Genomic DNA, 57671 nt, shown 5'->3' with positions numbered 1-57671 from the left:
GCAAGATCCTACGCCATCAGAAAAAGGCTCTTCCAAAGCGACAAGTTCGAAACCCACAAACCGGTGAAATGAAGTGGGCCGATCCCAAACCCGCTTCGACCACCGTGAAAGTTCGCGCTCTCAAGAAACTCAAAGACATGGTCTAGTACCACCTGTCGCATGAGGATCACTCCGCGATCCAAACCCTTAAAACGGTCGTGATGCTCCAGGCATTCCGGCCGTTTTGCTTTTCTAACCTCGATGCCCCCTCTTCTACATCGATATCTCTTCGATGCATCCACACGAAACACACCCTCCCCAGGTGTACTCTGCGATTTCCCGAATTTTCGGTAAAAGTTGATCTCCCCACACTCACCGCCCCTTCGCTCCACTTCTATAATGCAGCAGATAGGCAAGTTGAAGCATCCCTATGGCGTAAGGGACGCCAGTAATCGAAGGAATCGAGGCATGACACCGGAAGCGCACAACACACAATTCTCTCGCCAGATCTGGCAAACTGTTTCCGAACATGCGCACAGCTGCCTGCTTCGCCGTGATTTCTGCCCAGAACAGTCTCGCGTCGAAAATTTGCGATGCGTGGACTTCTCCGAGGAATCGGATCTCACCTACGGCAAACAAATCTGGTTCTTCGAAGCGATCGGGGTGGACCCTGTTGGCAGGCGCCATTTTCTGCACGGCGCTCTAGAGTTCTCTATCCAGTACGGGCTTCTCGAGGCCGCACAAGCGGTTCTGTTCGAAGAAGAAGATGCGCGAGATCAATTCCTCACCACCCATCCACGCGAACTGACTCGTCTGTTTCCTAATCACCTGAGCCATCGCTTCTGGGTAACTACAGTCTGCAGTTTGTTCGTCGTCTTGGCCGCAGTCTGGACCTTCGCGCTCCTGTGCATGCTCAATAGCTAGACAGTCGCTCACTTAAGGATGGGGGGATTCGGGTGTATGCGACGTCCCCGGATCGTTATCCTCTTCCCCAATCGATTTTTCAGGTAGTCTCAAACTGTTGCGAAGGTCGACGGCCGCTCGATACCGCGTCCCGACTCCAATCTGAGGAATCACACCGGCTCCCAAGATCAAGAGCGTCAAGAAAATCATCGCGATTCGCTCCTCGGGCAAGACCGAGAGGGAGACAGATGAAATATGCCGCGCACCGGTAAAGATACGAAAGTAAGAGCTCATGATCGCAATCCCTTGCAAGGCCATCGTGAGTACCACTCCCATCCCCAACACCGGAGTCGCATCCACCGCGCCTTCGATCAGCAATTCGGAAGCGATGAAGCCGATCGTGCAGGGAAATCCGACGCTCGCGAGGCCAGATAACAAATAAAACCATGCAAAGGTAGGCATGTGTTCATAAAGCCCGTAGTAGCGATCCAATCTCAATCGTCCGATGCGCGCCTCGACACACCGGAGTACGATTCCATACCCGGACATCGCAATCCCTGCTGACAACCACAAACTCAATGCACCCGTGAGTGCGATGGGAGTTGCCACATCGAGCCCTACCATCACAAGCGAAACATGGCTTAGCAGGAGATACCCGAAAAACGCTCTCGCATCGACTTGCACCAACGCCATCCCAGCCGCAAAGATCGCGGTTGCCATCGCCCACCACTCGATCAATGCAAAAATCCACTCCGGTGCAACGGGAAGCAATAACCGTGCGGCAGCGTAAGGCCCCAACATTGGTAATAGATAAAGCAGGGAGCTACCAAACGAGCACCTTTGCATAAGATCTCGAATCCAAACCGAAAATGGAAACAAACCGCAACGCAATCCAATCGAAACGGTCAAACACCCTAATCCGACAGCCATCCAAGTCGAGTTGTTTGACAACGTTAATAAACATCCCGCCAACGCACTGACTGCAAACAGCAAGTGATGGAGCGCGAATACTCGCGTCGTCTGCTTGCGGTTCGCAAGCTCCGAAAAAACAGGAAAACCTAGTACAACGAGGAGCACGACAACCCACACCGGATCCTTGGTCGATAGAACCGCTAGGCTAATGGCCTCGGAAAGAATCGCTCCCTGATACGAAAAGGTACTGACCTTATGCCCCACCGTGGCAGTCAACGTGAATAGAAAGATCAATGCGGTCAGTGGCAAAAGGGGAGCGCTAAACTCATCGACGATGAGAAGCTCTTTTCCAAGCAACCATCGAACGAAACTCCATTCATCATGTGCCTCAAACACATGGAGCGTGGCAAAGTCCCACCAAGTCGCGATTGCAAAGACAAGCGTGAGTCCCGCAATCCACAATGACTTTCTTCGAATCGACTCCCTCGGCTGCTTACCCAGCAGGAAAAGACATCCCACCAAGGGGACGAGCAACGTCGTTTCCAAAAAGGGGAAATGCAATCCATTCATGTTCGCTTACCAACTCTCCCGATCGTTGGATAGAAATTTCGCCCAACGCGTTTCCCATCGGTCCAATTGTCGAAAAAGAGCGAGAAAGGGATTCACAATCCATCGCCACAATAGTTGGTCGGTGTAACCACGCTCGAGCGCAAAGAGAAAAAAGATCTGCTGACAGCGAACGGGTAACCTTTGCAAGATCCCAAAGGAGCCGTGAGCCAACCGCCCGCCGATGGCGTTTTCCATCGACTTGTAGTCTCTCAAAAGATTCGGGGCTCGAAGAAGCTGCAGCGAACGGAGGAAGGCGTGCCCAATCATATGGGCTAACGCCAAATACCAAAGCCCCAGTCCAATCTCCACGACAATGATTCCTACCTGACACACCGAGGCATAAGCCAACGCCGACTTTACATCGCTTTGAACGCGTGAAACGAGAGCGGCGAGAAGTGCTGTCGCACCTCCCAGCACAATCACCATCGCTCGAAGCAGTGGAGAGTCGTCCAATATAGGCCCCATTCGTAGTAGCAGGAACGCTCCGAGATGAATCGACAATGCACCGTAAAAAACGGCACTCGAAGGAGTCGGCCCCTCCATCGCACGGGGTAGCCAACCTGAAAATGGCACCAACCCTGACTTGCCCGCCGCCGCGACCAACAGAAGACTCCCGACCAAAAGCGCGTCCCAACCATCCAATGCCGACGTTCCATCGGGCCAAGGCGCCGCACCCATCAGCCCCGCAAAGTCCCCCTCGCGAATCATGTGGTGCATGGCAACTGCCGCCATGAGAAACGCAGCATCTGCAAAACGATAAATCGTCCATACCCACAATCCATTGCGAACCGGTCCGACGCGGTCATGGAAGTACGCAATCAACAACGCCGACGAGAGCCCAACCAACTCCCAACCCAAAAACAATGTCTCGATGGTTCCGGCCAAAAAAGCCAACAACAGCCCAACGAGAAACATCGCAAAAACGACGAAAAACCTATGAAACCCCGCATCGTTGTGCAGATACTTCGATGCAAAGGCCCCGATCACACCGACCAGTACATACGACAGAATCACCATCGGTATGCTAAGACGGTCAAAGAGAAATTTGATGTGAAAATGAAAATGCTCTTCATCGAGTACGACAAAGTTTCCACAGTCGACGATGAGCTGCCTGTTCCCCGTGAACAACATGTACGCCAATATCGCCAACGATGCGATCAACCCCGTCACCAAATTCGCTTTCGTGAGAAGTGTAATATGACCTTCCGACATGGGTCGTTGAAACAACTCCGTGAACCCAACGAAGCCCAACGTCACCAATGGGCATAAAACAACCAGAACGCCAAATAGATCCAACCAAGTCATCATCCCATCGCCCCCGGTCCCAATGCGTTGCCGCCTCTCGGTTCCATCGCAATGGGATACTCGACGCGTGAAAAACCAAGATTGCCTCGCCAACCGTGGAACCAACTTCCCGAACTGCTCGCGGTAGGTAGTGGTCGCCCCGTAGGTCGATAAGGCTCAAATCGACCTTGTTGATAGAGCAGCAACTCAGAACTCGTCGGCGATAACAAGGCGACTTGTATCCAGTTGTTCGTAACCAGTCTCCCGATCGATTCATTTCGATGCATGACCGAGCGAAACGCCGCTTCCGTTGCCTCGATGACGAATACGATGCGCATCGGCTCATGGATTTCAACCATCTGTTGACTTAGACCGCAGCGCAAATCGCTAGCCGCCCCCTCCATGACTCCGATCAGTCCCGCAATATTGTGCGGAAGCTTAGAACCGCATCCGTAAACGGAGTTGTCGATCGTGGAGAAGAGATACTCCAAGCTAATTCCTGCGCACACGGGAATCACCGCGCTGAGCAGTCTATGTAGGACGTCGTGCTCGCTGTTGTCCAACGTTGGATCGTAAGACGTCAGGAAACTTCTTCGATCCATGAAGAGCCCTCGCGTGCGAGAACGTCTCCCCACGACACACGCGGCATTCGTTGCATGGTTGTACTCGGGGCGAGCTTGCGCCAAATCCTCCGATCGCTCTTCGACATAACGCAGCGCCTCGTGGGGGCTGATATCAGGCTTCACGTTGGTGAAACGCCGGCAACGTTCCCAAGCATTGCGTTCACAAGCTTGTCGGAGTTTCTCCTGTATCTCCCACAAAGGTCGCTGATGCGTCGGCGGGACACGATCTAGATCCGAAAACTCCACATGGTCATTGCAGGTGTTGTGATACCCTCCTACGAACCAAGTTTCTTCAGGAATCGAAACTCCCCTCCCTTGCAAGATACGGCGAACTCGCGGCTCGTTTGCCATCTGCGCCAAGGCTCGGGCATTCGGTCCGCCACGTCCTCCACCGCAGGCTCCGCAGTTGTAAGCCGACTCATGCGGATTGTTCAACGACGATGAACCGTGACCTAGTACAACCACCAACGGTGAGAACGTCTGGAGGCCTATATCTCCCAGTAGCCGTTCGACCACGTCAGCCATTTCGACGTCTGTAAATCCATGATGGACCGACGAAGATTCATCGCCCCCCCCTTCCGCCGGAATGCGCTCTAAGCAAAGGGTCGTCGCTTTCCTCCCTTTGACGACATCCCCCAGCAACTCCTTCGCTTTAGCCGTAAAGCGCGGCGCCAACACTCGGGCGACCATCGGAATACTGGCGATCGACCCTGCAAAGGAGGTTAACGTTCCAGCCAAAAGCGATCGGCTTCCCAGATGGATCTGATGCGAAGCTTTCCCAAGCACTCTCCTGGCCTCGGTTTGACGACGCTGCATCTCTTGGTAGGTGACATGCGCTACCTCATCGACGAAATGCTTCGGCTTGATCACGACCGGACAAAGAGGGATGTAGTGCGCATCCGAAACGGATCGAAAGTACATGGGAACCCCAAAGAAACCGGCCGCCCCAAAGGTTTCAATCCCCGCGTCGATCTCTTCCAAATGCCTGCGAAGCGATTCTTCGCGATCATCGATGCAAGTAATCACTTGAAAAGAAAATGGACTTCGCTGGCTCATCCCCACCGAGAGCTTAGTGATCTCCGAAACCGCATCGAGCAGTTCCTCTCGATAATGCCGCTCAAAAGCAGAATGATAGATCCGCCTCCTGTTCAACGAACCGAATTGCAGAACCTCTTTGACGATTTTCTTCCATTCTGCTCCGGATAACACCGCTAGTTCTAGTGCATTCCAACCCAGCCTCTGTGCAATTTGAAACAAAAGAAACGCCCGTTGTTGCTGCGTCGAGCTCGGCCGATCCTCTCGCTGATGCTTCGACGCCAAGACCTGAAGGGCGGGAAAGGAAACATCGGAACCGAGCGACTCAATCCATAATTTTGGCGCATCACGCCTGAGGGCATACGCAATCGAAGCGCGGTCTAACAACAAGCGGATGGCGAGCATCTCTTCCAACGATCCTTTCGGTAGCGGACGAGGGGTCCACTCCGCATTGGATTCCAACTGCCAAACCATGCTCGTCCAACCGGGCAAGGCTAAAAGTGTGCTCTCGATGTACGCATCTAAGGTTTCATCCTTAACTCCGAGTGCCCTCAAAGAAATTGCAATCGACTCGCGAGCGGTGCGCGCACGGTGCTCTTCGCGCCGCACGATGTCTCGAAGCGGCGCGAGCCGGTCCAAGACGAAATCGGAGGAGGAACCATATAGATCTAGAAACAGACCGAATAATCCAGGGCGCCCAAAATTCCCCTGCCACTGCGAGATCCCTTGATCCAGCGCGTTGGAAAGGAATCGGATCAGAAAGTCGTGTACGGGCTCATCGCAATCGACGTGAAGGATATCGAGTAGCAACTCGCGTTGGCGTATGGGAACCGCCCCATCCTCGTCATGACGGGACCACTGCGATGCCCCTTTGCGACACACGGAGTAAAGCAGGCGAAGAGTAAAATTCGTCCAGGTTTCGTCCGTCCAGGAAGCTCGACGATCGAACTCAAAGTCCTCCGAAAGATCCAGGAGAAGTAGCGCTAAACTCTCATTCGAAACATTCTCAGTGGACGTGTATTCTCGAAGCATCCAGTGCCGCACCTCGTGCACCATCTGATTCGCGGCCGCAACGCTAACGTCTGGTAAAAACTTGGCCATGGCATCCGTCTCCGCCAAGGACCACCGAATCTCTTCGTCGGGTCCCAAACGCAACCGTCTGGCCATCATGGCGAGCCGCAACTGGAGTCGAGTCGTTTCGGGGGCAACGGACTCGTGCGCTGCCTCTCCCAAATCGTGGAGCAACTCTTTCTCTAGATCCGATACCGAGATCCTGCCCCACTCTACTTTGTTCCGGTACCGGCTTTCGGGCCAGTACGGATGCGCCCCGTATTTCTTGACACCAGCCACCACCGCTTCGTCGAATGGTAAATGCTCGAACGCATGAAGCGTGTTGTGATGCACGAACACCGCGATCGGGCCCTGTGCAGGAAGCACATGAAGCCCATGCTCCACCGCCATCCCAATCCGCTCCCAATCGAAGTCATCCGCCAAAATAGAACCCACAAGAAAAAAGACGAACAAGCGATCCGTCTATTTTAGCTCTGTCGCACCGTTCTCGTGAGCGGTCCTACCTAAAGTCAACGATGATTTCTTTTGAAAACCATCGATCGGTTCAATGCAAACTAGATACCGCACTCACCCACAGGAGAGACAAGTTGCCAGCCGGTTTCCTGAATCGCAACAACACCGCACTTCGCTAAATCGCGCATGCTATCTCTTACATCGAAATCGATATCGACCCCCGTCAGCCGCATTAAAATCGCTTCTGCCTGCCGATCGATTTCCTCCAGCGTCATGGGCTGAGAGCTACGGAACAGAACGAAGCATCCCAGAATGGCCTCGCAAATCTCTTGCTGCTCGGCTTCCTCCTCAATTCGAAGCAAAGCCCCCAGATTGTTGTCCAAGTTTTGGTAATAAAGACTTCTGGTGATATTCAGCTGATACCGACGTTTGGTGGTCGTGTACGAAAAGATCGACTTGATGCCGTAGAACAAAGTCGCCACCAAGACGGCGACTACCAGAAAAAAGGAGGACAGCAGCTTGAGCGTGCTAAACAACGCCAGGATCCAAAGGCTCTTAGCGAGCTTGCTAGTCATCATTGCAATCCCCCACAAGGTTGGGATACCAATCTTGCCCGTGTCTAGCCAACTCAATCGAATCTGCGTTCCAGGAAGCATCATGTCGATATCCGCCTTGGGAACGTTTTTAAACATTCGAATGTGCACCCGATTGGGATCGAGCGGTTCTGGAAAGGTCTGCATCTCCCTTGGACGAAAGACGACAACCAATCGTTGATAAATGGGTACGTCTCGATCGACCAGTCGGAAGAAATGTCTCCAACTTCGAAACGATCTTCGCGTGACAATATCTCCCCGCCCGTACACCTCCAACTTGCGGAAGGAAGAGAATCGGATATGAAGCCGAACGCCCCAATGACTGGCTACCCCAATAGCATTCTGAATCTCACGCGGCGAAAGTCGTCGGTAATTGGCATGTCCCAGCGAAGCCGCTATTTCGGAAAACAACTCGCGCGAAGCCTCCCGGTCAGTCAGCCCTCCACAAGATCCCAATTTCCATTCGGTATCAGGAAATTCTCCCTCGACTCCTGTCCCCTCCCCTCGCAATACCCGGTCGGAGAAATCGCGATCCGGATCGTAGCGTTGATAGAGATCCGATAACACCTCGTGATGGGAGTGATACGCGAGGCTGATGTTTCTCTTGATCTGCTCGACCAATGAGCGAAATGGAGTCTGCTCAGGAGCGGAGAGCGGAAAGTCTCTCAAAAGGGAATCGACGAGCGCATTGGGTGTGAAAGGAAGATAATGCTCCCGCCCCCAATGCTCGGGTGGCATTTTGAATTTCACCGACCTCCAACTCTTGGGTATCCATACAGTTGGCAACCAAGTTCTCGGCATGGTTCGGCTTTCATCGAAGGACGGATGCTTTTAAGTCGTCTCGATGTGAAGCGCTCGCTTCCTTCGTTCCTTTCGACGTGCGTCGTCGATCAAGCCAGCGACCCGTCCCACTTCCTCGATTCCAATCATCCGCAACGAGGCGTGGGATAGGTCGGTGCTTAGAATCTTGATCGCCCCGACGTTTAGCATTCTCTCCACGATTCCTTGGCTATACGCGACGTCGTCGATGTCGATCAGTTCAATGCGATCGGTGGTTCGCACCAGCAAACCATGCTTGTGGATGAAACGCTGACTGGTCAATTCGTAGTGAACACTAAACCGCCTGTAAAGATAGGTGAGAGCTGCATAACCCCAAATCGCGACGATCCCCACCAACGCGATCCCCCAAATGACTCGTCGATCCACTTGCTCCATGACACTCGGCAAAAAGATGGCAGTCGCAATCAACAGTCCGGAAGCAACCAAACATCCAATCCACGCTCCAATCATCGCGCGCGGAGAGTACCCGCCCGACCATAGCTTTTCCTCAACGTCCTTGCTGGGGTCATAAGCCGGCGCTGCTTTCGCAAATCTCTGTGCAGGGGTGGTTTCTTCCGGAGAGCTCATTTCGGCATCCTATTCATGCAAGGCCAGTTTCATCCCATTCATGTCGCCAACGCGCAATTTTTCGCGTATTCGCACGGCTTTGCCTGTTCTTGGTCACCGATTCGAAAACAAACAGGATTCGAGCGGGCTTATTCCAGGTTGGCGCGCGGTCCAACCGCGGTCTGCGAAGTATAGCGGCTGCGGATGACGCCCTCAACGTTGCACTAGTCATTTCCAAACGCCGCGCCTAAGCTCTATCACTATGGCAAAGAAATCGCGGTCCTCGAATTCCTCTTCTCCATCCGTTTCCTCGTACGACGCCTCCGGGACGAGCATCCTTGAGGCAAGTAACCCCGCGACCATTGCGCTGCGAACGAGCATGGGCGGACCTGCCATCCACCTGCGAGGAGCGTGCCAACACAATCTGAAGTCGCTAAATATCGATTTCCCGCTCCGACAACTGACAGTGCTTTGCGGGGTGAGCGGGAGCGGCAAATCGAGCTTGGCGTTCGATACCCTCTACGCGGAAGGCCAACGCCGCTACATCGAGAGTTTCTCTGCCTACACTCGGCAGTTTCTACAACGACTGGACAAACCTAGCTTCGACAGCCTCGAACCGCTTCCCCCTTCCATCGCCGTGACCCGCGACTCGCGCGCTCGAAACAATCGGAGCACGGTGGGCACTGCTAGCGAGATTCTGGAATACCTTCGAAACGTCTTCTCTAAGACCGCTTCGCTGTTCTGCCCCCAATGCGGTCAACCTGTTCAAGCCCATTCGCCAAATACCATCCTCGACGTGTTGAGCACCCGCACATCAGGACGCGCAATGGTGGGATTCGAGATCGCCTGGAAGTCGACCGATGAACTTGCCATGCTCCTCGCCGACCTTCAGTCGAGTGGATTCGTTCGCCTTGTTGTCCAAAATTCTACGGTCAACTTAGGGAGCTCGGATCGCGCTGAGCTTGTCGAGCAATTCAAAAACGTCCAACGCGCGACCGTGATTGTAGATCGACTCTCGTGGACGGGAACTCGGGAAGAACGCTGGCTACAGTCCCTCGGCGTGTGCATGGATCAAGCGGCGTTGCATGATGATTCCATCGGGATCGTCTTTCTAGAAAGCGAATCGGGCACAGAAACGATCGATGGAAAGTCCTTCGACCGCCTAGCATTCTCTCCGGTGCTGCGATGTGTTCCATGCAACATCGATTATCCCGCGGCAGAACCCAGTCTCTTCAATTTCAATCATCCCCTGGGCGCTTGCCGAGAATGCGAAGGATTTGGCGAAACGATCGCTATCGACCCAAACAAGGTCGTACCGAACAAAACACTGAGTCTGCGAGACGGTGCAATCGCTCCATGGAACACCCCATCCTATTCGCATGAGCTCCAAGAACTCTTGGCGCTCGCCCCCGATGTGGGAATCCCAACGGATGTCCCGGTGTCCAAACTCACCAAGGCTCAGTGGCGCCATATCGAGGAAGGTGTCCCATCCCATCGCTTCGGTGGATTGAAAGGATTCTTCGCTTGGCTCGAAAAGAAAAAGTACAAGATGCACGTCCGAGTCTTCTTGTCGCGATGGCGCACCTATTCCACCTGCAAAAGCTGCGAAGGGAAACGATTGAGCCATGAAGCACTCGCCTACCGATTGGCGGATTGCTCCTTCGCCGACCTCTGCTCTCTTTCGATCAACCGCCTCGCGCAATTGATCCGCGAATCAACCCAATCCCGATCGATTCAAACCGCCCACGAAGACCATTTCTCGTCCGATACGCCATCGAACTTTTGGCTCGCGGCCGAGGAACAAGCTCAATACAACGCATCCGAACCAGTTCGACAAGTCCTTTCGCGTCTGGAATACCTTCAAGACGTTGGTTTGGGCTATCTCTCCTTGGACCGGCCGCTCCACACTCTTAGCAGCGGCGAGAGCCAACGAGTTAATCTCACAACCCTCCTCGGTTCCAGCTTGGTCGACATGCTCTACGTCTTTGACGAACCGACCGTCGGATTGCACACCGCCGATGTGGATCGAGTCGCCCAAGCGATTCTCAAGATCCGCGATCGAGGGAATACGGTCATCCTCGTAGAGCACGAACCCTCCATGATGAAGCTGGCCGACCGCATCCTCGAAATCGGGCCAGGAGCCGGTGAGTTCGGAGGAGAAGTCGTCTTTGACGGAGCGCCCGAGGCATTGATGCAATCGGACAGTGTCACGGGCAAGTACCTTCGTGGGGAAAAACCCAGGCGTTCCATCCGAAGATCGGGCGAAAAGTTCATCAAACTCTCGGGTGCAGCGGGGCGCAATCTCCAAGGCATCGATATCGAAATCCCCCTCGGATGCTTCACGGTCATCACCGGACCGAGCGGATCGGGAAAGAGTACGCTTATTTTGGATACGCTCCTCCCCGCATGCTCAAAAGCTGCGGGAAAAGAAGGTCCCATCCCTTTGCCTTTTCAGTCTGTTACAGGAGTGAAATCGCTGGGCGGATTTCGGTCGCTCGACCAAAGCCCAATCCCTCGCTCGTCGCGATCGACCCCTGCGACGTATTGCAAAGCAATGGACGCGATCCGAAATGCATTTGCGGATACGCCGGATGCAAAGAGTCGAAAATGGAGCGCGAGCCACTTTTCCTTCAACAGCGAGTCAGGGCGATGTGAACACTGCGAAGGTTTAGGATGCATCACGGTTGAGATGCAGTTCATGGCGGATGTCGCTCTCCCATGCCCCGACTGTCTCGGAAAGCGATTCAAACCGGAAGTACTCGACGTGACGTATCGAGATCGCAACATTCACGATGTGCTTCAGATGAGCGTTTCCACTGCATCCGATTTCTTTCGCGGCGAAACTGAAATTCAAAGCCGCTTGCAACTTCTGATCGATATCGGCCTCGATTACCTTCCTTTAGGTCAAAACCTATCGACGCTCTCCGCAGGCGAATCGATGCGACTGAAATTGGCGACCATCCTTTCGGAAACGAATCGATCCAAACGGGGTGAGCTGATCGCGATGGATGAACCGACTACCGGCTTGCACTTTGTCGATATCGATCGACTCCTCGATTGCTTTGATATCTTGCTCGAGAAAGGACACACACTGGTCGTGATCGAACACAACCAGCAACTGATCGATGCCGCCGACTTCGTCATCGAACTAGGGCCGGGTGCGGGCCCCGACGGTGGGCAAGTCGTTCGGCAGTCCGTTCGCGGGAATCACTCGTAATACGGCCAGCACCAGGGCCTGCGAGCGAATCCCTTCACCACCATTGCGATCGACATCACCACGAAGAGCAACACGCGAATGGAGAATTGGTATTTCTCCTTTGGGTGCCCAAATAGGTCCAAATCTTCCAGGCCATCCGTGCAAGGAATCGTGGAAATTTCCGCGTTTACCACACCTTATTCAGCACGATTGCGACGCGACTGCGACCAGTGGGTTAGATGAGACATGCCAGCACACACGGTCCATGGAAGAATGACATAGAACAACACCGTTGTCCCCGCTCGAATCGAAGCAGAGACACGATGCGAGTTCGTGAGGGGAATCCGTTTTGGCGCGAATGTGTCGGGATCAAATGAGTTGGAGCTCGACATTATATTGTGATCATAAATTGTTACTGCCGCTGGTACAGCAACCAGTAGTGACCATAAAAAACCGTTGCGAGCACCTATCAAAAACGTAGATATCCCGCTTTCCCTAAGAGGCGTATGCACGGTGGCGGTGGCTTGGTACGGATTGCTCATCTATTGTCCCTCATTGAAGAAGCCCCAAGTCAACCGATCAATTCGCTACTCATTCTAGGGCCTTCTGAAACGATCCCCTCTTGCAGCCCTTGCTTCAATCGCAGTCCCACCTCATTCGCATTGCCTTCAACGGACGCGCCCGTGATAGCAGCTTCGATGGGCCAACGAAAAACGCCTCCGAATCACCGGAGGCGTCTCAGCCTAACAACTGTCGTGGGAGAATAGCTCTAATCGAGCATTCGAACCGCCGCGTCGCTACTACTCTTTCTTTTCACCGATCGCAAAAATGCGGTTTCGATTCGCGACGAAAATCTTGTCATTCGCCGCTACAGGAGTCGTATACAAGGCGGATCCTAAGTTGATTTCAGCGATCTGCTTTTGTTCTTTCGACAATTCGAAAATGGTGATGTCTCCATCCTCGTCGCCGATGAAAATCTTATTGTCAGCGATCAGCGGGGATGCCCAAGATGCCGCAAGCATGTCATAGGTCCAATGGGGCTCTCCTGTTTTGCTATCCAAGCAATGAACCAAACCGCTGAAGTCAGCAATCACGAGGATATCATTCTTGATCGCCACGGTTCCGCATGTTCGGTGCATGGTCGTCTCAAACTCTTTCGGATTGCTGCCTACGTAATGCCAAACCGCAGCAGAGTTTGGATTATCTCGCTCGAGATCGCCAGCCGCCGCATCGAGCGCTTGCTTTCGCTTGTGAGGGATCACGACATTCGGATTCGAGGAGTTGTAGACCAACGTTGGGCTGACATCTCCACGCTTGTTCGGGTCGATTGCCCAAAGGTGGCCATTCCCTTCACCGTGCTCGGGGTCTTCACCGACGGCGACGTAAATCAAGCCGTCATAAACGACAGGGGTTGCGATGATGTGGTTTCGGGTCGCACCGTTCAATCGATAGACGGAATCCTTAGGATTGCAGTCGAACTTCCATAGCATCTTCGATTTGCCGTTATCCCCAGCGGGATCAAAGCTGTACATCCAGCCATCTCCTCCGCCAAAGACGACTTGTTCCTGACCATTGAACACGCCGTAGGTTGGGGAGGACCATTGTCCGTGGAGGATGTTTCCACCGGGAGTGTTATCGGTCCAAAGAACTTCGCCTGTGCTCTTATCGATGCAAATGAAGCTCGGAGCCTTTTCCTCGGGAACGGTCAAGTGCGAGTCATCGACCCCGTTGGAGGTGTTGACAAAAAGTTTGTTGCCAACGGCGGTCACCGAGCAGCTGCACATGTTGTGCTGGGAAACGTTTAGCTGAGACATCATGTCCAAACGCCAGACCACATCCGCTTCGTCTTTGTTTTCGTTAGGCTCTTTGTTGAAGGGCCCATCGTTTTCACCATCTAGGAATCCATCGGTGTCGAGACAAACGACTTCGCCCCGGCTCGTCACGTACCAGAGTCGATCGCCATCGATCATGGGAGCGCAGCAAATTCCTTGGTTCGGCCAGTCATGGACGCGACCGGTCGGCAGCTTTTCGCTGCTGTGCTGCCAAAGAAACTTTCCGTCTTTCTCGTCGAAACAGATGAGGCAGCCCAAATCGACCGTGGCCGGGTAGCGTTTGATGTACCCGTTCCCATTGTTGGTGCCGATGTAAACCTTTCCATTGGCGACGACGGGATTCCCATAGGTTTCAGAACCGAGGGGCATGGACCAAAGGATGTTCTCTTTCGTCTCGACATCAAAAGAAGTCGGGAGCGGGCCGCTATCCGGAACATTGTTTCGTTCGGGAGACCCACCCCACTGAGGCCAATCCTTAGGCCCAACTTTGAGCTTCGAGATGAAGGCCTTCGCGACGGCGGTCGGGTCGTAATCAGCGGCCGAGAGAGTCGAATGGCTGGTCAAGCTGGCAGCGAGCATCGAGCCGCCAAAGAAACTGAACCATGGAAGTCTTCGAAACAATCGTTGTCGCATTCGGAGTCACCTACGCAGGGGAAGGGTGGGGGGATGCGGAATTTGCCCGCATGTGGTTGGATCTATGCCCGCCATTATAGCCGATTGACTACAAGGTTGGACAGGTTTCCCCCAACTTGTCGATTGCGACCACTCCACGTACCAAATACAATTTCGGTCGGCGTTCCGCTGGCGATCGCCTCCTCCGACTCCTCCCTCACCCCCCAGATATCCATGGCAAAAACAAACTTGCACTCGAGCCCCTCCTCCCGTCGACACTTTTTGGCGATGACAGCCGCGGCTACCGCAGTCGCTTCGACCAGTTCCCTATTCGCCCAACAAGCGAAGGCTGCCCCGTTCAAAATCTCGCTGGCCCAATGGTCGCTTCACAAGCCATTGTTCGCGAAACAAATCGACAATTTGGACTTCGCCAAAATCTCGAAGGAAAAGTTTGGCATCGAAGGGGTCGAGTACGTCAATCAGTTCTTCAAGGACAAAGCGAAGGACGAAGCCTATCTCAGCGAGATGAAAAAACGCGCTGCAGATTTCGGGGTAACAAGCGTCTTGATCATGATCGACGGCGAAGGCGCTTTGGGAGATAAGGACGCAGCCAAACGCACCACCGCCGTAGAGAACCATTACAAGTGGGTAGAAGCCGCCAAATTCCTCGGTTGCCACTCGATCCGAGTGAACGCCCAAACCAACGCAGAATACGAAGAAGGCAAAAAGCTCGCTGCAGACGGCCTGCGGCGATTGTCGGAGTACGCCAAGCCGATGGGAATCAACGTGATTGTCGAAAATCACGGGGGATTGAGCTCGAACGGCAAATGGCTCTCCGAAACCATTCGCATGACCGAAATGGCCAACTGCGGGACCTTGCCCGACTTCGGCAACTTCTATGAATACGATCGCTACCAAGGGGTCACCGACCTGATGCCGCTCGCCAAAGCCGTCAGCGCAAAGAGCTATGACTTCGACGAAAACGGAAATGAAACGAAGATCGACTTCCGCAAGATGATGAAAATCGTTTTGGACGCGAAGTACCACGGCTGGGTTGGCATCGAATACGAAGGCTCCAAACTAAGTCCCGATGATGGAATCATCGCGACGAAAAAGCTTCTCGAAAAGTGCATGGATATCGTGTAATCGATTCCCCATTCCCACCGGACCCGCCCCGTCCAGGCCACACTTTGGTCCTTGACCACGGCGCACAGTGACCGAGTCCAAAGGGATTCGTCCAATCGTTTCGTCCCGCACAAGGGCGATTTTCGAACCGGGACGAGTTTCGGTTGCTTCCCGAGGGGCTAGCAGCTAGACTTGTACAGTGATTGAATTTTTTTCAGCTGCTCGGTTCGGAACCGGGCGGCATCGGAAAATCGCTGAAAGCCTCACCCCCTCCCACCTTCCCAATTCCCCACCTAACCCCTGCTGCCTTGCTCGACGCCTTGCAGTCGCAACGATTCCTGTTGTGCTCCAAAAGCCTCGTGCGTTTGCTCTCGAAGATGCAGTCCATCGTCGCGAGTTGAATTCCATCCCTCTTGTCCCTCTGAGTGATCGGGGGCCGACCATGGGATTGCAGCGGTTCAGCCTGCTGGAACTATCATGAAGAAGCCTTTTGCTTACTTGCTCGCGATATCGTGTTCGACCTCCTTCGCTAGCGGTTTGACTGCACAGGACTCCGCCGGCACCACTACTCAAGCCGCCACGGCGCCCGCCCCAGCCGCCACCGCGCCAGCCACGACTGCCCCAGTTGCCACTCAGCAGTCCGTTGAAGCAGCCCAGCAGTCCGACACGGCCGGCCAATCGAGCGACGCGGTACCTGCTCCTGTAGTGGTTCCACCCGTCTACGAACCACCGGAGATCATCGAACCGGCTGCACCCGGAGAGAAGGTTCTTCTGCAGTTTCGCGACCAAGATTGGCAAGTAGCGCTCAGTTGGCTCGCGGCCAAGCTCGCGCTCAATCTGGATTGGAAAGAACTGCCAACCGACAAACTGAGCCTTTCGAGCACCCAGGAGCTTACCCTCGATGCTGTCGAAGACCTCTTCAATATGCAGCTCCTCGCGAGAGGCTTTGTCCTGCTCAAGCGTGAAAATGTCCTGCGATTGGTGAGCTTGAAAGATCTCGATATCACGCTCGTTCCTCGTGTGGAACCTGAAGAACTCGCAACCCTTCCTAAGCATTCCATCGCTCGCGTCTCCTTTCCTTTGGATTGGATGATTGCAGAAGAGGCGGCCAATGAACTCAAACCACTTCTGAGCCCGTATGGCAAGGTCTCTCCGATGGCCAGTGCCAATCGGCTCGAGGTCGTCGATGCAGTCGTCAATCTACGCGAGTTTCACCGCCTCCTAATTGATGCGGAAGAAGATGATTCCCGAAAGGAACGAGTTGCCGAGTTTCGATTGACCCATCGCCGTGTCGAGGATGTTGCGCCCAAAGTTCGCCAACTGCTCGGCCTACCCCCCGATTCGGCTTCGAATCAGACGCCAACCCAGTTGGATGTCGAGCAAACCCGTTTCAAAGCCGAAGCGATGAAGCAATTGGGGCGCGAGGCTCGCGAACTCATTCAAGACAGCAAGAAGGTCACGATCTATGTCGTTGTGAACGAAAAGGAAAACAGCCTTCTCGTCAACGCGCCTCCCAACAAAATCGAAATCGTTCGGCAAGCCGTCGAAGCGATGGACAAGCCTCTCGCGGAAAAGGAAACAGCTTGGGAAACGATCAGCCGCGTGAAGGTATACGATGTCGCTGGCTTCGAACCCGATGCGGTCACAAAATTGGTCGCATCCCTGCAAGAGCGTGGCACGGTCGGAAAAGACACGCGAATCCAACATGAAGCCGCTTACAATCGCATCATCGTTTTCGCTTCGCCCGAAGATCAATTAACCGTTGCACAGCTGATCGAGTCTTTCCGCTCCGAAAAGCGGACCGCCACCGTCCTGACCCTGGCTAACGTGGATCCTACCTACGCGGCGAAAGCGGTCCAGTTGATCCTGAAATCCCCCGATCGCCCCTCCTCTGCACCAGGCTTGCCCAGCGATGGCAAGTTTCAAATCGAACCCGATCCACAGAACAATCGGCTGCTCCTATGGGCAACCCCTGGTGAGTTAACCGAAGTCCGAGAGTTCCTCGCGAGACTCGGCGAAACTTTCTCCGACCAAAAGCTTGATTCCAAACTCCACGTCATCGATATGCGTGGCCAAGATACTTCGGAGATTACCGAAAAACTGAAACGCATTTGGGCCGAAATCAGCGATAGCCCACTGCTCCTCGATCTACCGGTGGATGCCAAGGAGGACAGCCAATCAGCCCCTTCCGAAAAGCGTGCCGATACGACTCAGTCCGCATCGGACGAATCCTCTATTGAGAAGAAAAGTGATTCGCGCTTCGTCGCAGCCATCACCGCTTCAAATGCAACGGATGCCGCTCGTGTCCCAGAAAAGGAACACCCTCCCGTTCGTTTGATGCGCAATGGAAGTGGTGATTTGGTTGTTCTATCCAAGGATCCTATCGCTGCGGAAACCGCCAAGCGATTGATCGACCAGCTCCTCAAAGAAGGAACGGAATTCCGCGCCATCGCTCTCAAGCATTCGCAGGCCTTTGCGGTGCGCCGGCAACTGGGAACAATGCTGCAATACTCCACAAGCAATGTTTCTTCCAAATTGGCATCGGCCCCCCAAGTGATCATCGATGTCGACACGCGAACCAATCGTTTGATCATTCAGAACGCAAACGAAAAGCAATGGAAGACGATCAAGGAATCGATCGAGATCCTCGATCAACCCAATCCGGAAGACGAGAAGCTGGTTCGCGAACGAGTTACCTACCGATTCCAACACCGCAAAGCCAGCGTGGTGGCCAAAGCTCTGGAAGGGGTATACGAGGACTTGCTCCGTTTCAGTGAGCGATCTCTGTCGAACATGTCCTATCGAAACTCTAGCTTCAACCGAAATATTGCGGCGACCACGTCGAGCCCCGAGTACCAAGGACTTTTGGCTATCAGCGTCGACGAGCAAGCCAACCTGATGATTATCTCGGCTCCCAAATATCTGCTCGAAGAAGTTCTCAAGCTCGTGGAGTCGATGGATACCCCGACCGATGGGAATGCCATCGCCATCCTCAATGCAGCGGACCTTCCTTTCTCATCAGACAACAGTGCCAACAAGGCCTCGGATAATCTCCGACGATTGCTCCGGGGTGGGCGTTAGCTTTCGAAACGTATCACGAACGCAGCCGTTACTGGAGCGGCTGGCATCCCCGGATTCCTTCGATGCCGTCATCCAACGACGAGCACGGGCCAAGGCGAAACGTGCTGAACCAATCTGGCTTCTGGAAACGACGGGACAAAAACAAACCCCGGAGTACGCCAGTAGCGAGATAGCCTTACATCGTCAAACACGCGCCATTCGCGTTCGAACCGCCAGTCCTGCCCCCCACCCGTGTCGTCGACGAATTGGACCATCGGCCATTCGCTCGATGGAGTTTGATGCGCGCGTTTTTTGTCTACGTACTGCACTGGGATAGCCCCGTTCTCCTGGAGTCGATCCAGCGAAAGGAGCAGGCCGTAGGGTTCCCAGTCCCAACGCCCTAGATGGCGTTGATACTTACGAGCCCTAAGCAGATCTTTCAAGTTCTGTTGAGAAAACGAGACCGAAGCGACACCGCCTGGTTTACGTGGCCGCGTCGCAATCAGCTTGCCAGTCGAAAGGATGCGCAACAGTGCCTGCAATGGCGTTGCGTCCGCACGCTGCGGTTCCAACAGCAATTCGTCGCAATATTGTTCCCACGATTGATCGGGCCAAGGTCCCTGCCTCGCTCTTGTGCAATGGACTAAATACCGATCGCTGGTTGGCCGCATGAATTCTGTGGCACGCGCAATGGGCTGATACGTCACCTGAGGAAACCTCAGGCAAGTCGACCATGAAGTCTCGATGCCCGCAACATTCGGTGAACTTTGGGAACTCCAAGCTCCAAACCAGCCCACAGCCCCTCGCTGGATCCATCGACTATCGTTGGAGGAGGTCCATGCCACCTTGATCGTAGAGGAGGGCACCTCGCGCAGCTCCAATCGCTTCGATAAGAGCTGTTCTATTTTTCCCCCTTTGGACACTTGCACCACGAATAGCAGATTCGAAAGTCCAATCAGACTGCGATCCTGAAGCGGGATAGCGCGTAGTTGGGGATCGATCGCGTCGACGTTCTCTTCGTGAACCAAAAAGTTTTCCTCTTGGGTCGACGCCACTTCCAAGATTCGCTTCGGTAAACTCACTTCCGATTCTGGGGCCAAGAGTAGTGAGAAAGAGGTTCCTAATCGTTTACACACATGGACGATCGACGGGGCGTAAGGTGCATCGCCCGGGATCAACACACGGTAACCATGCTGCTTCGCGAATTGAACAGCGACCCACGCAGGTTGCTGCCATCTCGAATCCGCGAAACCAAAGCGCTTCGAATGCGAAGAGCAAATTCCTAAAGTTGGCTCCGACCAAGGTGCCTCCCTTCCGTAGATTGTGGCATGCCCGGTGAACTGCGCCAGCATGTGGCGCATCGGCTCGGGAGCTTGGTCAGCGCGAAAGGAAGGAACGGTCGCTGAATTGAGGCATGCTGCGTGGCGGTGGGTCGACGGGCGTGGATGGTTATCCATCGTCGCAACTCCTGGGCGAAAAAGGTTGCGTTGGAACGGTCGCACAGACCCTCTCATCATAACTCATTCACGCACCGGAGGTGCACCCGGGAAGGATTGGGTTTCGCCACCGATTATCTGGATGGAAGACTGGTTCGAACGGGCCGCACCGAAGCTTCGTGCAACACAGATAGCTCCCCAACGTCCACGTCAACGAATGACATGCCTTGCGACGGCAAACGAATCCGCCTTGCAAACGAGACGATTCTAGGGGCGTAATGCGTCAGGATACGATCGCTCGGAGGTGTCGCCTGAAGGTTATGGAAGCCTTTTCACTCGGTGGATGAATCGAAGGACCGGCGAGAAGATGAGATGTGCATAGACGCATTGTCTCGCATCTCCCCGTTTAAGAACGCATGTTGCCCGAATGTCGCGTGCGACTGGAAGGTTGCGATTGCATTTGCAGTAGGGCGAATCGAAATTCCCCCAGAATCATCGCGGTCGCACCCCAAACAAAATGTTGGCCCACCCAGAACCCGGGAGCATTGAACGTGGCGTTCCCACGCTTCATCACCCCCACTTTGATAGCATCATGCAGCAAGAGTTGCTCAAGGGGCAGAAATAGCAACTCCGCAACTTCGTCCGCATTGGGCAGAAATGGGGTTGGCTCTTGGCAAACGCTTAAGACCGGTGTCACCACATGGCGGCTGGCATAGACGTATAGAGACTTCAATTGCCCTACAGGTTGTAGGAAAGAAGTTGTGCAACCCAATTCTTCGCCATATTCGCGGCAGGCCGTTTGCCAAACGCTCTCACCCTTTTCGGATCTTCCACCTGGCAAAGAGACTTGTCCGGCATGGTCGAGCATCTGCGGCGGTCGAAGTGTCAGCGGGATCGACCATCCTCCGTTACCGTTCGGATAAAGCGTGAGCATCACGGCAGCGGGGTGCGCCAAGCGAGGAGGTGGTCCACGATGTCTGCCATAAGCATACTGCGGCGCCAGCATTCGATAGGGATCGAATTCGTCCAAAACTCGCGTCGCGAACACACGCCAAGAAGGTTCTGCACTAGGCGGCTCGCCGAGAAACCGACGCAAATCCTCAGGCAATGTTCCAGCGAGCATCATCATGAAGTCTGTTCAAAGCTATCGATCAAGAATTTTCGAACCCAGTATTTTAAGCCAATTTGATCCAGGGTGCGATGCTGAAAATGGGAATTCGGTGGAACTCCTAGGGATGCTGGTTAGAACCGGAATTTCGCCTTGTCAAACCAAGCCTGCATCGGGCAAACTACTGGACTTGCTCAGAGCTCACTTATACGGACGGAACGACATCGAATGACGAACTTGGCACAACTGGACCCTCCCAAGGCGACCGGATTGATTGTCCATATACTCCAAGCGATTGCGCAGCTCGAGAGAAAGATCCGCCCTCAGCAACTGCTGATGGCCCGATATTACTCCTCCAACGATATTCCTCGTCTCAAGCGTGCAGAGTCGACGCTCCAGTGGGATTTCGAGCTGCAAGGTGTCTCGCCCGTTCGCGGTCAGTACAACACCAGCATCCTGTTTGATCTCGATACTCGCCACCTGAGCGCATCGGTCGACGATCCCAGCGTGCGCGTTGTCCGTCAACTCAGCGCCCAGTGCTCGTGCACCGAAGAGATCAAACCCTGTGTTCACCAGATCTTCTGCTTGCACTATCTACGCCGCAACTTGAGTCAAAAATCGACCGATGATGCGATGCAATGGATGGAGAGCTGCATCACCGATGGGCGGCATGCCGGCAAAAAGTTCGTTGAGTCGCTCGACTACTTGAAAGTCCCCGAGCTGGAACCGAGCGAAGAGGAACCACAGGAGCGGGAAAGATTGACGCGCATCCAATGGAGAGTCGCGTTCACTCAGCATTCCGTTCGGATCAATCCATACTTGCAAACAATGCGAAAGCGAGGAGGCTGGAACAAAGGGCGACTGGTTCGCGAATCCCTCGACACCGTCGACGAAACGACCCTGAGCCACGCCTCGGACCGAACGCTGGTCCTACTTCTTCAAGCCGCCGAGGAGTCCTACCGTGGCCAAACCCCACGTATGATTCGCGAGTGCTTTAAGCTGCTTTACGATCATCCCAACGTAACGCTCGACGATGAAAACCAAACTCCTATCCGAATCCGAGAATGCCCTCTCGAGGTTCGCGTCGAAGAAGAATCCGAAACGTATCGACCCAGCGTCTTCCAAGGGGACTATCAGATTGTTTCGACGCAAGATGCTGCCAATTGCTCGATCGGAAGCATCAATAACAATGAATCGGTAATGTTTCGTTTGGATCGAGATCAACGCTGCATCTTGGTCAGCACGCTGGACCAAAAGATGAAGCGTCTGATCGACGATTTGCAGATGGCGGAGCGACGCGAAGCGGTTTTCGATCAAGAGACGGCAGAGCGATTTGCAGATCTGGTCGCCGCTGCGGCGAATCCCCTTCAAGTCCAGATCAATCTGCCCGAACGATTGGCCGGTCCCGAACAACCGCTTGAACCGAACATCGAGCTGCATCTTTCGCCATTTGCAAAAGAAAGCTTGATGGTCTCCCTCCGCGTGGCTTGCGACTTGGTTCGCGAAGCGCCGGTCCCCGGCATGGAGCCGGATCGATTGCGAGTCGCGACTGCAGCCGGACGATTCCAATTGCTGCGCGCGTTGGAAGAGGAAGCGATGCGAGCCGATGAAGTCGCAGGGGTGCTCGAGCTAGGTCGGCTCTCCTATGAAAGCCCCTACACCTGGATTGCCGAAACTCCGGACGAAGCATTGGACTTGATCCAACGCATCCAGCAGCTTGGAGAAGACGCACCGACGGTCTGCTGGCCTAAGAGTCAACCGATGCGAATCATCGGCGAGATCACGCCGCAGCGACTTCAAGTTCGACTGACGAGCCAGCGAGACTGGTTCGGAGTCGAAGGCGTCGCGCAACTAGAAGGCCTTGAAATTCCCCTCGCGGAACTCCTCGCAGCACTCCGCGGCGGTCGGCGATTCGTGCCATTGGGGGATGGGCAATTCGCCATGATATCGGAGCAGCTCCGACAACGGCTAAACAGCATCCAAGATGTTTCGAGCACCGAATCCGGACAAATTCGCGTATCCCGAGCCGCGACTGCGGTCATCGAGGAAGCCCTCGGTACGGATATCACCTACGAAGCGGATTCGTCGTGGCGCGATGCGTTGGACCGCCTTCGTACCGCAAAGACGCTGCAACCTAAAGTTCCAGAGAACTTGATGGCCGATTTGCGCGAGTATCAGAAGTCAGGCTACAGCTGGCTTGCTCGTCTAGCACACTGGGGAATCGGCGGATGCTTGGCGGACGACATGGGTCTCGGAAAGACCGTTCAAACGCTGGGTGTGTTGCTCGATCGGTCGAACAAAGGGGCGGCGTTGATCATCGCTCCCACGAGCGTCGGCTCGAACTGGCAACGCGAAGCGGAGCGATTTGCTCCTTCGCTCAAGCCAAAACTATACCGGGAACATGATCGTCAAACTTTGATCGATAGCGCTGGACCTGGGGATTTGATCATCACCAGCTACCAGTTGCTCCAACGAGACGTCGACCGATTCACCGCCCGATCTTGGTACACCCTCGTGCTGGACGAAGCCCAATTCATCAAAAACTTTCAAACGAAAACGGCACAAGCGGTTCGACAGCTCGATGCGGACTGGAGAATCGCGCTTTCCGGTACCCCGCTCGAAAATCATCTGGGCGAATTGTGGAGCCTGATGCGGACCGTGAGCCCTGGATTGCTAGGGTCGTGGGATCGCTTCCGAAAGAACTTCGCAGAGCCGATCGAACGCCAGGGAAATCGCGATCGCTTGCAAGCTCTCGGTCGCGTGGTTCGCCCCTTCATCTTGCGACGTACCAAAAAGGAAGTTTTGTCGGAGTTGCCGGAACGAACAGAAGTCGTTCGATACGCCGAGCTTTCCACCGAAGAACGAAAGAAATACGACTCCGCACGATTGGCCGCGATCAATGAACTCACGCAACCCGAAGGAGAAGACAGCGACTCCCAAATGCGCATTCGCGTTCTCGCGTGGTTGACGCGATTGCGACAGCTCTCTTGCCACCCCGCCCTGGTCGACAAGCGCTGGACGGAATCGTCTGCCAAACTCGATCTCTTCATGGAGATCGTCGAAGAACTTCGCGAAGGGGAACACCGCGCATTGGTCTTTAGCCAATTCGTACAGCACCTGTCCCTGCTCCGCGAAGCGTTGGACAAAACAGGCGTTACCTACCAATACCTCGACGGTTCGACTCCAGCCGCAAAACGCCAAGAAGCCGTCGATCGCTTCCAAGCAGGTGAAGGGGACCTCTTCTTGATCTCCCTCAAAGCAGGTGGAACCGGTCTCAACTTGACCGCCGCCGACTACGTGATCCACATGGATCCATGGTGGAACCCAGCCGTGGAAGATCAAGCGACCGACCGAGCCCACCGCATCGGACAACAACGCGCCGTGACGGTCTACCGACTCGTCGCCAAGGATACCATCGAACAGCAGATTCTCGCACTCCATGCCGACAAACGAGAACTGATTAGCGGTGTACTCGATGGTGCGGATCGCGCGGGTCGTATGTCGACCGACGAACTCGTCTCATTGATCCGACTCAGTCAGGTGGAAACCGTCTAATCAGCCGCCTCGCGTCAGATGGTTGATCCTCGATAGACTGATTTTTGAAAGAGTGGCATTTTCTTAGATCGGCTCAACGCAGTGCCGATCGACCAAGGGCTTGGCGCTGCGAATTGACCCATTCGAGCGCCGGACGGGACTTGCGCAGGAGCTTGATAACCTGAGAGGTCGTCGTGCTCAACTCCACGGCCGCAGGAGGTATCTCCCACTGATGATAGGCCAAGCGGTTTAGCAGCTCCGCAAGAATCATCGGCCATTCCCAGTTCCCTTCCGAGATGTTGATTCGCCCCAATCCATCGGTGTAACGATTGGTTACGAGCCTTCCTGCTTCGGTCGGCTCGGAGCGCACATGTACCGCGAGCTGCTCGCGGAGCCGGTGCACCGCCACGTCGCGATTTTCTTTTTGACTGCGACGTTCGGATGCTTTTCCACGGCAGCCGGAGGGCAAATGGATCCATTCCACAGCCGTTTCCACTTTGTTTCGATTCTGCCCGCCAGGTCCGGACGCACGCAGATGCGTCAGTTTGCACTGCTCGAGCAAGACGGCCTCAGTTTGGAATACCGGGTGCACGCGGGGCCTCGTTGGTACCGGCTCGACGTACCGGGGAAAGATGAAAGGAAAGTCCACGAAAACCGCATCATCGATACGACCGTGCAATCCGTCAATCTCTGCCCACGCGATTCCTCTTTCCACCACCTATCGCTTGCTCCTAGGAGTATTGAGAGCTATATCCCCAAGGCTCGATGGTAGGGGGTGTTCTCCAACCAAGTCGGCCTCGCATCGGAGAAGTCATGGTTGTCATCGTTGGATGTCTAGTCGTTTGCGGATGTGTTCTCGGCGGCTTTATGTGGGCCGGTGGACATATCGAAGCATTGATCCACCCCTCCGAAGTGTTGACCATCGGTGGAGCGTCGATGGGCGCTCTGATCGTGATGTCCTCTCCCGCCGTCCTCAAAGGGCTTGTGAAGGGGATCCTCCAAGCGTTGAAGGGGTCGCCGTACAGTAAACGATCTTACGAGGAAACCTTCTCAGCGCTCTACGAACTGTTTCGAATCGCTCGGCGCGATGGGTTGCTCGCCCTCGAAGGCCATATCGCAGACCCTCATAAGAGCGCTGTATTTGCCAAATATCCCAAACTGGCTGCCGATCACCATGCAACCGACTTTATCAAGGGAGCATTCGGACCGGTAATCGACGGATCGGTCCGCCCTGAGGATGTCGGTAACCTGATGGATATCGAACTGAAAGCGATGGAAGAAGAACATCACCTTCCTATCGGCGTCCTCTCGAAAACCGCGGACGGTCTCCCGGGCTTCGGAATCGTCGCCGCTGTTCTCGGTATCGTTATCACGATGGGACACATCGATGGCCCTCCTGCTGAAATCGGTCACAAAGTCGGTGCGGCACTCGTCGGTACGTTTTTGGGTATTCTCGCCTCCTATGGCTTCTTCGCACCACTCGCGGGAAAGATGGAGCTGATCGGTCACGAGGAAGGCGCGTACTTCAAAACCATCGCATGCGTCTTGCAAGGGTTCTTCAATGGTATGCAGCCTAAGATGGCAATCGAAACAGGTCGCCGCGGACTCAGTCAAGATCTGAGGCCATCCCCTGAGGAAATGGAAGCGCTCTTCAAAGCTGTTGACTCGGGAGGCTCCTAATCATGGCGGGTAAAGGTGGTGGTGCATGGAAAGTCGCCTACGCGGACTTCGTAACCGCGATGATGGCCTTCTTCATGGTGATGTGGTTGACATCGCAGAGCTCCGATGTGAAGGAAGCGGTCGCGGAACACTTTCGAAACCCCAGCGGCAAACGAATGACCGGCAGCGATGCCAAGTCGCTTGTCAACTCTTCCGCGGTCGGTAATGGAAGTCGCCGAACGGTCAAGTCGCGAGGTTCCAAAAAGACCGAGGAGGAGGCCAAGCATCGCGAAATGAGCGATGAAGGAGAACGTTCGAATGTCGGCAAAATCATTCGATTTGAACTCAATTCCATCGAACTATCTGAAGACGGCAAGAAGGAATTGGTTCAATTGTTGCCCGAACTCGAAGGGAAACAACACCGGATCGACGTGCGCGGCCATGCGGCCAACAATGGCGGAAACCCAGCCCAATCGGCCCTAGACGCTTGGACCATTTCGTTCCGCCGCGCAATGATCGTCTCCCAATTCTTGATCGACGAAGGAATCGACCCTCGCCGCATCCGAGTCAGCGCTGCGGGCCACTCCGAACCCCGATTCAAAGGGGACGAAGTAGACCCCGAACTCGACTCTCGCGTCGAAGTCTTCGTCCTCTCCGAGATTTTCGAAGCACCTTCCTCCCAGACAGAACGACTCATCTCCAACCGCAACTTGGACACGGAAGCAATTCGACTGGACGAAGAAGAAAAAGCGCGCGCTGCCGCGGAAGTGAAGCCCTCTGGGGGCCACTAACAGGTCAAATAGAAATCCGCACATTACCCCCTTATCAAACTCGCGTTTGGTAAGGGCACGCTCGATCGAGTACCATAGAGGGTTCCACGTTGTCCCACCTCAGGTACTCCACTCCAATGCCATCTCTTTGCCGACTCCGCGTGCTCTCCATCTTCGTTGGATTGTGCGCTCTCGCGTCTGTGTGCCCCATCTCGACAGCACTCGGGCAACTCCGTTTCAACGACGATATTCGCCCGATTCTCTCCGACAAATGCTTTTTCTGTCACGGACCGGATGCCGCAAAACGAGAAGCCGACTTGCGTCTGGACCTGCGCGACGAAGCGACCGCGTCCGGAGCCATCGTTCCCAATCACGCCGATCGAAGCGAGATCATTAAACGAATCCTCTCCACAGATCCCGACTCCCAAATGCCTCCCCCACATTCGAAGCTCGGACGTCTCTCCGAGTCCGACATTTCCAAACTGAAACAGTGGATCGAAGAAGGGGCTGAGTACGAAAAGCATTGGTCGTTTTTGCCTCTTCCCTACGAGTCCCTTGCCCAAGCGGCCCAGCAGAATCCGATCGACCCATTCGTAGCGGCCAAACTCAAAAGCCGTGCATGGAGCATGCAACCGCGCGCGGACGCGCGCACGCTGGCCCGACGAATCGCTTTGGACCTTACTGGATTGCCTCCCAGCGAAGAACAACTTGTGCATATGGAACAGCATGATGCACCGGAGCACTGGAGCGATTTTGTGGATCGCCTGCTAGCGACACCCCAATACGCAGAACGGATGGCGGTCGATTGGCTCGACATCTCACGCTATGCGGACAGCTACGGATTTCAAGTCGACCGGGAACGGGCGGTTTGGCAATGGCGGGATTGGGTCGTGCGTTCATTCCGCGACAACAAGCCCTTCGACCAGTTTATTGTGGAGCAGATCGCCGGTGATCTCTTGCCCAATCCCACATCCGATCAGATCCTGGCGACCGCCTTCAATCGGCTTCATCAGCAAGAGAGCGAAGGGGGAAGTGTCGAAGAAGAATATCGCGTCGAGTATGTTTGCGATCGCGTCCAAACCTATGCGACCGCATTCCTAGGCCTTACCTTCGAATGCGCACGTTGCCACGATCACAAATTCGATCCGATCTCCCAAAAAGAGTACTACCAACTCTTTTCCATGTTCCAGAACATCGATGAAGCCGGACTCTACTCTTACTTCACCGATTCCCCTCCTACCCCGACGCTTGGTTTAATTACTTCCGAACAACAGCAGCAGTTGTCCCAAGAGGAGGAAAACGTTCGGAAACTGGAATCCGATGCAAAGGAACTCCTTGCAGAGGAACTTGTGGGTTTAGCAGCCCAGGAGCCCTATCGCGATTGGCTGTCAAAATGCAAAGATGCCCTTTATAAATCCTCGATGATTGCCAACGAGAGGAAAGAGCTGAATTGGGACACGATTCAGAGCTTCCGCCTAGCGGCTGGAGTCCGACCTCCCTCACTGGCATTGAGCATGGATGAGGTGAAGGATCGCAAGACGGCAAGCCTCCTACCGGATGGCGCGACAGCATCGGTCGAGGGTGAAAACCGAACGGTTCCGGGACGATTTGGAAATGCGATTGAATTCACCGGTGACGATCCGGTCAAAACCAGCATTGGGAATTTTCAACGTCACGAGCCGTTCAGCGTTTCACTCTGGCTATTCGTCCCCGATCATCGGGATCGAAACGTCGTTTTCCACCGCTCGAGAGCGTGGACCGATGCTGCGAGCCGCGGATACGAATTGCTCATCGAGGATGGCAAACTGAAATGGAGCCTCATTCACTTTTGGCCGGGAAATGCCATTTCGGTCCGGAGCAAGACGCCATTGCGAACTTCGGCATGGACCCACGTGGTTGTCACGTACGACGGTAGTAGCCAAGCACGGGGACTCGCCATCTACGTCGATGGAGTTCGATGCGAGTCGGACGTGATCAAGGATTCTCTAACAAAGAATATCACCGGCGGTGGATACGATTCAATCGACTTGGGGGAACGGTTCCGCGACCGAGGCTTGCGAGGTGGCAGGATCGACCAATTCGAAGTTTTCTCGCACGAGCTAACAGCCTTCGAAGTGGGGTTTCTCTTCCCTCCCAGCGTGCATGATTCCGATTCCAAATCTTTCGAGCCAGGCATGGACCACGCCGCGCTGACGCATTACGCCACCACGCACTCGTCGCCCCTGAAGTCGACGAACGACCGATTGAGGGACGCTCGCAAGAATCAATTTGCAAAGCAAGATAGCGTGGGAGAGATCATGGTTATGAAGGAGTTGCCGAAGCCCAAACCCGCCTATGTGCTGGTGCGCGGTGAGTACAATCGGCAGGGAGAAGAAATCACGGCGGGGACACCCTCCGCGCTCCACGCGTTTCCAATCGATTCTCCCTTGAATCGATTGGGCTTGGCCCGTTGGACGGTATCCCGGGACAATCCTCTTACCGCGCGCGTTCTCGTCAATCGCGTATGGCAAAGTTTCTTCGGGTCTGGTCTTGTGAAAACGTCGGAAGATTTTGGTAGCCAAGGATCTCGCCCCTTGCATCCCGAAGTTCTCGATGCACTCGCGGTCCGATTCGTGAACTCGGGTTGGAACATGAAGGATCTTGTAAAAGCGATCGTACTCAGCCAGACCTATCAGCAAAGGAGTGTATCGACCGAGGAACAGATGGCGGAGGATCCGGACAACGAATGGTTGGCTCGTGGCCCTCGATTCCGATTGCCTGCGGAGATGATTCGCGACCAAGTGTTAGCGGCTTCAGGACTTCTCGATTTGACCGTGGGAGGTCCTCCCGTGGTGCCGTATGAAATGAGCGAATCCTTCAAGCCGGCCCCGGCTAGTGAAGGGAGCGGTGTACATCGACGCAGTCTATATACGCAGTGGAGACGCACGGGACCGCCTCCCGCGATGATCGCATTCGATGCACCACGCCGGGCTGTTTGCGTCGCCAAACGAGAGCGGACCGATTCCCCGCTGCAATCGCTGGTACTCCTCAACGGTGTCCAGTATGTCGAAGCGGCCCGCGCCATGGCGATTGCGATCCTCAAAGAGGAACCTAGCCAAGCTCCCATCTGGGTAGATCGAGCATTTCGCAGAACTCTCTCACGTCCTCCGACCGAGCCAGAGGTTGCTATCGGGCAAAGGATGATCGACGAGCAACGGAGCTACTTTCTCGCGAATGCCGGCGCCGCTGAGGCATTCTTGAAAATCGGTCGTGTGCCCATTCCCGACGGAATGGATCGAAACGACCTTGCCGCGGCAACTATCCTATGCCAAGCCCTATTGAATCATGATGCATGTGTCGTGAAACGATAGAATAGTTTGTTGTATTCCTTTTCCTATCCATTTTTGCATTGCACACGAGGCCACGATGTTTCACTCCCTTTCCCGTTTTATGGTCATGACCGCCGCATTGGTCGGCGCTCCTTGGTGCAGTGCCCGCGAATGGAAAGACTCGACGGGAATGGTCAAGATTCAGGGAACGCTGCTCGCTGCCGACGATCATGAAGTCGTGATCAAATTGGATCAAAAGCGAAAGGAGCACGAGCTGCTCGCGGTTCCGCTCGAAAACTTGTCGAAAGAGGACCTCGAATACCTGAAGTCCCAAGAAGTCACCGATCAGCTTGCAGCGGAAGGGCAGAAGCAAGTTTGGGAGCTGGCCAACGGCATGAAGGTCTATGGCAGGCTGGTCCGATTTGTCGAGAAGGACGTCTCCTTGCAACGCCGCAGGGGGCGATTGTATGTAAACGATCGCCCGATCAATAACTTGCCCGAAGTGTATCAAAAGATGATCCCTTCGATTGTCGCGCACTTTGAGAAGACCAAGTTCACAGATCACATCGCATTCGATCGGTGGGTCGCGGCCCAAAAGTCGAACGTGCGAACTTTCCATTGCGAAGGGGTTATGGTCGAGTTTCCAAACGGGGACGAATATGCATTGCCATTGTTCTTCTTGTCGCCGAGCGCATCCAAACTATTGAATTCGTCCTACGAGCAGTGGAAATCGGAACGTCAGCAAGATCGAGCCCAGGAGCAAGCGGCCGAATCGGAGCGACAAAACGATCTCTATCTTCAGTCGCAGGCGATGGCGATGCAGCAACAACAGCAAGAGATGATGCAGATTGCTAGGTTACAATTGCTCATGAATACCGTGGCCGCAGGGGTAACTGACATGTGGGAAGTATACCTCTATCCTCCCAATGGAATGTTTGGCTACCCAATCTCCGTGGTCGTCCCCGCCCGCAATAGCGCCGACGCGTCCGCGATCGCACTGCAAAGAAACCCCGGCTTTGTTTTGGGCCCGGTCCGCAAAATATCCGGTTACTAATTCCCACGCCGGCGAAAGGCACACGTTTCTCCCACGGCCCCAGGACCGGCAGCTTTGCATGTTGGTGACAAAGACAACTTTTACATCCCCCAAGCAAACGGATCTTCCGGATCCACGACGACCTGGAGATCCCCGTTCACGAAGGCCCTCCCTCGGACCGTGGGGATAATTTTTCCGCATTCGCTGTCGTACCATTGAAAGGTACCTTCGAAGCGAGTGCCGAGAACTCCTTCCTGGATCCAGCGCTGACCGACGAGCAGTTCGCCGTCGGCAGCGAGGCACGCCAATTTAGCGCTCGTCCCGGTCCCGCACGGAGACCGATCGTACATCGCGCCGGGGCAAAGAACAAAGTTACGAGCGTTCGAGGTCGGATGGCGAGGCGGTCCCACAAGCTCGACGTGATCGACGTCCGGGTATTGTTCGCGGCAAGCGACCATGAGTTCTTGAGAAAGACTCAACAGTTCGGGAATGGGCGCATCCAGATTCTTCATCGCATCGGGTTTCGCCAAACAAAACCAGTTCCCTCCGTAGGCGATATCGCAGGGAATTGTCCCAAAGGATTGGGTCGCGATGGGGGCATCTTTCGCGATTCGGTAGCTGGGTACATTTTGGATGCGAACCGAGTGGTCTGGGAGTAGTTCCGCCTTGACGATCCCCGCGACCGTTTCAATCGTCTGGATTCCCGGCTGGATCCGGCCGAGAAATCGCAAGGTCTCGATGACACCGATCATTCCATGCCCGCACATGCCGAGGTAGCCGACATTGTTAAAGAAAACGACCGCGGCGGTATGGTCCGGGTGGATAGGAGGGAGGAGGTGGGCTCCCACCATCACTTCGGAACCGCGAGGTTCACGAACGATCGCGCGGCGAAAGTGGTCGAAATCGGAGCGGAGGATGGCCAAACGCTCGTCCATGGTCGATGCTGGGAGGTTCAAGTCGCAATCGACGATCGTTCGCGTCGGTTCACCTGCGGTATGAGAATCGACGACACGGAATCCTAGGTTGGACATCAACAATCGACCTTGTTCGGGGGGAAGATAGTTTTACAGAGCCCAGCGCGCAGGCCCCGGTTTGCGAGGGATGGGCGGGCCATACAGGCGAAACGGATGATACCCATTTTGCAGCAAGTCAGAATTGGAAACAGGAACTTTTTTCGAGTAGCGAATCGACGCCCTTGGCAACTGGCAGGGTAGCCGTTACATTTCTGGGCACAGCGGTCGAGGGGTCCTCCGGGCAACGGACTCCCCCTCGAATGCGTTGCCTTCCTCCGTTGAAAAGACCCTTTGCAGCCCCTCCTCGAGCGAGCTAGCAAGTGGTAGAAAATGTGGGGTGGGAAACAATTTGGCGATGTAGCTCAGTCGGTTAGAGCAACGGCTTCATAAGCCGTGTGTCGGTGGTTCGAGTCCACTCATCGCTACTGAAGACATCCTTGAAACTCTATGAATTCCACAGGGTAAACGCGATCCGTTCACCCTAATCGGAAAATTTAGAAAATCAAGCGTATGTCCTTTTTTTGCACCTCCGAGTGGCAACAAGAGGTAACACATGGTCTCCCAAGACGACGAATGGTTAAACAGTTTTTCAGACTGGGTATCTTTGTCTCAAGCTGCTGAAATCATCGGGAATACTCGCGCAAGTGTCCTTCGAAACGGATATGCAGGTCGGTACCCGTTCCGCTGGAGAGGTGGGCACTTGTTCTACTACCGCAAGTCCCTCGTCCGAGCTGAGATGGGTGGACCGAACGTGATCAAGAAGGAGAAGCAGACCCTAAATCGGACCAACCAAAAGCTCGTCATGCAATATCGCGACTTCCTCGCTCTTGAGTTCGACGACTTCATCGTTGAAATCCGTAACGACTCCGAGGGCTCGCTCCACGCGCACGCGATTGTCTGTGTCAACGGGCGGTACCACCAAATGCCTCCCAAGATGATTGTTCAAAACGGCAAGGCAAAAAAGTCCGCTTAATTTCTCCGAAATCTTGGTAACAGAATTGCCTCTTTCCGGCCTATCTCTAGTAGACGATCTGTTGTCGCTGTCTGGTGAGATTCTTTCCTCGCCGATCGACGGGCCAGAAAGTCCGTCGTGGGGACGGCAAGCATCGCGACGTAAAAAAAGATAATGCGAACTGCGCGCGAAAGGGCTTGGACGTTGTCGCTAGACCATCACGCGGGCCACTCATCCCGGTATTGGGGGATAGAGGGGGTCTGCCCGCGTGGGCGGAACATTATCGCTAGATGTTTTTCTTCTTAGTTAGGTAAGAGAATCTACTAGATCGCGCGAGATACCAGCACTGGTTCGGCAAAAAAACTTTTCGTTCGTCTGTCACAAACGCAACATGCTTCCGGCCTTTTAGGGTGAGCGAGTTGATCTCGCACCTAACAAATGGAAACGGAACAGCGACCAGCCGCTTAAAGCTGTGGCTATGGAGTGACAGATGAGGAATCTCTTTGAGCAATCCTGCTCAGCCGAAGACGAAGCAGTTGACTCTGCTCGCAAAATGGATCGATCTCGTATCAACGAGTCATTCATCGATTCTCGGACTAGCCAAGACCTTCCAAACCGTTGGTACGAACTAGGTTCCGAAGACAAGCTAGTACTGGTTGGCATCGGCGTCTTGTTGTTTGCTTTTTTCTTAGTCGCTATTGTCGCTGGCGGTTTGTTCCGAGCGTAGCGCCCCACTCTGGTGGCGTGTCTTTCTTCCGACTAGATCCTGGTGGTTGTTCGTATGCCGAGCGTATCTGTTTCGATGAATCGTTTCCCAAACTACGACTTCCATGAGCTGGCGAACTGCTGGCCGCTTGCCACTTCGCAGGAGCACAAGGAACTTGTCGAGAGCATCAAGAAGCACGGGCAGAAAGAGAAGATCACCCTCTTCGAGAAGAAAATTCTCGATGGCCGAAACCGATACACCGCTTGCAAGGAAGCAGGGGTGAAGCCGGAGTTCGAAACGCTCAAGGCTGGAGAAGATCCAGCAACCTTCGTGATCGCGAAAAACAATCATCGAAGGAACTTGTCCGTTTCGCAAAAGGCCGTGGTCGCTGCGAAACTCAGCGAGTACTACGAGTCCGAGGCCAGAAAGCGAATGCTGAGAGGCAAAGCTGACCCTATGGAAAATTTTCCACAGGGTCAGACGGGGACTGCTCGCGATATGGCAGGCAAATCCGTCGGTGTGTCTGGCAAGACCGTCGATTTCGCAAAGAAAGTGCTAAACGAGGGAGCAGCAGAGGTTGTCAGCGCGGTTGAGTCCGGCGAGCTGAAAGTGAGTACGGCTTCCAGGTTGGTAGACGTTATCCCCGACAAGACGGAGCAGAAAAAGATCATTCAAGAGGGGGCTGCTGCTGTCAAAGCAGCGGTTGCAGATCCGAAGCCTCCCAAACTGAAGCCTGAGAAATCTCGTGAGTTGGTTGAGCGCTCGCAACCGGTTCCGACTGCTTCGCCGATCGTGCAGATCCAGGCCCTGTTGGCAAAGGTGGATCTCCTCGACGTTGCTGAGCTGATCTTGGAGAAGCTCGATGGGTGCGAGGAGTTTGAGAAGCTGCTTCGCGAGAAGTGCCCCGTAACCACGGGAATCTTGGCGAGGCCGAACGAAGGTGAGTCAGATGTCACCCTCCATGACATCGACTCGAGAACGCCGTCGGAATCGGCCTCGCCGGTTGCAAGCGACGATCCTGAATTGGAATCGCAGAAGCTATTCGATCGCTTTGATGCGAGCGGGAGGGCTACTGTCTACGCAACCATCTCGGATCTTTGGAGGGTCGAAAGCGGTGGGAAGCCCAAGCGTTCGAATGTGTTCATAAAACCAACCCTCGAACAAGTGACCCAGTACTGCAACGAGAGAAAGAACAGCGTCGACCCTGAAAAGTTCTATGACTACTACCAGACGCAAGGCTGGAAGCTGGCGAACGGAAACTCCATGAAAGACTGGCAATCTGCCATTCGCACGTGGGAGAAATCGGCTGGAACCAAATCGGTTCAGACTCCGGCCCGGCCTGGTGGGATTCCCCTGGTAGGCATTTTGCCTCCGGCAGAAGAGCAACCGCTCCGGCCTCGTAAGGACCTGATGGATCAATTCAAGAAACTCAAACCATTCGAACCCGTGGAGAGTTGATGACAAGCGTCAAGGATGGTGCGATCGAAGCACGTGTCGAGGCAGAAGAGAGCGTGATCTCAATCGCTTTTATTGGGCCTCACTTGATTGAAGCAATGAGCGCATTGGTTTCGCACCGAGACTTCTTCGATAGGACGTTGGCGGATATCTGGGGGGTGTGCCTCGATCTTCGCGTCGGTAATGTCGACTCCGATGCCAGGATGCTCATTCTTGAGCTCAAAAAGCGAGGGTTGTTGGAACAAATCGGCGGCATGTCGGCGCTCGCGAAGATCATCAATCGCCAGCCAACGGTCACGCACTATGAGTACTACTGCCGTGAGGTAGCGCGCTACGCGGAGTTGAGACGGCTCGAATATGCTGCTGGGTCGTTACTGACTGCGTCGACGGATCCAAAAGCAGACCCTCAAAAACTTCTCAACGCGTTTACGGCAAAGACCGAAGGCGTGGGGAATAGCAAGGACGCCGGGTTCAGGCATTTTAAAGAGATCGTTGACAGTGTTGTGGAATCCAAGATAGGCGGGTCCGATGAGGAGGATGCGGCGCGTGTTGGATTCACGACGGGCCTTCCTTCGCTCGATGCGTTAATAGGTGGGTTCGCTCCGAGTAAGTTGTATTTGCTTGGAGCGCGAACCGGAGTAGGCAAGACGGCGTTAGCAGCCAACTTCTGCATGAGCGCCGTCGCCCAGGGGAAATGTGCGTGGTTCTCCTCGCTCGAGATGAAGAACGCAGAGGTGACAGAACGCATTATGTCTTCATACTTGAAGATGAATCACAGGCGATGGCTTGGCAGGCTTTCAGACCAAGAGTTGCTGGCGGTAAGAGAGTTTCGCGATACGGTTGCCGCGTCCGCGCGTTTATGGATGACCGACGTAAAAGAATCCTACCAATCAATCCGGGCGAAATGCCGGTTAAGGAAGTCTTGCGAAGGTTTGGAATTCCTGATCGTTGACAACCTCCAGCTCGTTCGTCCGTTCGATTACCGAAGTCCCAAGCATGAACGAACCAAGCAACTCACCGAGGCGTTCAAGGATCTTGCGAAAGAGATGAATATCGCGGTGCTTGTTTTGTGTCAGTTGTCAGTCGATTCGGAGATCACAAAGGGCCGAAGCGGCGTCATGGAGGAGCCGGACAATTCTAGCTGGGCCGATTCAAAGCGAATTGTTGACGACGCAGACGTGGCGATGTTACTGCATCGAGCATCTCGAGAGTCCACTGACTCCCGGCTCATTATCTCGAAACAACGGAATGGACCGCTCGGTGCGGTTCCATTGAACTGGGCAGGGCATTTTCAGACTTTTTCCGACGCGAACGTCGACCAACTGGGGTGAATAATGGTTCCGAGCAAATTGACAAGCAAAGAATTTGAGCAACTCGTGCTGGACCAAAGTGCCTGGTACGAAGAAATCAAATTCGCGGTGATCGGTCGTTATGGGGTCCAAGCAACTGTGAGACCGTCGCATACAACCCCAGGGGCAATGGAGACGCAGCTCATACAGTCTCTTCCGGACTTCGAAGGCATGTACCGGTGCCTCGAAGGCGAAAGCAAAGGCCTACCGCATACTTTTAGGCACGTTATCTTTGACGCAAAGGTTTGCTCTTCCGCATCGTTTCCTTGGAACAAATATCGAGCGGAGACTCGCGGGCCGCGGGCGCGGCAGTTGAAACACATGCTCCGCAGAAGCCGCTTCGGCGCAACGTGCTTCTTTTTGTTCCATTGGAACGAAAGATCTCTTGCGAAGCGCACCGTTCCCGCTCGAACATTTATCTTTCCGGTCTCAGATCAAGACGATTACTGGGATCGTGTGGAGAGCTTGGAAGTGAAGTCTTTGACGCTATCAGACTGCGAAGAGAAGGGAGTCGAAGTGGATTGGGTTCTCAATAGCAAACAATCAAGAAAATACCGTCCTGACTTTTTGTTGTTAAAAAAACTGGAATCTATGTCACAAACCGCTGCCCATTCCGGCCTCTTTGTATGAAGGGTTCAAGTACAGCGGGGAGAGTATGGCAGACAAGAAACATCGAATATCAATAGTGACTCAAGACGGAACGCTATTCGTCAAAGAGCAGGCGTTCATTCTTCCAGTGTGTGACCTGCCGATACGCGTTAGCGTAAACGCGTGCCTAGCTGCGATCGGTGGAATCAAGTTGGGTGCAAAGAGTTGGAACGTACCGGTAGATCTTCCGAGCGTGTCCGAGTACCTCTGTTACGTCAACAGTTCCGACGAGAGCGAGACTGTGGCGAGGGGGAGGTGGATTCGGAAATTCACCGTTCGCAAGGCAGTGGATGAATCCACAATCCCGTTCAAAGAAGGAAAGGTCGATTGGTCGGCTTTCCAAAGGTTGATCGACGCGTCGGTCGCACGAGACTTCCCGTTGTGTTCTTAGTCTATCGAATTGATGATCATGGTTGATACTAACGCTCAAGAATCCGAGTGGCTTAGCAAAAAGTTGCGACGTATCGGGTCATCCGATGCAAGAGCAATCTTCGGCTTTGGTTACGACGATGAAGACATCGTTACCGTTTGGGAGCGGCTAACAACTGGGAAGCGAAAATCTTTCAATGCCAGTCAAATTAGCTTGATGAACGAAGGCAAGATATTCGAGCCCTCCATCATTCAGCTCTTCAAGCAAAAGAATCCCGAGTGGGATGTTGAGTCTGGCGGATTCAACTTGGTCGTTCCGGATCAATATCCGCACCTTTGCTGCACGCTCGATGCGTCTGGGTTCAAGACGTCGACCAGTGAACGGATCGTCATTGAAGCCAAGTTTGAGCAGCATGGGAATTGGGCGGACTACGCGGACGACCAAATCCCCATGAAACATTATCTGCAGATTCAACATCAGTTGATTTGCACTGGATACAAGGCAGGTGTGCTCATCAGTTTGCTACGTGGCACGTACGTTCAGCGTTGGGTTGAACGCAATGAAGAGCTCATTGAGCAAATGCTGATTACCTATGCCGATTTGATCGACAAGGCTGCCAAGGGCATCCGCCCAATGGTGCATGGAAAGACCGCGTATGAAGCGGTTCGTGCCGAAGCAGATCGGTACTCGGCCAAATACGTCGGGCGCGAAATCAGCCAGACCGTCAAAGAGGCTGTTCGGTTGCAACAGCAGATCAATGAAGCAACTAAGAAACTCGAAAAGAACAAGCAAATAATCGCTAAGAGCTCGAGCGGTTGTACCTATTTGGTGTTGGATGACCAGCAGGTGGTAAAGCTGGGTAAATCGTTATCCGTATTGGCGAAATTGCCTTCGAATGTAAAGGTGGAAGCATGACAGCAGCAGCTGAAGAACGTACCGAGCATGTCAGTGGTGCAAGTCCGAAAAGGTCGGAGGCTATGATCCTATTGGAGGATCTCCAGTCGGATGACACTTCCAGGAAATTATTGCAAATTCTGCCTTCGCACATGAAGCCTGAGTTCTTCGTGCGCGTGGTAATCAATCAGCTCAACAAGAATCCAAAACTCGCTTTGTGCACACGGCAGAGCTTCATCGGCTCCGTGCTGGATCTTGCTGCGATCGGCCTCGAGCCGGACGGTAGGCGAGCGCACTTGATTCCCTACGGGCGGACGTGCACTTATCAGCTCGATTACAAAGGGATCGCGGAGTTGGTTCTGCGATCGGGGAAGGTGTCGCACGTGGCTGCCGATGTGATCCGGCGTGGAGACATCTTCGTTTGGAATAAGGGGCAGCTCAAAGAACACGTCCCGCACTTCCTTAGGACAGATGCGAAGGCACCGAAAGAGGCCGGAGAAGTCTTTGCGGCTTACTCACTGGTTGTGTTCAAAGATGGTACCGAGCGAGCGGAAGTGATGTCTCGCGCGGACATCCTCGCGATTCGTGATGGTTCACCCGGGTGGCAGGCTTTCGTAGCCAAGAAGAGTAACGACACCCCTTGGGATCCGAGATTTCCGCACAAAGAGTTTGAGATGTGGAAAAAAACCACGTTCAAGCGGCTAAGCAAATGGCTCCCAATCTCCGCGGAGGCCCAAGCGGCGATCGAGAAGGAAGATCGCAACGACTACGGTGATCGTAACAGCAATGTCATCAACTCCCCCAGCGTGCGAACTGTTCGGTCGGCGGACGACTTAAAAGAGGAATTGAAACGACGGAACGCGGAGTCCACCAGTACTGAGGTGATCCATGACACGGAATTCGTCGCTCCCGAAGGCATTTCGAAGCAGGCTTTGCTCTTGGAGCTCAAAGCAGCTACCGACCCGTTGACTATCATCGAAATCGAGCGAGACTTGGAGCATGTCCGAGCTGAAGATCGAGATGAAGTACTCGCTGCGATCGCGTCGGCTAAAGCCAGGCTGTAGGAACCACAAAACGCAAGGACGCTACAGTGCTGGAACGAGCTGCAGGTACAATTAAGCTCCCGGTCAGTTTCTTTGACTGGGTTACAAAGTTCGGAGATGACTTTGGATATCTTCCGTTGGTGGATGCCGACGCGCCTAACGATGCGATGCCGTCATCGATGGACCGCATTGATGTTATGCGAAAGCGGATGCGAAAGGGCATGCCGCTATTCTCCAAGAGCGACACGATTTTTTTCGATGGGACCAGGAGTGAGCAATTCGATGCTTACGCGACTGATCCGACCTGGACCACATGGGATGGGAATGAGGATCGGGGGATCGAGAAGAGCGTTGACGGTCGGTACGAGTATCGAAAGTGGGAGATCTGGGATAAGTCCAAGCCGATCGCTTGCTTCATAGGTTTGTTCCCGGATCCTTCGATTGACAGTCGCAAAGAAATGATGCTCGCAATGTCACACGGGTGCGGCGGCTTCCAAAGACTAAACCTTTTTGCGAAGCGGCTTAAACGAGTGGACGAGCTTTGGGGCGACGAAGATCCCATTGGGGATTGGAACGACCGAGTGATTCGCTTGACTTGTTTGTCGACGAGTTTCACCGTCCTGTGCTGGGGTAAGGCGGGTCGGTTTGTTGGTCGGTCTGCCTACGTTGTTTCAGGCGTGAAGAACACACTCAAAGAGGATCGCGTGTTTTGGTACGGGGCGACTCCGGCCTACATGTCCGAAAACGGCACGGGCAATCGGTTTGTCCAGCCTGTTGGGTTGAAGGACGTCGAGCACGGAGCCTCGTTGCACAGCATTCGATTCAAGTATCTGGAGTCTCTCGATAATGACTAGAAGAGTTGTCGCCATTAGCCTGAGCCCGGTGAGTATTGGTATCGCTGGCTTCGATCTTGTGTTCGGTCAATACAACCTTCCGAGCGGAGGGAAAGCCAAGGCCATCGGTTCTTCCTCGCTCGCAGGAGCTAGGCTTCTCGAGTTGCATAACTACCTCGATAAGCACATCCTCTCCGATCGAAGGTACGACATCGTTGCAATTCAGTCGTCTCAGTACGGTATTAACGTCAAGAGTTTTAACGACGCAGAAGCGAATGCTCGAATGGCCGGTGTAGTGCTCATGGCGTCGGCTCGGCACAAAGTTCAATTAGTGGAGTTCGCTCCCGATGCGGTTTCGCGGATGGCGATCGGTCGGAAAGGTGCTACACCGGCAGACTACATCGATGCGGCGGGAAAGAACGGCGTCCAGATCAAGATTAATAGCCAGTTAGCTGCGGAGGCCTACTGGATTATGTGTTTGGCAAGTAATCAAGGATAGAAGGCAATGACACCTGAGCAGTTTGCTATGCAGGAAAAGTGGCAGAATGAAATCATGTCCGTATCAAGAGCGATCACCGTCGCTCAGGTCGAGTATGACGATGCGAAGAAGATCCGGCTCGAGAAGCAGCACAAGCTTGAAGAGCTCAAGACGCGGTTGAAACAGTTGGGAGATCGAGGCCCATTCGGGGATGAGGACGCGCAACCAACGCTGTTCGGAAGCGTGGCAGAACAGCCCGACAATAAAGATTCGATTCGGAAGCTTAAGCTCCCTGCACGTATCTATGGGTTACTCGAAAAAGCAGGCGTGTCCACGTTCAGTCGTTTGGAGTTGATAACCAACGGGCTGGATCCAGAGTATTCGTCTGGCTTGAGGGACGTTCCGAATCTCGATGAGGATGCGATCAATCGAATCTTGAGCGAGTTCAATGACCTCTGCGAAGATGATGACGATGACTCACCGACGACGATCCCGTACACGGCTCCAATTCAGAAGGCCAAGGACGGGGATCCAAAGAACACCGAATCCAAGTTCACCATCGTGGTTAAGGTGGATCTGGATGGTTCTGGGATCAAGAAAGGGGACACGGTCCAGGCGGATGTGCATGATTCCGGGCAAGCATTCGTCCAGTACGGGGAGAGCGAAGACGACGTGCTGTTGCTCGAGTCTGGCGAGTTTGAATTAGTCGGATCGAACGCGTAGCATGGTAACAATGTAACGCGTGTCTTAGCGTATTACAGGAGCGGGGGGACGGTGTTAATGAGTAACACCGTCCCTTTTTTCATTTGCACTGTAGGTGGGGTTTTTGGCAGCATCGTTTACTTCAATCCGTTTCGAGTCGCAATCACTGTGTGGAGTAAGACGATGACAGAGATGAACGTTTTTAACAGAGATACCTTTGCGTTGGATGCAGAGGGATGTGGAAGTCAGTTGGCCGCTGCCGGGTCGCTTCTTGAGAAGGTCAAGAAGTTTCTGGAGCAAACCCGAGTCTCTCTTCCGCCCAAGGATCAGTTCCTCAAAATCGTCGCGGACGCATACGACACGTATGTCGCTCCCATCGACATCCCTGGTGTTCCAAACATCGTCGAGCCCTGGGTGGATAACGCGCTGCGAGCCATCGTTCTGCAGCAATCTTCCATGATCTACGACTACTTCTCGACAGTTGCCTAGTTTTGGGTTTCAGGTCTTCGTTGTAGGAATCAGGGGAGAGCGTGAGATGAACGCACCGGTATATCGAATTCCGCCGACCATTGTGCATGCGAACGAGCCAATGCCACTGAGCTCGGTTCCGTGGACGCGGAAGGCGGAAGTAATGGAGCCCGTTTGGAGAGCGGGTATTACAGGTAAAGGCTGCATCTGTATCAATCTCGATACCGGCTATCGTCCTCATCCAAGTTTGCCGGTACCCAAGGCGGTTCGGAACTTCACAGGTTCCGATCGGTCGGACGTCACGGATCGACACGGTCACGGCAATCACACGATCGGATCGAACGTTGGACGCAACGGACTCAGCGCGGCACCCGAAGCTGACATAAAGGTTGGGAAGGTGCTCGGTGATTCTGGTGGCGGATCAAACACGGCGGCCGGTCTTGAATGGGCGGCCAAGGAAGAAGGCGATGTCGTAAGTTGCAGTTGGGGCGCTAACACCACGCAAGTCGACTCGCGAACGCAGCGTGCGTTGGTATTGGCTGAGGAGTGCGGGAAGTGGATCTTCTTCGCGGCTGGCAATGAAGGTTATCGCGGTTGGAACACGGTCGGTTCACCAGCTAGCTCTCCCAATTGCGTTGCGGTCGCTTCTGTGACCGAGGCTGGAGCTCCTAGCTCGTTCTCGTCGGGCGGTCCTCGCGTGGATGTCGCGGCAGGCGGCTCGTACATCCTTTCGTGCGGCTTGAAAGGAAACTTGGTGATGATGTCGGGGACGAGCATGGCTTGTCCTACGTTCTGCAGCGATGCCATCCTGCTACGTCAAACCATGAAGATGCTCGGGATGTCGGTGTACCTGACGTCACGCGGGCTTGTGCAATTCTTCAAGAGCGAAAACTTCCTCAAGGACGCCGGTCCCGTTGGAAGAGATCCTCGCTTCGGTGAGGGGATCAGTGTAACCAGTCAAAACATTCTCAATTGGATCAAAGCCAGAATTACGGAGTTCGCATGATACGCGCTTTCCTCGCATTGCTACTGTTTGCTAACGGCGTGGTGGCTCAGGACCTCTGGGATGTAGTCGCTCCAACGGAAGTCACGCAGACTCAGGTCGTGTTTCTAAAAGCGGCCAAGGCGGAACTGGCGGAAGTCAACGGCAAGGTCGCGATCATCGCCGAAGAGCTTTCTGAGGCTCGCGAGTATGGAGTGATCGTTACGCTTCCTGCGGAAGTGAAGTGGATTGAAATCCATCCGGCCGCAAAGCCTTTCCCTCCGACGGTGCAGATGCCTTTCAAGGACGGTCGCTTCCTGATTCGGGGGATTCCGGGCGAGCGGTTCTATGTGTCGTCCAGGGGGTCGGATCGTCCTCTTTGGTTCGAAACCATCGTCGCGGCGGGGGAGAGTCAATTGCCTCCTCCAAGCGATCCGCTTCCTGTCGATCCGCAGCCGGAACCGGCTCCTCCAAGCGGTCCAATCCTCCAACAGCTTCGCGAGCTTAGCCGGCAAAAGTCGCAAGCCTTGGGAGATGCGGCGACCGCGGTGGTGCTAAAAGGCACAATCCAGCAAGTCGCGGATTCAGTGCGTGCAATGTGCCGATCCGGCCAGTGCCCCACTCTCGATGGAGCCAAGAACATGATGGTTCAAGCGATCGATGTCGCGATGTTGGGGCGTACCAGTCCCAACCGCGATTGGTGGTTGAATTGGAGGCGTCCAGTTTCGGACGCGATTAAGAAGGCGAGTCCTGCTGACGTCGAGACGTACTTGAGCATGATGCTGGCCGCGGCGGAAGGTTTGTGATCAAAGGAAGGATTGTTACATGTGGTTTGCTCAAGCAGCTCTCGGGGATATCGGTCAGATACTCCAAAGTGTCGGAGTTCCCGGCGTCTTGGTTTGGTATCTGTGGCATAACACGACCAAGACGATTCCCGATTTGGTGGCACAGCATCAGGCGACGATTGCGAAGCTCACGGAGGATTTTAGTAAGGCTTTGGAGAGTGAGCGTGTTGCTCGCAAGGTTGAGGTAGACGAGTTGCGCGATTGGATCCGAGATGAAGCGGCCTGCAAGCTGAAGAACATACCTCCCGGCGCGACATGTGTGATTGACCATGAAGCGGCTCACGGCTCATTGCATGGCATTAAGAAGAAAAGCGACTAATGCCGTTTTCTTTCGGCGATTGACGATTCAACACAAGGTCGGATCCGGCCTTTCTAGTTGAAAGGATTTGCTGATGGAGAAGCTAAAAGTCGAGTTGATTGGAAAGACTGTCGTGATTGGCAGCCGAGAAATCTACGAAGTAGAACTCCGCGATATTGAAACACCTCAGTCCCTTCTGGAGTGGGTCTTTCATCTGAGTCGCAAGGAATGGGTGAGCCCAGAAATCATTTCTCAATTCATTGAAATCGTGTCTCGGAACAAGGGCTGGCGGTTGCACGGCAATGTTCCGTTTCGCATGCCTGACCTTTCTTTGAGCCGTTAGCGCTGCGCGGGCGCACGAGCGACCAAACCAAATTCTCGACGCGTCAGGCCCGTTTCCGTGTGCCCTTCAACAGGAGATTTCAATGCGTTTAGAAGCACAAGCCAAGAGTGGGTATTACCCGCTCGATCTACAAGCGGTCCCGCATATCGCGGCCAAAATAGAATGCAGTTCAAAAGCCACGATCTTCGATCCGTGCTGTGGTGCCGGTGATGCAGTTGTGGCGATTGCAGAGGAGATGGGGATCGATAAAGCGAACGTGTACGCGGCGGAGATGGACGAAGGTCGTCATGCTGTTGCCAAGACTCGGATCCGAAATTGCTTCGGTCCAGTCGATTGGCTCGAATCGCCGAGCTATGGCAATGCGTCGATCTTCTACGTGAACCCGCCTTTCGATGACGAACTCGGTGGGGGTGGTCGTGTTGAATGGCGGTTCCTACAGAAGATCGCGAACCAGGCATCCCCTGGGTCGATTCTGGTTGCCGTGTTGCCGGAAAGAACGGCGACAAGTTGGCGGACTTTCGAAGTGTTGACTCGATACTTTGACCGTTTGCGATGCGCTCCGTTTCCCTTCGAAACAAAGTTCCAAGAGCACTTGATTTTCGGCGTTCGCCGGAAGTTCGAGGCGCGTGCCGATTACAACCTGTTCGATGACACGTACTGCTGCAAATCGGTCGATTTGATACCGCCGTACTCCGCGATGGATGGTGGATGCGTTCGAGTTGAAAAACGATTCTATACGGCTCAGGAGATCGAACAGGCGATACGCGGTTCCAAGGCAGATGAAATACTCAAGCTAAACCATGCAGAAGCTGCGAGAGAGCTTGTGCCTCCGATGAGGCTGTCCAAGGGGCATATCGCGTTGCTGCTGGCTTCCGGAATGCTGGATGGAGTCGTCGAGCCACCAGGCGAGAAGCCGCACGTGGTTCGAGGTTCGACGCGTAAGATCGTCACCGAGCAGACCGTGAAGGAAGAGAAAAAGGTCAAGGTGCACAAGACCGAACAGATCAAGCTCACGATCAAGATTGCGGACGAAACCGGAATCACGACGCTGGAGGACAAGATTGAGAACGAAGCAGAACAACCACCCGAGAACGAAGAGGAAGAGGTGAGCGATGAAGGCGACTGTTAAATCAAGTGATCTTGAATTGACCGTGGATGTCGATCGGTTCACAACGGCGGGAACCAACATCTTCGATCGTTCCTACATTGGGATGATCTCGTTTGTAGCGACCGAGTCGGTTGCCAAGTCGGTGATCGCCGTTCTTCACTTGGGCAAGCGTGGAGGTTGGATTGAGATGGAGGACGAGTCGTTTACCGTTTACCCAGAGGGTTACGAGATTCGTCGGATGAAATTACCGCGGTACCGAGCGGTACACGTTGTTGCCGTTGCAAAGGTCAAGGGCTTGTTGTTTGGTGAGCTAGAGCCGGCGTTGGCAGCTTATTTGAAGTCGCCGGAAATCTCGACGCCGATCTTGGACGAATGGATCCCGAATGTGATCGAAAGCCTCAAGGACTTTGGCTTAATTGCTCCCGTTAAATCGTTCGGGATTTCGGCTCACTATTGCACAGTGACATCCGAGCAGCTTGATGAAGTGGTCACGAAGTTGCTCCAAAACAAAACCATCACGATTCCAAGCAAGAGGCATCTTCATGCAGGCTGAAACACTGGCGGATTATCTTCAAACCTACGGTGACTTGTTGATCCAAAAGGTCGAGGAAAGTTCTCGCCCGTTGATGGAGACGTTCGTTCGTCCCGACGTGCACTTGCTTCGCGAGCCTATGGACGCCCAGTGGCATCGAATCGTGGCAGGAGTCAAAGCCTGGCAGGCCGGTCGCAAGAGCGTGCCGTGCTCGATGTCGATGGGTTTTGGTAAAACCCTCTGCGCGATTGCAATGATCCATGTTCATGCCGAAGGGGCTGCGTACCGAACGATCGTTGTTTGCCCACCGCACTTGCAGAAGAAGTGGGTGCGTGAAATCGAGATGACGATTCCGGACTCCAAATGCAAGATCATCGATCATTACTCCGATGTTCTCCGTTTGGTTGGGACCAAGCCCACCGGGACTGAGTGGTTCATCATGTCCGGCAACAAAGCGAAGATGTCGACGAGTTGGAAGCCTTCGTTCATAAAGTCGCAGCGATTTGATATTGGGATTCTCAAGTGCCCGAGGTGCAACCAGCCGATCGAGAAGAAGGTGGTGCAGGAAGGGTCCGACGTTTGGGTGTTCGCCCAGGAAGCGGACCTCGCGAAGAAACAGCAAAAGTGCCGTCATTGCAGCGAAGCGTTGTACCAGTGGACGCACGATATGGATCGATGGCCTGTGGCCAACATCATCCATCGGCAGGCTCGCAAGGTGTTCAAATACCTTGTGATTGACGAGGTACACGAGTCAAAAGGGGAACGATCTGCAATCGGTCTTTCTGTCGGGAAGCTCGCGGCGAAGGTACCGTTCAAGGTTGCGTTGACAGGGACTTTGCTCAACGGTTACGCCGATTCGATATTCCCCATGTCGTACCGTCTGTTTCCCGGGAAGATGAAAGCACTGGGGTTCAAGTGGAACGATGGGATGGAGTTCACGAAGCGGTACGGACGTATCGAGACGATCGTGAGCTACAAAGACAGTGAGTCGTTTGCTAATCGGCAAAGCCGAGGGGGAGGCAAAACGACGTCGATCAAAATCCGACCCGGGATTGTGCCAAGCATCTACGGAGACTGCTTGCTCGATTGTGCCGTGTTCGGGTCGCTTGAAGATCTCGGGTACAAGTTGCCCGGTCTCGCCGAGGTGATGCACCCGGTTCAGATGGACGCGGAACAAGCGGAGCATTATGAGCAGGTAGAGTCCAGTATTCGAGCCAGCATGAGGCAGTTGATCGCGATGGGCAGCAAAGCGGCCATGTCGGTGCTTCTCAACACGCTCAATGGTTGGCCTGACCATCCGTATGGTTACAACTCGATCGGCTATCGAACTGCAGAAGGGGAATGGGTCGAGGTGGCTACGCCGCCTGATCTCGATGCGGAGACGATACGGACCAAGGAAGCGAAGCTCGTGGAGGTCGTTAAAGACGCGGTATCGCGGGGGCGGCAGGTGTGGATTTACTGCGAGATGACTCAGAAGCGAGACGTGCAGGTCCGCTTGAAGGAGCTGCTCGACAGGGAAGGGCTCGACGTTCGCATCCTTCGATCTCAGAAAGTGAGTTCTTGCGACCGTGAAGAGTGGATCTTCAACAACGGCAAAGCGAATGTGATCATATCCAATCCAACCTTGGTGAAGACCGGCCTGGATTTGTTCGACCGCGGGGGGAATCACAATTTCAGTGTCTTGGTGTTCTACCAAACCGGTTACAACCTCGACACGTTGCGGCAAGCGGCGGCGCGATCCTGGCGTATCGGTCAGTGGCTCGACTGCGAAGTGCACTACATGTTCTACGAAGGGACCATGCAAGAGCAGTGCGTGCGATTGATGTCCCAAAAGACCAAGGCCGCCAAGGCGATCGAAGGCAATTTCAGCCAAAGCTCGTTCGATGCTCTGACCGCAGGAGACGAGTCGGTGGCGATGGCTCTTGCTAAGAAGTTGGCGGATGAGGTGATATCCAGGGTTCCGAGAGTTCCGATGACTCATGTGCAGCCGGCCTTGCCGATGCCGATGCCGGCTCGCGTGGCGATGGCGAAGGTCGATCGTGTCGAAGCCAAGCCCAACGTGGCGTCGTGCTCACCGACCATATTGCCGATGGCAGCAAAATGCTCAGAAGTCCCGATGGCTGCCGCTCGACATGCCAAGAGTGATGTCGTTCATGCCGGGGCGAAACCGACCGTGGCTGTGAGTCCCAGTCGGATGCGTCAGTGGAAGAACCATTTCGAGCACGTGCTAGCTGAGGCCCAGAGTGGGGCGGCGGGTGCAGCTCTCAAGATCCGGCGGCTCAAGGCAAACTTGGCCCGACTGGACAAGCAGGAACAGGAGGAGATGGGTCGCGTGATGGATTTCAAGAAACTTTTTCAGTACGTCGAGGCTTCCGCCAGTGAGTATCGTAGTCAAGCGGTTGGTGTTTAACCCGTCGGAACAAGCGTTCCGGTTTTTCTGGGCAATGTACGTGAGAGACGTTGATCTCTCGGTGCATTGCCAGCCTTGTCTCCTCGGGAGACGCAGCAAGAAGATCTGCACTCCCATGTTCTATCGAAATCGCGACAGATTCGTTCTACGCGATATCGTGCTGGATGAGAGCAACTCGGAGTTCGTTTACATCTGTGGTGTTACTTTTCCGCACGTTTGGATTCGGAACTTTCACCTAGCGCTTCGTCGAAGTCCCGGCCGCGTCGTGAAGGCGAAGTGGTTTGGGGTGTCGTTTGAAATTGAGAACGCGGAGAGGCTAGAAATCCGGTCTAGCTTTATTGACCCAGATTGTCGCTTCAAAGACGACCCGTCTTACATGACGTGTCGAAACGCGCAATTCGCGTGGGCGTTCAAGAAAGGGTTGTATCTTCCCAACAAAGGACAGATCGCCGTAGCTGCGTCACTTCATGGAAACGAAATACAAAAACCGAGTGGTCGAGTTGGTTCGGGTCAAATCATCCGAGCTTCTTAAAAACGACTTTAACCCTAGCGTCCATTCCGATCGTCAAAAGATCGTGATGGACTCCATTCTCGAGTCAACTGGGTTTGCTGATGCGATCATCGGTAGGCGGGTTGGCGACAAAATCGAGATCCTCGATGGTCACCTCCGGGCCGAGCTCGCAGCCGACCAAGAGGTGCCGGTGTTGATCGTTGACTTGGACGACGAAGAGGCGGACCTGTTCCTGCTGACGTTCGATCCGATCGCTGCGATGGCAAAGCAGCAAAGGTCGAAGATGAACTCCTTGCGGACGAAAGCTCTTGGTCTGCAAAGCACCGTGTTTAACCAGATCATTGAGCGGTCTCAGTTAGGGACGGAGACCGCAAAGAAGGAGATCGAGAAAAGACGAAGCACGGTTCGCAACACGCTCTCTTCGGTTTCGATTGGGCCGATCCGAGTTCCATGCACTCCGGATGAAATCGCCGAGTTGACGTTGATACTCGCCGAGTACGGAGATGCAAACGGGTCGTTCGTTGGGTTTGGTACTTACTTGTTGAAGCTGATCGGGGAGGCGTAAGCGTGTTCAAGGACAGAATTGTTGGATTCGAATGGGTCGAGGCAAGTTCGTTGATTGATAACGCGGACAACGTCCGGTTGCATCCCGATGAGCAAAAGACAGCCATGAAAGGGCTTCTTGAGGAGATCGGTTTCGCCGACGCGATCGTCGTTCGAAAGATCGAAGAGGGCTATCAAATCCTCGACGGCCACATGCGTAAGTCCCTTCTCGGTGACGAGAAGGTTCCCGTGGTGATTGTCGACTTGAACGACGAAGAAGCGGCTTCGTTCTTGCTGACCTTCGACCCTGTGAAGGCGTTGGCGGATAAGAACCAGGAGCGAGTTGACTCGTTGCTGGAGAGAGCATTCGCTCAGACGGGGGCGGTTCGTGAGATGCTTAACGGCATGGTGAAGGGGGAAACGAAAGCCGCGCCGATGCCAAAGGGGGGCAACTCGACGCGTGCGCGAGTTGAGACGCTATCGGTAGGAAAGTATCGTGTCCAGCTTACAAACGCTGAGAGCGCCAAGCTGACGCTGATCGCGCGGCGTTATTGCGAGAACACCGGATCCTATTTGGATTTCGTTAGTTGGATTCTAAAGAGAGTGAAAGAAAACCGTGCTGCACATGGACTACCCGTTGGAGGGTCTGAGGGGAGCGGAGTACAACCCGCGCAAGATTAGCAACGAGCAACTTCAAAAGCTGTGGGAGTCGATCCGACGCTTTGGGGTGGTCAAACCGATCATCTGCAAAACGGACGGGCTGATTGTTGCGGGTCACCAGAGAACCAAAGCGTTAAGAGCGAACGGCGTGAACACGGCGCCGGTCTACGTTCTACCTGGTGACACCACGCAGGCCGACGAGATCAAGTTCAACCAACTCCACAACGGTACCGACGTCGATCACCCGGATGCCAACGCTTGGATCCGAGAGCCGCTCAAGCTGGGGTGGCAGCATGTAACGAAGATGGATGCGAACTGGACCTGTGGTATGCAGGTGATTCGCACCAACATCGCCGCTCTGATCCTCAAATTTGGCCCCTGGGGGGCTTGTGTAGCGACTTTGGACGGCGAGGTGATCCATTGCACTCAATACGCGATGGCGTGCATCCAGCTCAATCAGCCGCTTTTGGTGTACGGCGTGCCGACGGAGCGGAAGGCGGAGTACAAAGAGTTCCTTGGCGACCAGTACGGGCGCTTCAGCTACGACAACCTCGAACGCAAGACTTACATCCAGACGCTGGCTCAGTTAAACCGCATACGCGACGTTCCAGGGACGTTGCCGAGAGAAAGTGGACTTTATCGGGATGCGGTTGAACCGTGGCTCAAAGAGAACCCCAAGGCCCGTGGTTTCGATTTTGGGAGCGGGAAGGGTGACTACGCAGGCAAGCTGCGGCGAGAAGGTTACAACATGATGGACCTCGAGCTGTTCCGTCGTGTTCAGGGTCAGAACGCGATCGATACGGTTTGGGTGAACCGTGCCATCAATCAGCTCTGCATGGCGCTCAAGAAAATGGGTCGATTCGACTTCGTGGTATGCGACTCCGTGTTCAACTCGGTGGATTGCCCCGAAGCGGAGTTCGCGGTGGCGACCATGCTGGGGGCTCTTTGCAAGGTCGGAGGGCGGATCTTCTATAGCGGTCGAACTCTCAAGAGCGTTCATGCCGCTCTCAAGTCGGGCAACTACAAGACGAAGAACGGCTCAGCGCAGCAACTGTACTTCCTCGACGAAGAGGGATACTCGGGCATCTTCCGCAATGGTGAGTGGTTCTATCAGAAGTTTCACACGCAAGAGCAGTGCGAGCACCTCGGCACCTACATGGGGATTGAGGCGCCAGAAGCGAAGATGGGATCCGGAACCTGGCGATGCACCGGGATCAAGACACACGATGTCCCGTTTGAGGATATTGAGCGGGCGATTCGTTATGAGTTCGAGCTCGATTGGCCTGAGGGCAAGAAGATCAATCGATCCGAGGACGTGCTAGCAGCGTTTCGTCCTTTCTTTGCGGAAGCAGCGGCTGGTACTTAGCGAGCCGGCTCTGCGGTAGCCTGCTTTTGAGTCCCCAAAAAAACAACAGAAAAAGTGCACCAATGATGTCCAAATTGGTGCGCGAAACGGCTTGTTTTTGTGTTGGCAGAAACGACACATTCACGACAAGGGGCTATCAGATGGCAAACAAAGCGAAAATTGCGAAGTTCGTAGAAGCGTTTAACGCACAGGGCCGCGACCTGGTGCTCATGGAGCAGATCATCGACGCGGTTCGAGCGGATGCGGTGACGGGCGACCCTCAAAGTTGGGTTACGAACGTTCTGGAGGACGATCACGTTCTCGAGGCGGCTTGCACCAAAATTGATAAGGATTTTCAAAACGTTCTCCTAAAGCGGATTCCTACTGTGTCGGCAGCGATCAAGAAGCTGCGAGCGTGGGAAATGATGCAACGAGAGCGAGAGCGCGAGATTCGATCGGCCTAGTAGCAACATGAAGCAATACATGCAAATCAGACTTTTGGAAAACGATGGGCGTGGGCGACCTTTGTCGGGCCAGTTCTCCTACTTTTGGGGGAAGTGGGTGGTCGGCTTCGACGATTCCCAGCACTGCGCGAAGTGCCTGGTCGGCTCCTACGAGAAGATGATCAACAAGGAGCTCGAGGGCGGGGACCAACTAGACCTTCCCTGCTTGCAAGGAGCGATCTTGTACCTATGCGGCGTATCGCGTCCCTACCGGTACCAGAACAACTTCCACTTGGTGCTCGAGGCTTGCGAGGGGGAGTCCGTGCGGAAGCGTCTCTACAACGGCATGGAGTTTGAAATACTGGGAGCGAAGGCGTTAAGTTTTGACGGTGCTGCGGCTAAACGACTTTTCCCCGCAAAGGGCAAATCGTTCCTAACATGCCGCAACTTCCAATTCGCGGTCCAGCACTTCGGAAAGGCCGATGAGGGGCCACAAAGCGAGCAACTGTTGCTGTTTGACCGATAGCCGGGGGTAGACGTAGGAGGAGGCGGTAAAGGGTGGTTAGCCAGGATGAGAATCTAATCGCTATCGGGGAACTGTCCACAAGTACGGAGACACCCCAGAACCCAGGAAGAACTCCAGACGATGAGTACGAGGACCGTGTAGAGCTCACCTACCGGATGCTCGTCGAGGGGATGAGGAAGTCCGAGATCAAAGCCGCCCTCAAGGCTCAGTATCAGATCAGTGCACGGACTGCCGAGAACTATCTTGCTCGCGCGAGGTTGCTCCAGCTTGAGGATCTTCGTGAAGAGCGAGACGTACACCGGGCATCGTCGTTGGCTTTCTACAAGAGTGTGCTGTCCGATCCTCAGGTTGGGGTCGGTGCGAAGATCAACGCGCAGAAGCGGATCGATCAGTTGCTCGGGCTCGACGTTCCGTTCCGAGTTGCGATCGCGAGTGCCAACGTCGGTAGGGACCAAGGCGTGGACGATATCGACTCGATGCTTTCGGTGGCGACGGTCGATGAGCTGAAAGTCATGAGGGGATTGTATGAGCGGCGAAGTGACCGTTCGTCGCTCGCTCAGTAATCTGGATAAGATCATTCGCCGTCATTGCGAGCTCGAGTTTGCTGAGTTCGTGCGACATGCTGCGAAGATCCTTATCCCCGGCTTCGTTTGGGGTAATCACATTCAGGTTGTTTGTGACCATCTCCAGGCTGTTCAAGCCGGAAAGGTCGATCGACTCATGGTCAATCTGCCTCCTGGGTGCACCAAGTCGACGCTACTCTCGGTCCTTTGGCCGGCTTGGGTTTGGACGGTTGAGCCGGATGCGACGTTCCTCTGCGTGACGTACAACCAAGACTTGACCGTTCGGGATGCGGTCGCATGCCGAGAGCTTATTGCGGACCCTTGGTATATCGACCGGTGGGGTGACAAGGTTCAGGTTGCCTTTGGTCACGATGCCAAGACGTTCTACCGGCTCACGGCTGGAGGTTGGCGATTGAGCACGACGCGATCGGGGCGAGCGACGGGGGATCACCCGAAGTATGTCATCATCGACGACCCGTTGTCGGTAGAGAAGTCGAAGAACGCGAACGAGCGGAAGGCGTTCAACGATTGGTACCGCGACACGCTTTCCACCCGGGGCGTGGCCAAAGGGGTGCGGCATGTCGTTGGAATGCAGCGAGTGCACGTGGACGATCCGTGCGGCATGTTTGAGCGGGAGAATGAGTTCGCGGAAAGAGCCGGCGAAGAAAAGCCTTGGCATCAGGTCATGCTTCCGATGCGATACGATCCCGAATACAAGATGGAGGACCGAGGCTTCGGAGGGGACTGGCGGACGGAGAAGGGGGAGCTGCTCTACCCGCAACTGCTCGATGAGAAGAAGGTGACGAAGTTGGAACGGTCGCTCGGGGCTTCCAACAGTTCGGCCCAGTTGGGGCAGCGTCCGATCAGAAAGGACGGGGAGTTCTTCAAGTGCTCCAACATCAAGATCATTCGACGGGATGAAGCGCCGTTTGAGTTTGACGCGGTTTGTCGGTTCTGGGATCGGGCTGCCAGCGTCGAGGATGGAGCTTACACGGCTGGGGCCTTGGTCGGCCGGAAAGGAAGCAAGTTCTACCTGCTGCACATGATTCGCAAGCGGATGACGGCCGGTGATGTCGAAGCTGCCATCGAGATGAACGTCAAGCTCGACGAGATCGAGTTTGGATTCTCGAAGCTGTGGACGTGTTTTGAAATTGAAGGGGCCTCCTCAGGGAAGCGTGTTGCCGAGATCACGATCAATCGGCTTCGTGGGCATCGTGTCTATGGAGTACGAGCGAAGGACTCGAAGGAGGTGCATGCCGAGCCCCTTTCGATCGCCATCGAGAACGGGGACGTTTACGCAATCGAAGGGCCTTGGCTTACCGAAGTGTTCGACGAGATGGAAGTGTTCCCGAGTGGTCCGTTCAAGGATCAGTCGGATGCGTTCGCTGGGGCCTACCTGGAGTTGGTGAATCCTTCGGCCAAGTCGCAGTCGGTGGTCGTTTCTAGCAAGGCGGCTGGCAAGCCTCGGTTCAAGGAGGGCAAATGCCAGAACCCGGCCTGCGATCGGCCGGCGTTCACCGAAGCTGGGTTTTGCTGCCATGAATGCGAACGGCTCGCGCCAGAGGGTGAGGTTTGTCATTCGCATACGGCCGAGTGTTCGACCAAGTACAACGATTGGTACGTCAAAAACAGTCGCTAACGCGGCCTGTTCCTGTGGATAGGATGTGTTCACTCCGCGAAAGGTGTCGCAATGGCGAAGGCTTTGAACAGAAGTACCGCGATGTCGGTGAGGTTGAGAAGGCGAAACGAGTTCTTGGAGTTCTTCATTCGCAAGTTCTGCGTTCGATGTTCACATTGCGGTGAGGCGATCGATCCCAAAGAGTTCTACCAATGGAGAGATTCTGTTTTGATCCGGCATCATGATGATGACGCGGGAAACAACTCTCCTGAGAACATCGACATTATGCACCGGAGTTGCCATCACTCGATCGTCGCCAAGAAACGGCCTGAACAGGTTTGTTTACATGTTAGCTGATCGAAAACCAGGATAATACCGATGACAAAGACCTATACCCTTCAGCATGAAGTCGCGATCGAACTCGATCATTGCTATGGCGGATTAACGCTGGCTCGAATTGATCCTTCGAACGCTGACGAAAGGCTTCTGATTTGCGGTCCGAACGGTGACGACGGCGAATACTTGTGCTGGGATGCTGTCGTTGAAATCCAAGACGGCAAGATCATTTGCGACGGATCCTCGTCGCCTGGGGGAATGAGCGAAGAGATCCAACTGATTGTTCCCTTAAAGCTCGCGACGAAATTCCACGTCGACGCAGCTCCGTTTGGGATGATCGATCTCAATGAGTACGGTGTCGAAAAGTTTCTTACTGAAGGGTTAGATTGTGCCTAAAACGGCTGTGCGTTTTCTGGAGGCAGGTGACCTCGGTTTCCTGCCTGATTGTGAGATCGCTCTTTGGCGGAATTGGGTGGAGCCGTCCGTCGGGCGGTCGATCTTCGACGTCCTCAAAAGCGAGCTGCGATGGGAGTGTCGGAACTTGTTCATGTTCGGCCGGTGGGTCAAGCAGCCCCGTCTGACGTGTCTCTATGGCGACGTAGGGAAAGAGTACAGTTACTCCGGTTCGAACTGGGAAACGCATGAATGGCACGTCGCGCTACGTGAGCTGGCCGACGGTATTGGCTCTATGACGGGATTCCGTCCGAACTCGGTGCTGTGCAATTACTATCGGAGTGGGCAGGACTCCTTGGGGTGGCATAGCGATCTGGGCGGAAACGATGGGCAAGAACCCACTATCTTTTCTCTGAGCCTCGGCGTGCCTCGGACTTTCCAAATAAAGCACGTCACATTACCGGAGCATTCGCTGTATAACATTCGTCTTGGGCACGGAGACTTGCTCAAGATGGGCGCTCCCATGCAACGATTTTGGAAGCACCAGGTGCCCAAAGAGACAGTGCGCGGGGAACGAATCAATCTAACATTCCGAGTGATCAAGTAGAGGTGACTATGTCGTCGGTGGGACGAGTGACGAAGAAAACCATCACGCAGCCAGAGGACTGGTGGCAGGCTTGGGAAGTGGAGGCGTTCAAACAGGGGAAGTTGCTTTCCGAGTGGATCGGCGATTGTTGCAACGCTACGCTGCCGAAGAAATCTCGCGATCGATTGACGATCCGAGCAGGTAGAGGTCGACGAGTGAATGACAGCGGCGAAGACACGCCGTAGTCTAACAACAGTTTGTATAAATCTCTTGCCAAGAAGGCTTCATATTGCATGAAGCCTTTTTTCTTTTGTGCCTTCAAGAGCTGTATATAAAACTCAGCCATGAGCGATATACACGAAACAACATCAAAGAAAGCTCAAACAAAAGCACAAAAACACGCCTATTTAACTAGACAATTAGACGTCTATTTGCGTATAATAATATATACACGCGAACGTTGATTCGCGACTCTTAATTAACCCACTCTGGAGTTTGTAATATGTCGATGGAATTGCTCGTGTCCGCAAAGAATGGTTCCCAATTCGCTATCAGCAGCCTGCTCGTCAGCATCAGTTCCGAATGCAAGACGATCATCAGTCATTTTCTCGGTACCAAGTACTCCGCTCGGATCGATGCCGAAGACGTCCTGCAGGAAGTGCTGATGCAAGTCGCGACTGGCGTGGCGACGACCGACTTCGATGAGTGGAACGGCTTCAAGGCCTGGTTGTTCTGCGTTTGCCGCAACAACGTTTACAAGCAAGTCGAGTACGTGAAGTCGCTCCGTCGTTCGGCCGACCGAACCTCGGCGATCGGGGAAGGTTTTGATGTTGGTTGCGATGATCGGACTGCAGTGGAAATCATGATTGGTCGCGAGAACCTCTCCGGTGTGATGGCTGTCGCAGCCCAACTTGGGGACGATGAGTTCCAAGTGATCGAGTACCTTGCTCAAGGACTTTCGCCTCGCGAAGCCGGTGAGAAGGTTGGGAAGGACGCAGCGTTCGCGTACTACGCACGACGCCAGCTCAAAGAACTTCTCGAAGGCGAAAGCAAGCCTGTTCGACGTGCCGTCAAGTCCACCGGCAGCGCCAACAGAGCTCGCCTTAAGTCTTGGAAGAAACACTACGACGCGATGATGGCCATCGAGTGCTTCGTGACCCGTGAAAAGGCAATCGCTCGATTCGAAAAGTCGCTCGC

51 protein-coding genes and 1 tRNA gene (2 of these 52 only partly in view) are annotated in these 57671 nt (G+C 54.3%); 42 read left to right on the top strand and 10 right to left on the bottom strand.

The window, feature by feature from the left end; translation table 11 throughout:
• Positions 1 to 146 carry the 3' end of an HU family DNA-binding protein gene (locus VN12_RS25440; RefSeq protein WP_146679703.1) on the top strand. It extends 181 nt beyond the left edge of the window, so only the last 146 of its 327 coding nucleotides appear in the window; its start codon lies off the left edge, out of view; its stop codon occupies positions 144 to 146.
• Between the two features lie 301 nt (positions 147 to 447).
• Positions 448 to 903, top strand: coding sequence for a hypothetical protein (locus VN12_RS25435; RefSeq protein WP_146679702.1), 456 nt, complete (start codon positions 448 to 450; stop codon positions 901 to 903).
• Between the two features lie 12 nt (positions 904 to 915).
• On the opposite strand, the gene VN12_RS25430 is transcribed toward VN12_RS25435, so the two are convergent.
• From VN12_RS25430 to VN12_RS25410, 5 genes are all read right to left on the bottom strand, one after another.
• Positions 916 to 2364: a proton-conducting transporter membrane subunit gene (locus tag VN12_RS25430; RefSeq protein ID WP_146679701.1), complete on the bottom strand. Its 1449-nt coding sequence runs from the start codon at positions 2362 to 2364 to the stop codon at positions 916 to 918.
• A 6-nt stretch (positions 2365 to 2370) separates the two neighbouring features.
• Positions 2371 to 3711, bottom strand: a complete 1341-nt coding sequence (locus VN12_RS25425) for a proton-conducting transporter membrane subunit (protein ID WP_240491262.1) — start codon at positions 3709 to 3711, stop codon at positions 2371 to 2373.
• The gene (locus VN12_RS25420; protein WP_146679700.1) at positions 3708 to 6851 is read right to left on the bottom strand and encodes a DUF2309 domain-containing protein; all 3144 of its coding nucleotides are present in this window, start codon (positions 6849 to 6851) and stop codon (positions 3708 to 3710) included. Before VN12_RS25420 ends, VN12_RS25425 begins: the two co-directional genes overlap by 4 nt.
• Before the next feature lie 119 nt (positions 6852 to 6970).
• Positions 6971 to 8263 carry a TMEM143 family protein gene (locus tag VN12_RS25415; protein ID WP_146679699.1) on the bottom strand — a complete coding sequence of 431 codons (1293 nt, stop codon included), beginning with the start codon at positions 8261 to 8263 and terminating at the stop codon, positions 6971 to 6973.
• Positions 8264 to 8293: 30 nt separating this feature from the next.
• The gene (locus VN12_RS25410; RefSeq protein ID WP_146679698.1) at positions 8294 to 8869 is read right to left on the bottom strand and encodes a PH domain-containing protein; all 576 of its coding nucleotides are present in this window, start codon (positions 8867 to 8869) and stop codon (positions 8294 to 8296) included.
• A 241-nt stretch (positions 8870 to 9110) separates the two neighbouring features.
• Here VN12_RS25410 and uvrA point away from each other — a divergent pair, with 241 nt between their 5' ends.
• On the top strand, positions 9111 to 12065 hold the full coding sequence (gene uvrA / locus VN12_RS25405; RefSeq protein ID WP_146679697.1) for an excinuclease ABC subunit UvrA: 2955 nt from the start codon (positions 9111 to 9113) through the stop codon (positions 12063 to 12065).
• A 779-nt stretch (positions 12066 to 12844) separates the two neighbouring features.
• Here the strand turns inward: uvrA and VN12_RS25400 are convergent.
• Positions 12845 to 14509: a PQQ-binding-like beta-propeller repeat protein gene (locus tag VN12_RS25400; protein WP_146679696.1), complete on the bottom strand. Its 1665-nt coding sequence runs from the start codon at positions 14507 to 14509 to the stop codon at positions 12845 to 12847.
• Positions 14510 to 14722: 213 nt separating this feature from the next.
• On the opposite strand from VN12_RS25400, the gene VN12_RS25395 reads away from it, so the two are divergent.
• On the top strand, positions 14723 to 15634 hold the full coding sequence (locus tag VN12_RS25395) for a sugar phosphate isomerase/epimerase family protein (RefSeq protein WP_146679695.1): 912 nt from the start codon (positions 14723 to 14725) through the stop codon (positions 15632 to 15634).
• A 456-nt stretch (positions 15635 to 16090) separates the two neighbouring features.
• The gene (locus VN12_RS25390) at positions 16091 to 18694 is read left to right on the top strand and encodes a secretin N-terminal domain-containing protein (RefSeq protein ID WP_146679694.1); all 2604 of its coding nucleotides are present in this window, start codon (positions 16091 to 16093) and stop codon (positions 18692 to 18694) included.
• Between the two features lie 68 nt (positions 18695 to 18762).
• Here the strand turns inward: VN12_RS25390 and VN12_RS25385 are convergent, their stop codons facing one another.
• Both VN12_RS25385 and VN12_RS25380 read right to left on the bottom strand, forming a co-directional pair.
• Complete coding sequence (locus VN12_RS25385; RefSeq protein WP_146679693.1) at positions 18763 to 20130, bottom strand: hypothetical protein; 1368 nt, start codon at positions 20128 to 20130, stop codon at positions 18763 to 18765.
• Positions 20131 to 20515: 385 nt separating this feature from the next.
• Entirely contained in the window at positions 20516 to 21238 is a 723-nt protein-coding gene (locus VN12_RS25380) for an NUDIX hydrolase (protein ID WP_146679692.1), read from the bottom strand.
• Positions 21239 to 21445: 207 nt separating this feature from the next.
• Between VN12_RS25380 and VN12_RS25375 the strand changes: the two genes are divergently transcribed.
• Positions 21446 to 24772, top strand: coding sequence for a DEAD/DEAH box helicase (locus tag VN12_RS25375; protein ID WP_146679691.1), 3327 nt, complete (start codon positions 21446 to 21448; stop codon positions 24770 to 24772).
• Positions 24773 to 24845: 73 nt separating this feature from the next.
• On the opposite strand, the gene VN12_RS25370 is transcribed toward VN12_RS25375, so the two are convergent.
• Positions 24846 to 25469 (bottom strand): peptide chain release factor family protein, encoded by a 624-nt coding sequence (locus VN12_RS25370; protein WP_146679690.1) that lies wholly within the window; start codon positions 25467 to 25469, stop codon positions 24846 to 24848.
• A 95-nt stretch (positions 25470 to 25564) separates the two neighbouring features.
• Between VN12_RS25370 and motA the strand changes: the two genes are divergently transcribed.
• The 4 genes from motA to VN12_RS25350 all read left to right on the top strand — a co-directional run bounded on the left by motA (position 25565) and on the right by VN12_RS25350 (position 31542).
• The gene (motA, locus tag VN12_RS25365) at positions 25565 to 26431 is read left to right on the top strand and encodes a flagellar motor stator protein MotA (RefSeq protein ID WP_146679689.1); all 867 of its coding nucleotides are present in this window, start codon (positions 25565 to 25567) and stop codon (positions 26429 to 26431) included.
• A 2-nt stretch (positions 26432 to 26433) separates the two neighbouring features.
• Positions 26434 to 27201, top strand: coding sequence for a flagellar motor protein MotB (locus VN12_RS25360; RefSeq protein ID WP_146679688.1), 768 nt, complete (start codon positions 26434 to 26436; stop codon positions 27199 to 27201).
• A gap of 116 nt (positions 27202 to 27317) precedes the next feature.
• Positions 27318 to 30530 (top strand): DUF1553 domain-containing protein, encoded by a 3213-nt coding sequence (locus VN12_RS25355; RefSeq protein ID WP_146679687.1) that lies wholly within the window; start codon positions 27318 to 27320, stop codon positions 30528 to 30530.
• A 55-nt stretch (positions 30531 to 30585) separates the two neighbouring features.
• Positions 30586 to 31542 (top strand): SHD1 domain-containing protein, encoded by a 957-nt coding sequence (locus tag VN12_RS25350; RefSeq protein WP_146679686.1) that lies wholly within the window; start codon positions 30586 to 30588, stop codon positions 31540 to 31542.
• 80 nt (positions 31543 to 31622) lie between these two features.
• Here VN12_RS25350 and VN12_RS25345 read toward each other — a convergent pair whose 3' ends face one another.
• Positions 31623 to 32552, bottom strand: a complete 930-nt coding sequence (locus VN12_RS25345; RefSeq protein WP_146679685.1) for a proline racemase family protein — start codon at positions 32550 to 32552, stop codon at positions 31623 to 31625.
• Between the two features lie 333 nt (positions 32553 to 32885).
• Between VN12_RS25345 and VN12_RS25340 the strand changes: the two genes are divergently transcribed.
• The 32 genes from VN12_RS25340 to VN12_RS25190 all read left to right on the top strand — a co-directional run.
• Positions 32886 to 32959 (top strand) — tRNA-Met (locus tag VN12_RS25340).
• 128 nt (positions 32960 to 33087) lie between these two features.
• Positions 33088 to 33507 carry a hypothetical protein gene (locus tag VN12_RS25335; RefSeq protein WP_146679684.1) on the top strand — a complete coding sequence of 140 codons (420 nt, stop codon included), beginning with the start codon at positions 33088 to 33090 and terminating at the stop codon, positions 33505 to 33507.
• A gap of 469 nt (positions 33508 to 33976) precedes the next feature.
• Positions 33977 to 34213 carry a hypothetical protein gene (locus VN12_RS25330; protein ID WP_146679683.1) on the top strand — a complete coding sequence of 79 codons (237 nt, stop codon included), beginning with the start codon at positions 33977 to 33979 and terminating at the stop codon, positions 34211 to 34213.
• A 75-nt stretch (positions 34214 to 34288) separates the two neighbouring features.
• A complete protein-coding gene (locus VN12_RS25325) occupies positions 34289 to 35650 on the top strand; it encodes a ParB/RepB/Spo0J family partition protein (RefSeq protein WP_168164644.1) in 1362 nt (453 codons plus the stop codon).
• Positions 35650 to 36978 (top strand): replicative DNA helicase, encoded by a 1329-nt coding sequence (locus tag VN12_RS25320; protein WP_146679681.1) that lies wholly within the window; start codon positions 35650 to 35652, stop codon positions 36976 to 36978. Before VN12_RS25325 ends, VN12_RS25320 begins: the two co-directional genes overlap by 1 nt.
• Before the next feature lie 3 nt (positions 36979 to 36981).
• Positions 36982 to 37626: a Holliday junction resolvase RecU gene (locus VN12_RS26970; protein ID WP_409994266.1), complete on the top strand. Its 645-nt coding sequence runs from the start codon at positions 36982 to 36984 to the stop codon at positions 37624 to 37626.
• Positions 37627 to 37681: 55 nt separating this feature from the next.
• Positions 37682 to 38035, top strand: a complete 354-nt coding sequence (locus VN12_RS25315; protein ID WP_146679680.1) for a hypothetical protein — start codon at positions 37682 to 37684, stop codon at positions 38033 to 38035.
• 18 nt (positions 38036 to 38053) lie between these two features.
• Complete coding sequence (locus VN12_RS25310) at positions 38054 to 38929, top strand: YqaJ viral recombinase family protein (protein WP_168164643.1); 876 nt, start codon at positions 38054 to 38056, stop codon at positions 38927 to 38929.
• The gene (locus VN12_RS25305) at positions 38926 to 39972 is read left to right on the top strand and encodes a recombinase RecT (RefSeq protein ID WP_146679678.1); all 1047 of its coding nucleotides are present in this window, start codon (positions 38926 to 38928) and stop codon (positions 39970 to 39972) included. Before VN12_RS25310 ends, VN12_RS25305 begins: the two co-directional genes overlap by 4 nt.
• A gap of 26 nt (positions 39973 to 39998) precedes the next feature.
• Complete coding sequence (locus VN12_RS25300; RefSeq protein ID WP_146679677.1) at positions 39999 to 40805, top strand: DUF1643 domain-containing protein; 807 nt, start codon at positions 39999 to 40001, stop codon at positions 40803 to 40805.
• On the top strand, positions 40798 to 41283 hold the full coding sequence (locus VN12_RS25295; protein ID WP_146679676.1) for a hypothetical protein: 486 nt from the start codon (positions 40798 to 40800) through the stop codon (positions 41281 to 41283). Before VN12_RS25300 ends, VN12_RS25295 begins: the two co-directional genes overlap by 8 nt.
• A gap of 6 nt (positions 41284 to 41289) precedes the next feature.
• Positions 41290 to 41985 carry a hypothetical protein gene (locus VN12_RS25290; protein WP_146679675.1) on the top strand — a complete coding sequence of 232 codons (696 nt, stop codon included), beginning with the start codon at positions 41290 to 41292 and terminating at the stop codon, positions 41983 to 41985.
• A 171-nt stretch (positions 41986 to 42156) separates the two neighbouring features.
• The gene (locus VN12_RS25285) at positions 42157 to 42453 is read left to right on the top strand and encodes a hypothetical protein (RefSeq protein WP_146679674.1); all 297 of its coding nucleotides are present in this window, start codon (positions 42157 to 42159) and stop codon (positions 42451 to 42453) included.
• 46 nt (positions 42454 to 42499) lie between these two features.
• Positions 42500 to 43438, top strand: coding sequence for a S8 family peptidase (locus VN12_RS25280; RefSeq protein ID WP_146679673.1), 939 nt, complete (start codon positions 42500 to 42502; stop codon positions 43436 to 43438).
• A complete protein-coding gene (locus VN12_RS25275; RefSeq protein ID WP_146679672.1) occupies positions 43435 to 44220 on the top strand; it encodes a hypothetical protein in 786 nt (261 codons plus the stop codon). Before VN12_RS25280 ends, VN12_RS25275 begins: the two co-directional genes overlap by 4 nt.
• A 19-nt stretch (positions 44221 to 44239) precedes the next feature.
• On the top strand, positions 44240 to 44578 hold the full coding sequence (locus VN12_RS25270) for a hypothetical protein (protein WP_146679671.1): 339 nt from the start codon (positions 44240 to 44242) through the stop codon (positions 44576 to 44578).
• A 73-nt stretch (positions 44579 to 44651) separates the two neighbouring features.
• The gene (locus tag VN12_RS25265; RefSeq protein WP_146679670.1) at positions 44652 to 44900 is read left to right on the top strand and encodes a hypothetical protein; all 249 of its coding nucleotides are present in this window, start codon (positions 44652 to 44654) and stop codon (positions 44898 to 44900) included.
• An 82-nt stretch (positions 44901 to 44982) separates the two neighbouring features.
• Positions 44983 to 46029 (top strand): DUF6094 domain-containing protein, encoded by a 1047-nt coding sequence (locus tag VN12_RS25260; protein ID WP_146679669.1) that lies wholly within the window; start codon positions 44983 to 44985, stop codon positions 46027 to 46029.
• Entirely contained in the window at positions 46013 to 46561 is a 549-nt protein-coding gene (locus tag VN12_RS25255) for a hypothetical protein (RefSeq protein ID WP_146679668.1), read from the top strand. Before VN12_RS25260 ends, VN12_RS25255 begins: the two co-directional genes overlap by 17 nt.
• The gene (locus VN12_RS25250; RefSeq protein WP_168164642.1) at positions 46551 to 48950 is read left to right on the top strand and encodes a DEAD/DEAH box helicase; all 2400 of its coding nucleotides are present in this window, start codon (positions 46551 to 46553) and stop codon (positions 48948 to 48950) included. Before VN12_RS25255 ends, VN12_RS25250 begins: the two co-directional genes overlap by 11 nt.
• Positions 48951 to 49417: 467 nt before the next feature.
• Positions 49418 to 50026 carry a ParB N-terminal domain-containing protein gene (locus tag VN12_RS25245; protein WP_146679666.1) on the top strand — a complete coding sequence of 203 codons (609 nt, stop codon included), beginning with the start codon at positions 49418 to 49420 and terminating at the stop codon, positions 50024 to 50026.
• 2 nt (positions 50027 to 50028) lie between these two features.
• Positions 50029 to 50685 (top strand): ParB/RepB/Spo0J family partition protein, encoded by a 657-nt coding sequence (locus VN12_RS25240; protein WP_146679665.1) that lies wholly within the window; start codon positions 50029 to 50031, stop codon positions 50683 to 50685.
• Positions 50630 to 52030 (top strand): ParB N-terminal domain-containing protein, encoded by a 1401-nt coding sequence (locus VN12_RS25235; RefSeq protein ID WP_146679664.1) that lies wholly within the window; start codon positions 50630 to 50632, stop codon positions 52028 to 52030. Before VN12_RS25240 ends, VN12_RS25235 begins: the two co-directional genes overlap by 56 nt.
• Positions 52031 to 52170: 140 nt before the next feature.
• A complete protein-coding gene (locus VN12_RS25230) occupies positions 52171 to 52473 on the top strand; it encodes a hypothetical protein (protein ID WP_146679663.1) in 303 nt (100 codons plus the stop codon).
• A gap of 19 nt (positions 52474 to 52492) precedes the next feature.
• Complete coding sequence (locus VN12_RS25225) at positions 52493 to 52978, top strand: hypothetical protein (protein WP_146679662.1); 486 nt, start codon at positions 52493 to 52495, stop codon at positions 52976 to 52978.
• Between the two features lie 32 nt (positions 52979 to 53010).
• Positions 53011 to 53541, top strand: a complete 531-nt coding sequence (locus VN12_RS25220) for a hypothetical protein (RefSeq protein WP_146679661.1) — start codon at positions 53011 to 53013, stop codon at positions 53539 to 53541.
• On the top strand, positions 53504 to 55180 hold the full coding sequence (gene terL / locus VN12_RS25215) for a phage terminase large subunit (RefSeq protein ID WP_146679660.1): 1677 nt from the start codon (positions 53504 to 53506) through the stop codon (positions 55178 to 55180). The genes VN12_RS25220 and terL overlap by 38 nt, the downstream gene beginning before the upstream one ends.
• 51 nt (positions 55181 to 55231) lie before the next feature.
• Positions 55232 to 55516: a hypothetical protein gene (locus tag VN12_RS25210; RefSeq protein ID WP_146679659.1), complete on the top strand. Its 285-nt coding sequence runs from the start codon at positions 55232 to 55234 to the stop codon at positions 55514 to 55516.
• A gap of 21 nt (positions 55517 to 55537) precedes the next feature.
• Positions 55538 to 55891 carry a hypothetical protein gene (locus VN12_RS25205; protein WP_146679658.1) on the top strand — a complete coding sequence of 118 codons (354 nt, stop codon included), beginning with the start codon at positions 55538 to 55540 and terminating at the stop codon, positions 55889 to 55891.
• Positions 55884 to 56495, top strand: coding sequence for an alpha-ketoglutarate-dependent dioxygenase AlkB family protein (locus VN12_RS25200; RefSeq protein ID WP_168164641.1), 612 nt, complete (start codon positions 55884 to 55886; stop codon positions 56493 to 56495). The genes VN12_RS25205 and VN12_RS25200 overlap by 8 nt, the downstream gene beginning before the upstream one ends.
• 8 nt (positions 56496 to 56503) lie before the next feature.
• Entirely contained in the window at positions 56504 to 56719 is a 216-nt protein-coding gene (locus VN12_RS25195) for a hypothetical protein (protein WP_146679656.1), read from the top strand.
• Between the two features lie 257 nt (positions 56720 to 56976).
• On the top strand, positions 56977 to 57671 hold the 5' portion of the coding sequence (locus VN12_RS25190) for an RNA polymerase sigma factor (RefSeq protein ID WP_146679655.1). 67 nt of this gene lie beyond the right edge of the window; only the first 695 of its 762 coding nucleotides appear in the window; the start codon lies at positions 56977 to 56979; the stop codon falls past the right edge of the window.

It is taken from the genome of Pirellula sp. SH-Sr6A (assembly GCF_001610875.1).
GTDB lineage: Bacteria > Planctomycetota > Planctomycetia > Pirellulales > Pirellulaceae > JBKCUI01.
Note: the sequence above shows the minus strand (reverse complement) of the source record. Positions and strands in the feature narration are given on the sequence as shown.

Coding starts and splice junctions, on each gene's coding strand:
- VN12_RS25435 (WP_146679702.1), top strand. CDS start 448: ATGACACCGGAAGCGCACAACACACAATTCTCTCGCCAGATCTGGCAA.
- VN12_RS25430 (WP_146679701.1), bottom strand. CDS start 2,364: ATGAATGGATTGCATTTCCCCTTTTTGGAAACGACGTTGCTCGTCCCC.
- VN12_RS25425 (WP_240491262.1), bottom strand. CDS start 3,711: ATGATGACTTGGTTGGATCTATTTGGCGTTCTGGTTGTTTTATGCCCA.
- VN12_RS25415 (WP_146679699.1), bottom strand. CDS start 8,263: ATGCCGAGAACTTGGTTGCCAACTGTATGGATACCCAAGAGTTGGAGG.
- VN12_RS25410 (WP_146679698.1), bottom strand. CDS start 8,869: ATGAGCTCTCCGGAAGAAACCACCCCTGCACAGAGATTTGCGAAAGCA.
- uvrA (WP_146679697.1), top strand. CDS start 9,111: ATGGCAAAGAAATCGCGGTCCTCGAATTCCTCTTCTCCATCCGTTTCC.
- VN12_RS25400 (WP_146679696.1), bottom strand. CDS start 14,509: ATGCGACAACGATTGTTTCGAAGACTTCCATGGTTCAGTTTCTTTGGC.
- VN12_RS25395 (WP_146679695.1), top strand. CDS start 14,723: ATGGCAAAAACAAACTTGCACTCGAGCCCCTCCTCCCGTCGACACTTT.
- VN12_RS25390 (WP_146679694.1), top strand. CDS start 16,091: ATGAAGAAGCCTTTTGCTTACTTGCTCGCGATATCGTGTTCGACCTCC.
- VN12_RS25385 (WP_146679693.1), bottom strand. CDS start 20,130: ATGGATAACCATCCACGCCCGTCGACCCACCGCCACGCAGCATGCCTC.
- VN12_RS25380 (WP_146679692.1), bottom strand. CDS start 21,238: ATGATGATGCTCGCTGGAACATTGCCTGAGGATTTGCGTCGGTTTCTC.
- VN12_RS25375 (WP_146679691.1), top strand. CDS start 21,446: ATGACGAACTTGGCACAACTGGACCCTCCCAAGGCGACCGGATTGATT.
- motA (WP_146679689.1), top strand. CDS start 25,565: ATGGTTGTCATCGTTGGATGTCTAGTCGTTTGCGGATGTGTTCTCGGC.
- VN12_RS25360 (WP_146679688.1), top strand. CDS start 26,434: ATGGCGGGTAAAGGTGGTGGTGCATGGAAAGTCGCCTACGCGGACTTC.
- VN12_RS25355 (WP_146679687.1), top strand. CDS start 27,318: ATGCCATCTCTTTGCCGACTCCGCGTGCTCTCCATCTTCGTTGGATTG.
- VN12_RS25350 (WP_146679686.1), top strand. CDS start 30,586: ATGTTTCACTCCCTTTCCCGTTTTATGGTCATGACCGCCGCATTGGTC.
- VN12_RS25345 (WP_146679685.1), bottom strand. CDS start 32,552: ATGTCCAACCTAGGATTCCGTGTCGTCGATTCTCATACCGCAGGTGAA.
- VN12_RS25335 (WP_146679684.1), top strand. CDS start 33,088: ATGGTCTCCCAAGACGACGAATGGTTAAACAGTTTTTCAGACTGGGTA.
- VN12_RS25330 (WP_146679683.1), top strand. CDS start 33,977: ATGAGGAATCTCTTTGAGCAATCCTGCTCAGCCGAAGACGAAGCAGTT.
- VN12_RS25325 (WP_168164644.1), top strand. CDS start 34,289: ATGAATCGTTTCCCAAACTACGACTTCCATGAGCTGGCGAACTGCTGG.
- VN12_RS25320 (WP_146679681.1), top strand. CDS start 35,650: ATGACAAGCGTCAAGGATGGTGCGATCGAAGCACGTGTCGAGGCAGAA.
- VN12_RS26970 (WP_409994266.1), top strand. CDS start 36,982: ATGGTTCCGAGCAAATTGACAAGCAAAGAATTTGAGCAACTCGTGCTG.
- VN12_RS25310 (WP_168164643.1), top strand. CDS start 38,054: ATGGTTGATACTAACGCTCAAGAATCCGAGTGGCTTAGCAAAAAGTTG.
- VN12_RS25305 (WP_146679678.1), top strand. CDS start 38,926: ATGACAGCAGCAGCTGAAGAACGTACCGAGCATGTCAGTGGTGCAAGT.
- VN12_RS25295 (WP_146679676.1), top strand. CDS start 40,798: ATGACTAGAAGAGTTGTCGCCATTAGCCTGAGCCCGGTGAGTATTGGT.
- VN12_RS25290 (WP_146679675.1), top strand. CDS start 41,290: ATGACACCTGAGCAGTTTGCTATGCAGGAAAAGTGGCAGAATGAAATC.
- VN12_RS25285 (WP_146679674.1), top strand. CDS start 42,157: ATGAACGTTTTTAACAGAGATACCTTTGCGTTGGATGCAGAGGGATGT.
- VN12_RS25280 (WP_146679673.1), top strand. CDS start 42,500: ATGAACGCACCGGTATATCGAATTCCGCCGACCATTGTGCATGCGAAC.
- VN12_RS25275 (WP_146679672.1), top strand. CDS start 43,435: ATGATACGCGCTTTCCTCGCATTGCTACTGTTTGCTAACGGCGTGGTG.
- VN12_RS25270 (WP_146679671.1), top strand. CDS start 44,240: ATGTGGTTTGCTCAAGCAGCTCTCGGGGATATCGGTCAGATACTCCAA.
- VN12_RS25265 (WP_146679670.1), top strand. CDS start 44,652: ATGGAGAAGCTAAAAGTCGAGTTGATTGGAAAGACTGTCGTGATTGGC.
- VN12_RS25260 (WP_146679669.1), top strand. CDS start 44,983: ATGCGTTTAGAAGCACAAGCCAAGAGTGGGTATTACCCGCTCGATCTA.
- VN12_RS25255 (WP_146679668.1), top strand. CDS start 46,013: ATGAAGGCGACTGTTAAATCAAGTGATCTTGAATTGACCGTGGATGTC.
- VN12_RS25250 (WP_168164642.1), top strand. CDS start 46,551: ATGCAGGCTGAAACACTGGCGGATTATCTTCAAACCTACGGTGACTTG.
- VN12_RS25245 (WP_146679666.1), top strand. CDS start 49,418: ATGGAAACGAAATACAAAAACCGAGTGGTCGAGTTGGTTCGGGTCAAA.
- VN12_RS25235 (WP_146679664.1), top strand. CDS start 50,630: ATGGACTACCCGTTGGAGGGTCTGAGGGGAGCGGAGTACAACCCGCGC.
- VN12_RS25230 (WP_146679663.1), top strand. CDS start 52,171: ATGGCAAACAAAGCGAAAATTGCGAAGTTCGTAGAAGCGTTTAACGCA.
- VN12_RS25225 (WP_146679662.1), top strand. CDS start 52,493: ATGCAAATCAGACTTTTGGAAAACGATGGGCGTGGGCGACCTTTGTCG.
- terL (WP_146679660.1), top strand. CDS start 53,504: ATGAGCGGCGAAGTGACCGTTCGTCGCTCGCTCAGTAATCTGGATAAG.
- VN12_RS25210 (WP_146679659.1), top strand. CDS start 55,232: ATGGCGAAGGCTTTGAACAGAAGTACCGCGATGTCGGTGAGGTTGAGA.
- VN12_RS25205 (WP_146679658.1), top strand. CDS start 55,538: ATGACAAAGACCTATACCCTTCAGCATGAAGTCGCGATCGAACTCGAT.
- VN12_RS25195 (WP_146679656.1), top strand. CDS start 56,504: ATGTCGTCGGTGGGACGAGTGACGAAGAAAACCATCACGCAGCCAGAG.